Origin of the sequence: Neoroseomonas marina (assembly GCF_012927745.1) — a bacterium.
GTDB lineage: Bacteria > Pseudomonadota > Alphaproteobacteria > Acetobacterales > Acetobacteraceae > Neoroseomonas > Neoroseomonas marina.
This window is the reverse complement of record NZ_JABBKX010000010.1, coordinates 113,719-158,855: the sequence shown is the minus strand read 5'-3', so window position 1 is coordinate 158,855 and position 45,137 is coordinate 113,719. Positions and strand designations below refer to the sequence as shown.

The following is a 45,137-nucleotide window of genomic DNA, read 5'->3' as shown; positions in this document are numbered from 1 at the left end:
CCAGCGAAACCCCGCTTCCTCAGCGGGCCAACGAACCTAAGGCCTCAACCCCCGTCCGTCAACCCCGCCCCACCAGCGGCGTGGCGGGCTTCTATGCCCCCTGGCGGAACCGGTCAACCCCCCTTCCGCCAGGAAAGATACCATTCCGCAAAACGCGGGATCCCGACCTCGATCGACGTGCGCGGTTCGAAGCCGCACAGCGCTTCGATCGCCGCGATATCCGCGAAGGTTTCCTCGACATCCGTCGCCGGCCGCGGCGTATCGACCACGGCCGCCGTCCGCCCGAGCGCTGTTTCCAGCACCTCGACGAAGCGCCGCACCTCGACGCTGCGATGGTTCCCGATGTTCAGTAACCGCGGCGCGTTACCGGGCGCCGGCTGATCCAGGCAGCCCAGCACACCGGCCGCGATGTCCTCGACGAAGGTGAAGTCGCGCTTCAGCCGGCCCGCGTCGTAGAGCGTGATCGGCCGGCCGGAGAGAATCGCATCCGCGAACAGCCACGGTGCCATGTCCGGCCGCCCCCATGGTCCGTAGACCGTGAAGAACCGAAGTCCTGTCTGCGGCAGGCCGAACAGGTGCGCGTAGGATTCGCTGATCAGCTCGGCCGAGCGCTTGGTCGCGGCGTAGAGGGACACCGGGTGGTCGACCCGATCCGATTCGGCAAAGGGCAGCTTGCGATTGCCGCCATAGACCGAGGAAGACGACGCGTAGACGAAATGGTCCATCCGCTTCAGGCGCCGCGCGGCTTCGAGCATCACGAGATGCCCCATGACGTTCGCCTGGACGTAGGCGTAGGGATCGACCAATGAATGCCGGACCCCCGGCTGCGCCGCCAAATGCACGATTCGCGTCGCGTCAGGCTCCCGTTCCGCCAGCGACAGCATCGCCTCGCGATCCGACACATCGGCCTGGACGAAGGTGAACCCTGCATGGCCTTCGAGGCGAGCCAGGCGCGCCCGCTTCAACCGCACGTCATAGTAGGTCGAGAGATTGTCGACGCCGATCACCCGCTCCCCGCGTGCGAGGAGCGACTCGGCGACATGCATGCCAATAAAGCCCGCCGCGCCGGTCACCAGGACGGTCATGCGCGGATCAGCCGGTCCTCGAGCAACTCCATCACGGCGTGCCCGAGCGCGATGTGTGCCTCCTGCACCCGTGCCGTCACCGGGCTCGGCACCAGCAGCACGTGGTCGCATAGCGCCCTTGCCGGTCCGCCATCGCCGCCCAGCATGCCGACGGTAACGATGCCCATCTCCCGCGCCGTCTCGAAAGCCCGCAGCACGTTGGGCGACTTGCCACTCGTCGTGATGCCGAACAGCACGTCGCCCTTGCGCCCGAGCCCCGACAGCGGCCGCGCGAAGACCTGTTCGAAGCCGTAGTCGTTGCCTCCTGCCGTCAGCGCCGTGGGATCGAGCGTCAATGCGATGGCGGGCCAGGATGCCCGCTCCACGCTGGACCGAAGGCGGATCAACAACTCGGTCGCGAGATGCTGCGCATCCGCCGCACTGCCGCCATTCCCGCAGAAGAACAGCCGCCCGCCGCCGCGGATCGCCTGCTCACAGGCCGCGACGACGCCAAGCACGGCCTCAGCGGCCTCGCTTGCGAGGCGGCGCCGCAGCACGGCGCCCTCCTCCATCATCGCCGCGAAGCGTGCGGCCTCTTCCATCTCAGCTGTCCGCGGTGATGCCGTTGGTGCGGATCACCCGGCCCCACTTGTCGATCTCGGCCGCGAGGAACCGCCCGCACACCTCGGACGAGGACGCCCGAACGTCGCAGCCCTGTTCCTCGATCTTGGCCTTCACGTCGGGATCCAGCACGGCGCGGGTCAGCGCTTCGTGCATCCTGCGCATGATGGGCTCCGGCGTGCCGGCGCGGCCGAGGAAGGCCCACCAGGTCGGCGCCTCGAAATCCGCGAGTCCCTGCTGGGCGAAGGATCGCACGCCCGGCACGTGGCGCGTCTCCTCCTTCGTCGTCACGCCGAGCGGCCGCAGGATGCCGCTGCGGATGTGCTGGCTGATGATGACGACGTTCGACATGAAGAGCGGCACGTTGCCCGCCACCGCGTCCTGCACGGCAGGCCCGCCGCCGCGATAGGGCACATGGGTCAGCCGGATGCCGGCCTCACTCGTCAGCAGCGTCGTCGAGACATGCGCCAGACCACCGACACCCGATGTCGCATACCCGATCGTGTCCGGCGCGCGCTTGGCCGCGTCGACCACGTCTTGGAAATTCCGGTACGGCGTATCCTTGTGTGCCACCAGGGCAAGCGGCCCCGTGGCCACCAGGCTCACGGGCGCGAAGGCCTCCATCGCCCGGTAGGGCAGGCGCATGACGGTCTGGTTGGTCGCCTCGTTGTCGTAGGCGAGCATCCAGGTGTAGCCGTCGGGCTGGGCCCGGGCCATCTCGATGCCGCCGATGGACCCCGACGCACCGCCGCGGTTGTCGATGATGACCGGCTTGCCGAGACCCTCGGATAGCTTTGCCTGGAACAGGCGTGCGATCGTGTCGGTCGACCCGCCCGGCGGGAACGGAATGATCACCCGCACCGGGCGCTCGGGCCAGTTGCCTTGGGCCAGCACCAACCGTGGAGCGGCCAGCCCTGCGGTCGCGATGGCCAGCACTGCGCGACGATTCATCCCTGGAGACTCCCGATAGCGAAGTTGGCCGGCAGATGGCACGGCGGCGCGGCGCGCTCAAGACTGGGTGACCGCGGCCTCCGCGAATCCGGCCCGTATCGCCTCGGCCAGGGTTTCCACGACCGGACTGCTGCCGGCCCCGGTGAAGAGAAGAATGGCGAAGTCCGGCAGCGCCGGCATGCCGTCCTCGGCCCCGAGGAACCGAAGCCCTGCCGGCAGCGGCCCCGGCAACCCGATCGTCACGGCGAGCCCCGCGAGCGCCGGCGCCAGCGTCCCGGCCTGGGACGTGCTGGTATAGGCGACGCGCCACGGCAGCCCGGCCTCGTCCAGCGCCTTGACCGCCGCCCGATGCCAGACGCAGCGCGGCTGCGCCGTGGCGAGCGGAATGGGGGACCGGCGATGCGTCGCGTGCTGGGTGGACCCGATCCAACGCAACCCGGCACGCCACAGGGGCTGGCCGAGCATGCCGGGCCGTTCATTGCCCCCGGACAGGAGCGTCAGGTCGATCTCATCTTCCTCCAGCCGCTCCACCAGTTCGTTGGAGGGCGCACAGGTGACCTCGACCTCGACGGCCGGATGAACTTCAGCAAAGCGGGCGAGGATGCCCGGCAGCCAGCGCAACGCATAATCGTCCGGCGTGCCGAGCCGCACGGTCCCCGATACCGCCGGGGCGCGGAAGGTCGTGACGATCTCGTCATGCATCGCGAGAAGCCGCCGCGCCCGGTCGAGCAGCCAGGCGCCATGCGGCGTGGTCTCGACCCCACGCGGCCCGCGCAGCAGCAAAGGCTGGCCCAGCGTCTCCTCGAGCCGGCGGATCTGCATCGACACGGCGGACTGCGTGCGCCCGACGGCACTCGCCGCGCGGGTGAAGGACCCGCCTTCTGCGATCAAGACGAAGGACCGCAGCAGATCCGGATCGATGCCAGGGGGGATGGCCAGCATGGGTTTGCTCTCCAGACCGCCGATATCAATGACGCTGATCTTTAACGTCAAGGGATTTCGTTTTCCTGATGCTGCACCTGCTGCCAGGATCCCGGCCCAGGCGCTTTCAGGAGGACCGCCACATGACGACCCGCAGCCTTGCCACCACCCACACCGTCCGGACGCTTGCCGTGCAGGGCACGGCCTGGATCGCCTGGCTGCGACGCGTCCTGCAGGCCGCCGCGAGCCGCCGGCTCCTCGCCGAAATGGATCGCCGGATGCTCGCCGACATCGGCATCACGCGGTCCGAGGCGCTCGAGGAAGCGGCCCGCGCGCCCTGGGACCTGACGCCTCCGCGGCGCTGAGGCCCCGCCATGCGGCGGCGCAAGACGCCGCCGCATCCGCTGCGGCAGCATGCGTTCGGATCTTCCGGAGCGTCGCATGCCCGCCCCCATCCGCCCCGATTTCTGGGCCGTCCCGGCCGAGACCGTCTTCGCCGACCTCGGCGCGTCGCCCACCGGGCTGACGCAGGAGGAGGCCGCGCAGCGCCTTGTTCAACATGGCCGCAACGACGCCGGCGCTCCCGCGGCGCGGCGCATCCCCGCCCGCATCCTGGCCCGGCTGACCGAACCGCTCGTTGCGATCCTGATCGTCGCCGCCCTGATCTCCGGCGCGACCGGGGATTGGGCGAGCTTCACCATCATCCTCTGCATCCTCGCCGCCTCCGTGGCGCTCGACGTGGTGCAGGAACACCGCGCCGAGGCCGCGGCGGAGGCGCTGCGCCGTTCCGTCGCCATCCATGCCCGCGTGCTGCGCGACGGCACTCCCACGGAAATCCCGGCCGAGGAGGTCGTGCCCGGGGACATCGTGGACCTCACCGCCGGTGACCTGGTGCCGGCCGACGGCATCGTGCTCTCCGCCCACGCCGCCCAGGCGAACGAGGCCCTGCTGACCGGCGAGCCCTACCCGGTCGAGAAACGTCCCGGTCCCGTCGCCGCCGAGACGCCGGCCGAAGCGACCTCGGCCCTGTTCGGCGGCACTTCGATCGTCGCCGGCGAGGCCCGGATGCTGGTCGTCGCGACCGGCGCCGCCGCGCGCTTCGGCGGCATCGCCGCGGCGCTCCGGGCCGAGGCCCCGCCCTCCGCCTTCCAGCGTGGCCTGCACGATTTCGGCGTACTGATCCTGCGGCTGACCGGCTTCCTCGTGCTCTTCGTGCTGCTGACGCACCTCGTCTCGGGGCGGCCCGCGCTCGAATCCTTCCTGTTTGCCGTCGCCCTCGCGGTCGGGCTGACGCCCGAGCTGCTGCCGATGGTGATGACCGTGACGCTGTCGCGCGGCGCGCTGCGCATGGCGGCGCGGCGCGTGGTCGTGAAGCGGCTCGCCGCCGTGCACGACCTCGGTTCGATGGACGTGCTCTGCACCGACAAGACCGGTACCCTGACCGAGGCGCGCATCGCCCTGGTCGGGCATCCCGGTGCGGACGGCGCGGAGGATCCGCGGGTGCGGGACCTCGCGGCGATCGCGGCCGGGCTGGGCACGGGGCTGCGCAGCCCGCTGGACGCAGCGATCCTTGCCGCCGCTTCGCCGGCCGAGGGCTGGCGTCACATCGCCGATGTCCCCTTTGCTTTCGACCGCCGGCGCAACTCGGTGCTCGCCGGGCAGGACGGGCGACGGCTGCTGGTCGTGAAGGGTGCGGCCGAGGAGGTCCTGCCGCATTGCATCGCGACCGGCCTGCCGGACGGGACGGCCGTGCCGCTCGACGCCGCGGGACGCGCGCGGATCGCCGCGCTCGAGGAAGCGAAGGCCGCGGCCGGGCTGCGCTGCCTCGCCGTCGCATGGCGCACCATGCCGGTCGACGCCCACGACGCTGCCATGGAGGATGAGACCGGCCTCGTCTTCGCCGGCTTCTGCGTCTTCGTCGATCCGCCCAAGGCCGGTGCGGCGGAGGCGATCGCGCGGCTCGGACGGCTCGGCGTGCGGGTGAAGATCGTGTCGGGCGATTCGCCGGCCGTGGTGCGACATCTGGTGGAAACGCTGGGCATCAAGGCGCATGGGCTGCTGACGGGGGCGGAGATCGCGCACCTGTCGGACGGGGCGCTCGCGGCGCAGGCGTTGCGGACGGACCTCTTCGCGCGCGTCTCCCCGGACCAGAAGACACGCATCATCCGGGCGCTGAAGGCGCGCGGGCATCGCGTCGGTTTCCTGGGTGACGGAATCAACGACGCGCCGGCGATCCATGCCGCGGATGCCGGCATCTCGGTGGACGGCGCGACCGATGTCGCGCGCGCAGCGGCCGACATGATCCTGCTCGACCACGACCTTGGCGTCCTGGCGGATGGCGTGGAGGAAGGCCGCCGCACCCACGCGAACATCATGAAGTATGTCCGGATGGGCACCTCCTCGAACTTCGGCAACATGCTGTCGATGGCGGTCGCCTCGCTCGCCATTCCGTTCCTGCCGCTGACGCCGATCCAGGTGCTGCTCAACAACCTGATCTACGACCTCAGCGAGACCGGCATCCCCTTCGATTCCGTCGACCCGGCCGAGGCCGCGCGGCCGCACGGATGGAACATGGCGGAGGTGCTGCGCTTCACCCTGGTGCTCGGGCCGCTCTCCTCGGTCTTCGACCTCGCGACCTTCGGCATCCTGATCTGGGGCTTCGGCGCGGCGCCCGAGGAATTCCGCACCGCTTGGTTCGTCGAATCCATGGCGACGCAGATCCTGGTGATCTTCCTGATCCGTACCTCGGCCCCGGCCTGGCGGTCGCGGCCGAACGCGATCCTGGTCGCGACGTCGCTTGGTGCACTTTCTGCCGCGTTGCTGCTGGCGCTGACGCCGATCGGCACGGCTTTCGGCTTCGCGCCGCTACCGGGATCGCTGCTGCTCGCGATGGGCGGGCTGGTGGTACTCTATCTCGCCGCGGCGGAGATGCTGAAGCGCGTGGCGATGGCGCCGCCGCGGCGCCACGGGCATCGGCACCTCAGCGCATCGTGACGGGCTGGCGCTCCAGTTCCGCGACGCGCGTGCGCAGCGCGGCGAGTTCCGCCCGCATCGCCGCGATCTGCTCGCCCACGGGATCGTCCTCGGGGTGGGTGATGCCATAGCCGACGGTCGGGTCGGCGCAGAGCGAGCCCGCCGGTGGCCGCGCCGGAATGCCGACGACGGTGCAGCCCGCCGGCACGTCCTTCGTCACCACGGCATTGGCGCCGATGCGCGCGCCATCGCCGACCAGGATCGGGCCAAGCACCTGTGCCCCCGCGCCGATCGCGACGCCGTTGCCGATGGTCGGGTGCCGCTTGCCGGGCTGGCCCGACAGACCGCCGAGCGTGACGCCATGATAGATCAGCACGTCGTCGCCGATTTCCGCCGTCTCGCCGATCACCACGCCCATGCCGTGGTCGATGAACAACCGTCGTCCGATCCGCGCGCCGGGATGGATCTCGATCCCCGTGAGGAAGCGGCCGATATGCGAGACGAAGCGCGCGAGCCCCTTCAGTCCGGCCCGCCACAGCGCATGCGCCAGGCGATGCCACAGCACGGCATGCAGCCCGGCGTAGCAGAGGATAGCCTCCGGCCAGGAGGGCCGCGCCGGGTCGCGGTTGCGGATCGTGCGCGCGAGTTCGACGGCTTCCATGGGATCACGCCAGCCAGGGCGGCACGGGCAGGCCCTTGCCGCGCAGGAATTCCGGATTGAACAGCTTGGACTGGTAACGGGCGCCGCCGTCGCAGAGCAGCGTCACGATGCGGTGCCCAGGACCGAGCGCCTTCGCCACCTTGATCGCCGCCGCAACGTTGATGCCGGCCGAACCGCCGATCGAGATCCCCTCATGGATCTGCAGATCGAAGACCTGCTCGAGCGCTTCGTCGTCCGTCACCTGCACGGCGTCGTCGATCAGCGCGCGGTCGGGCTCGAGGTTGCCGGGCACGCGGGCGGCCTGGCCAATACCCTCGGTGATCGAGTTGCCCTCGGCCTTCAGCGTGCCGGTCTTCACCCAGGCATAGAGCGCGCTGCCCATCGGGTCGGCGAGGACGATGCGCAGGCCGGGCTTCCGGGCCTTCAGGGCCCGCGCCACGCCGGCGAGCGAACCGCCGGTGCCGCAGGAACAGGTAAAGGCGTCCACACGCCCATCCGTCTGGTTCCAGATCTCCGGACCCGTCGTCGCCTCATGCGCGGCGCGGTTCGCCGTGTTGTCGAACTGGTTGGCATGGACGGCGCCCAGCTCCTCGGCGAGTCGCCGGCTGAAATGCACGTAGTTGCCGGGGTCAGAATAGGGCTTGGCCGGCACCAGGCGCAGGTCGGCGCCGATCATGCGCAGGAAGTCGATCTTCTCCCGGCTCTGCGTTTCGGGGATGACGATGACGCTGCGATAGCCGCGCGCATTGGCCACCAGGGTGATGCCGATGCCGGTATTGCCCGCGGTGCCTTCCACGATGGTGCCGGGCTTGCCGGGGGTGAGCAGGCCGCGCTTCTCGGCATCGAGGATGATGCCGAGTCCCGCCCGATCCTTCACCGATCCGCCGGGGTTCATGAACTCCGCCTTGCCGAGGATTTCGCAGCCCGTGGCCGCGCTGGCCCTGCGCAGGCGGATCAGCGGCGTATTGCCGACCGCGCCTTCGAAACCGTCCACGATGCCGGGAGCGGGGGGCGGGACTGCATCCATCGGGGGCGTTCCTTACTCTCTTATAAAGGTGATGGTCGGGTGGCGCGGCGGGCGGGGCAAGGGGCCGGAAATCCTTTCTCCTGAAGACCTTGCAGGCAGAAATCCTTGGCATTTCCGCCCCCGGGAAAGCCAAACCATCCACGGTCCTTGACCTTCGGGCAGGCGATACGAGAACATAAAGCGAACATCAACGGCCCCCATCCTTGGCCATGTCCGCCCCCCAGACCCAAGCCCCGCTCGACCGTCCCGCCCTGATCTCCGCGCTGCGCGCCCGCATCGCGCGGCTGGAGCGCGCCGGCGCGGCCGAGGCCCTGTCGGCCCGCGGGGAGGAAGCGATCCCGCTCTCCCCCGTCATCGACGCCGCCCTGCCCTGGGGGGGCCTGCCGCGCGCGGCCCTGCACGAGGTGCTGGCCGCTGAACCCGGTGCCGCCGCCGGCTTCGCTGCGCTGGTGCTGGCCCGCGCCGGCGGCACCGTTCTTTGGATCGCGCCGGAGCCGGACGCCTGGCCGCCGGGCCTCGCGCGCTTTGGCCTTTCCCCCGCGCAGCTCGTGCTGGTGCGGGCGCCGCACACGCAGGACGCGCTCTGGGCCATGGAGGAAACCCTGCGTTGCCCGGCCGTCGGCGCCGCGTTGCTGGTCACGGGCGAACTCGACCTCACCGCCGCCCGCCGGCTGCAACTGGCCGCCGAGGCCGGCGGCGTGCTCGGTCTGCTGCTGCGGCCGGACGAGGACAACGCCGCCCCGACCGCGGCCTTGACCCGCTGGCGCATCGGCGCCGCGCCGTCCGCCACCAACAGTCCGCACGAACTGGGCGATCCTGCCTGGACGCTCGACCTGCTGCGTTGCCGGAGCGGCCGGCCGAAAAGCTGGCAAGCCGCCTGGCACGGCGACCAGTTGGTCACCGACGAGAGATCGACACGCGATGCCCCGGCACGGAGACGGGCATGAGGCGGAGATGCTGCAGACCACCGCGCATGGAACTCCCCGCGACGACGGAGGCGCGGACGCCATCCCTTCCCCTCCTCGCGCGCGGAGCCGTGGAAGGACCGGAAACCGCATCCTGTCCGACCCAGAGCCGCGGAATGGAGATTCGCGGGCAGGCGCGGCGTCGCATCCTCGCCATTCTCTTCCCCCGCTTTTCCGTGGAGCGACTTCTCCGCTCAGGCCCGGCTGCCGTCTGGGCACAGCAGGGAGCAAAGCGGGTTGTGGTTTCGGTCAATGCGGATGCCGAGGCGGCCGGGCTGGAGGTGGGTCAGGCCCTCGCGGATGCGCAGGCCATCCTGCCCGACGTGGCGCTGGCACCGGAGGATCCGGCCGGCGACGCGCTGGCCCTGGAACGTCTCGCCCTCTGGGCCCTGCGCTTCACCCCGCTGGTCGGCGTCATTGGGCGCAATGGCCTGATGCTGGACATCACCGGCGTCGAGCATCTCTTCAAGGGCGAAGCCGCCCTGCGCGAGGAGGTGCTGGCCAGGCTGGCGCGGATGGGCCTGACCGCCATCACGGCCGTCGCAGGCATGGCCGGCACGGCGCTCGCGCTGGTGCATGCCGGATGGGAAGGGGAGGTGCCGTCGGGACAGGAGCGAAGCACGGTTGCACCGTTGTCGCTCGCAGCGTTGAACCTGGAACCGGCGATGATCAGCGCATTGCAGGGTCTTGGCCTGCGGTCCGTCGGCATTGTGGACGCCCAGCCACGGCCGGCACTGGCACGCCGCTTCGGCACCGGTCTGGTGCACGCGCTCGATGAGGCCCTCGGGTTGACCGCGCGCCCGATCATTCCGATCCGCCTGCCGCCCGAAATGGCCGTGATGCGGGATTTTGTCGACCCGGTGGTGACACGGGAAGGCATCGAGGCCGCGCTGGCCGATCTGCTGGCCGCGTTGTGCCGCGCCCTGCGTGAAGCCGGGCGTGGAGCCCGGCGGATCCTGCTGCGCGCATATCGCGTCGATGGGAATGTGCAGGAACTCACGATCGGCACCGGGCTCGCGACACGCGATCCGCAGCATCTCGCGCGGTTGTTCAAGGGAAAGCTGGAAGGCCTCGAACCGGATTGCGGCTTCGATCGCCTGACGCTGGAAGCGTCGATGACCAATCCCTTGACCGGCATGCAGGAGAATCTCGGGACGGCAGGCCGCGCCGAACGGCGGGAGGAACTGGCACAACTGCTCGACCGCCTGTCGCAACGGCTGCCGGTATGGCGCCTGGCGGTGCGGGCCAGCCATTGGCCGGAACGGGCCATGGCGCGCATGAATGCGTTCGAAACCGCGGAACTGTCGCATTGCTGGGTACCGCGACCGCGGCCGGTGCGCCTGCTGCGGCGTCCTCCCTTCCTGCAGGTGATGGCGCAGGTCCCGGACGGCCCGCCTTTCCGCATTCGGCTCGGTCGCATCTGGCATCGTGTCCGGCGCGCCGAAGACGCCGAGCGGATCGAACCGGAATGGTGGCGGGACGGGCCCAATCGCCTGGCGCGCGATTATTACCCCGTGGAACTGGATTCAGGCGCGCGGCTGTGGGTCTGCCGAAGCGGCCCGATGGGACCTGAAGCCCGCTGGGTGCTGCACGGGCATCTGCCGTGAGCGACTTCGCCGAACTCGGCGCCCTGACGAACTTCTCCTTCCTGGAAGGAGCGTCGCATCCCTCTGAACTGGTGGCGACTGCCAAGTCACTCGGTCATCTCGCCATCGGCGTGGCGGACCGCAATTCCTTTGCCGGCGTGGTGCGGGCGCATGTCGCCGCCAAGGAAGAGGCATTGCGTTTCGTCCCCGGTGTGCGGCTCTGCCTCACCGACGGGGGCGAGTATCTGGCCTGGCCGACAGACCGCACCGCCTGGGGAAGACTGACAAGACTGATTTCGGAAGGGCGCATGGCCGCCCCGAAAGGCGAATGCCACATCAGCCGCGACGCGTTGATTGCGCACGCGCAAGGCAGCGTCATGGCAACGATGGCGCCGGAAGACATAGGAACGGATTTCTCGGCAAGGCTCCGGGCTGACGCCGCAGCGCTGCAACCTCATCTTGCCCTGCCCCTGTTCTGCGCGGTGCCGCATCGCTATCGCGGCGATGACCGCACGCGGCGGGATAGCCTTGCGTCGCTCGGTATCCCGCTGCTCGCCGCTGGCGGCACACGTTTCCATGCACGGGAACGGCGGCGCCTTGCCGATGTGCTGACGGCCATCAGGCTTCGCACGACGGTCGATGCATTGGGTTTCGCCGCGGAGGCGAATGCCGAGGCCCATCTGAAGCCGCCGGCGGACATGCTCCGGCTGTTCCACGGCCATGAGGAAGCCGTGCGGAATACGCGACGGGTGGTCGAGGCCTGCCGCTTCAGCCTCGACATGCTCAGCTATGAGTATCCGAAGGAGATTCTCGACACTGGTCGCAGCGCGCAAGAGACCCTCGAGGCGCGCGTCGAGGAAGCGCTCGTCAGACGCTGGCCGTCAGGACCGTCGGAGAAACTCCGAGGCCTGCTCGATGAGGAGCTCGCACTGATAGCGCAGCTCGATTACGCACCCTATTTCCTGACGGTTCACGAAATCATCCGCTTTGCGCAAAGCAAGGAGATTCTGTTCCAGGGCCGCGGTTCGGCAGCCAATTCGGCAGTCTGCTACGTGCTCGGCATCACCGCCGCCGATGTCGAAACGCACGACCTTCTTTTCGCGCGCTTCCTTTCCACCGCCCGGAATGAGCCGCCTGACATCGATGTGGATTTCGAGCACGAGCGGCGCGAGGAGGTGATCCAGCATATCTACGCGCGCTACGGCCGCGACAGAGCCGCACTCTGCGCCACGCTCGCCCGCTATCGCCCGCGCAGCGCCATTCGTGAAGTAGGCAAGGCGTTCGGTCTCACGGAGGATGTCACCGCCGGCCTGGCAAAAGCCGTCTGGGGGCCGCGCGGGGACCGCGACATGACCGATGTCGCAGCCGAGCTGGGACTGGACGCGAAAGGCGACCCCCGCCTCGCCATGGCCTTGGAACTCGCGGAAGAGATCCAGGATTTTCCCCGCCATCTCTCCACCCATGTCGGCGGTTTCGTCATCACCGAGGGGCCGCTCGTCGAACTCGCCGTTGTCTCGAACGCGGCAATGGAAGATCGCACCACCCTCGAATGGGACAAGGACGACATCGAGGCACTGCGCATGTTGAAGGTCGATATACTGGGCCTCGGCATGCTGACCTGCCTGCGCCGCGGCTTCGATCTGATCGAACGGCACCATCGCAGGCGGATCGCGTTGAGCGACATGACCCGCGACGATCCGCGCGTCTACGACATGCTCTGCCGGGCAGATGCGGTCGGCGTCTTCCAGGTGGAAAGCCGCGCACAGATGAACATGCTGCCCCGGTTGAAGCCCAGGAGATTCTACGACCTGGTAGTGGAGGTCGCGATCGTCCGCCCGGGGCCGATCCAGGGCGACATGGTGCATCCCTACCTGAGGCGACGCGACAAGTTGGAACCGCCGGACATCCCCTCCCCCATCGGCGGCGACCCGGATGAGCTTAAGGCTGTACTGCAGGAAACCTACGGCGTGCCGCTCTTCCAGGAGCAGGCGATGCGCATCGCCATCGTTGCCGCCGGCTTCACGCCGACCGAGGCGGACGCTCTGCGCCGCGCCATGGCGACCTTTCGGAATGAAGGCAAGGTCACCGCCTTCCGACAGAAATTCATCACCGGCATGCTCCGTCGCGGTTATCCGTCCGACTTCGCCGAGCGCTGCTTCCACCAGATCGAAGGCTTCGGCAGCTACGGCTTTCCGGAAAGCCACGCCATGTCCTTCGCCCTGTTGGTCTATGCGAGCGCCTGGGTGAAATGCCACCACCCGGCAATCTTCGCCTGCGCCCTGCTGAACAGCCAACCGATGGGTTTCTACGCCCCGGCGCAGATCGTGCGTGATGCAAAGGATCATGGCGTCGCGGTCCGGCCCATCGACGTGACCGCCAGTCATTGGGACTGCACCTTGGAACCCGATCCTGGCAGTGCCGAGGGCCTGGCCCTGCGGCTGGGCCTGCGCCTCGTCAACGGACTTGGCCAGGAAGAGGCAGAGCGGCTCGGGGTCGCGCGGGCCGAGGCCCCCTTCCGGTCGATCGCCGATCTTGCCACGCGCGCGCACCTCGATCGGACCGCCTTGGAAGCCCTCGCCAGGGCCGATGGCTTCCATGGCCTCGGACGCGATCGCCGGGCAGCGCTCTGGGATGCGGCCGCCCTGTCAGGGCCGGCACCTCCGCTGGCCGCCGCCGAGGGGCGGGAGACCACCCCTCACCTTCCTCGCGCGACGGCCGGGGAGCAAACCGTCCTCGACTATGCCGGGACCGGCCTGACCTTGCGGGCGCATCCCTTGCGCCTGCTTCGCCCGAAACTCCGGGAAATGGGGCTGGCGGATACCCGCTTCCTCGCAACCGCGCGACGGGGACAAAGGCTCCGCCTGCCAGGCCTGGTGCTGGTACGCCAACGGCCGGGCAGCGCCAAAGGTGTGGTCTTTTTCACCATCGAGGATGAGCACGGCACCGCCAACCTGGTCATGTATGCGGATGTCGCGGAACGTTTCCGCGCGGCGGTCGTCGCCGCCAAGCTCGTGATTGCCGAAGGCACCGTGGAGCGGGTCGAAGGCGGTGAAGTCCCGATCATACACCTGCTGGTCCGACGCCTCAGTGACCGGACCGGCCTGCTGGCGACTTTGCATCACCTCGATGATGCCCGCTGGGAGAACGCCATGGCCCGCGCCGATGAGGTGCGGCATCCGGATTACCGCCGCGATACGCCGCCCCGGATGCGCATGCCCGCCAGCCGGGATTTCCGCTGAGCGGCACGCAGGCATGAAGCCGCCATGATTGCGAATCATTCTCATTTGCTGTATCTGGGGCTTGCGCAGCGAAAGGAGCCCCGATGAGCACTGGCGGCCTTCCCACCTGGCCCTGGGCCGGCGCCGTGGCGGATGACCTGCCTCCGCCGGAACGCCTGCTGCTGGACGCGATACGCGCCTGGCACGCCGCGGCACGGATGAGCACACCGCCGCTACCGGCCTCCCAATTCGTGCTGGTGACCGAAGAGGCCGGATCCGCAGCGATGCCGCTCGACGCGCTGCTGCGCTGGGCCCCGATCTCGGCTGGTTGCCCCCTTTGTCCGCGCGTCCTGCCACAGGAGGCCGCCCTGCTGCTCGCCTCCGCCCTCGCCCAGCGGGGCGTGCGCAGCGAGGCGCTCGCCGCGTTCCTCCGCCTGCTGCCCCTGCAATCCGCCTACGGCGCGATGCCCGCGGCGATCCACCTGGGCTGCGCGCTGCGCCGTGCCGGGCTTCTGCTGCGCCACCCGATCAGGGAGGCGATCCGTCCCCGTCCGGCGGCGCGAGGGTGACGATCTCCGTCCCTTCCTCCACGCTGTCGCCTGCCGCGCAGCCGACATGGGCGACGATGCCGTCGGCCGGCGCGGCGATGCGTAACTCCGTCTTCATCGCCTCGAGGATCGCGACCACCTGGCCCCGCGCAACGCGGTCGCCGGCTGCGACCAGCACCTGCACGACGCGCCCCGGGATCGGCGCCGAGAGCCGGCCCTCCGCTGCCGCCTCGCCCCCCGCCGGTGCGTAGGAATCGATGAGACCGAAGACGAAGCGGTCATCGCGCCACCCGATCTCGATCACCTCGTTGTCCTGGGCGTAGCAGATGCGGCGCTCCACACCACCGAGGCTCACGCTCGCCCCGCCCTCGCGCCAGCGCGCGGCGACATCGATCGCCGCACCGCCATCGACGGCGATGGACATCGCCCCACGTCGCAAGGAGACGTTCACCTCGCGGATCGCCGCGCCGTCCTTCAGGCGGAGATGCACGGCCGCTACCCCCTGTAGCCGCCATCCATCCTTCCGGTCCCAGGGGGAAGCCGTCCCGCCACGCAGCGCCGCGCCCGCATCCTCCCCCCAACGCCACAGCAGATGCATCGCCGCCGCCGCGGCGACCGCTTCGGCTGGTGCGGCCTCCGGGGACGGAATCAACGCCTCGCGATGCCGCGCGAGAAAGCCGGTGTCCAGTTCCGCCGCACGCATCGCCGGGTGGGCCGCCAGGCGCGCGAGGAAGCCAAGATTGGTAGCGAGGCCGCCGACCTCGGTTCCCAGAAGGGCCGCGTGCAGCCGGGCCAGCGCCGCCGGGCGGTCCGGCCCCCAGGCGACGATCTTGGCGATCATCGGATCGTAGTGCGGCGTGATGGCATCGCCCGAACGCACGCCGGTCTCGATGCGAAGATCGTCCGACGCCGCCGGCGTGCCGAAGTGGCGCAGCCGGCCGGTGGAGGGGCGGAAATCATGCGCCGGATCCTCGGCGTAGAGGCGCACCTCCACGCTGTGGCCACGCGGTTCCGGCGCGGCGGTCAGCGGCAGCGCCTCGCCAGCCGCGACACGGAGTTGCCACTCGACCAGGTCGAGGCCCGTGACCATCTCCGTCACCGGATGCTCGACCTGCAGCCTCGTGTTCATCTCCATGAAGAAGGCGTCCTCGCCTTCGACGATGAATTCGACCGTGCCGGCATTGACGTAGCCGACCGCGCGCGCCGCGGCGACGGCGGAATCGTGCAGGCGGGCACGCAGCGCGGGCGAGAGGTCCGGCGCCGGCGCTTCCTCGAGCACCTTCTGGTGCCGCCGCTGCACCGAGCAGTCGCGCGTATGCAGGTGCAGCGTGTTGCCATGCCGGTCGGCGAAGACCTGCACCTCCACGTGCCGGGGCTTCTGGAGGTAGCGTTCCAGCAGCACGCGATCGTCTCCGAAGGCCGCGCGCGCCTCGCGCCGCGCGCCCGCCAGCTCGTCGAGGAAATCCGCGGCTGAATGGACCGGGCGCATGCCCTTGCCGCCGCCGCCCGCGCTCGCCTTGATCAGCACGGGAAAGCCGATGCGTGCGGCCTCGGCTGCCAAGCGTTCCTCCGACTGGTCCTCCCCATGGTAGCCCGGCACGACGGGCACCCCCGCGGCGACCATCAGCGCCTTGGATTCCGCCTTGCTGCCCATGGCGCGGATGGCGGAAGGCGGCGGGCCGACGAAAGCGATGCCGACCGCCGCGCAGGCCTCGGCGAAGTCGGCATTCTCCGAGAGGAACCCGTAGCCTGGATGAATGGCCTCCGCGCCCGCGGTGCGCGCGACCTCGATGATGCGGTGGGCGCGCAGGTAGGAGTCGCGCGTCGGGGCGGCGCCGATCGGGTACGCCTCGTCGGCCAGCGCGACATGCAGGGCGTTCGCGTCGGCCTCGCTGAACACCGCGATGCAACGGATGCCCATGCGCTGCGCCGTGCGCATGATGCGGCAGGCGATCTCGCCCCGGTTGGCGATGAGAAGACTACGGAACATCACATGCGGAACACGCCGAAGCGCGTCTCCTCGATCGGGGCGTTCAGCGAGGCGGCCATGGCAAGGCCAAGCACATCGCGCGTGTCGGCCGGGTCGATGATGCCGTCGTCCCAAAGCCGCGCGGTGGCGTAATAGGGATCGCCCTCGCGCTCGTACTTCTCGCGGATCGGCGCCTTGAAGGCGTCCTCCGCCTCCTCGCTCCAGATCTCGCCGCGCGCCTCGATGTTGTCGCGCCGCAGCGTGGCGAGCACGCTCGCCGCCTGCTCCCCGCCCATCACCGAGATGCGCGAGTTCGGCCAGGTGAACAGGAAGCGCGGCGAATAGGCGCGCCCGCACATGCCGTAGTTGCCTGCGCCGAAGGACCCGCCGGTGATGACCGTGAACTTCGGCACGTTCGCGCTGGCGACGGCCGTGACCAGTTTCGCACCATCCTTGGCGATGCCGCCGGCCTCATACTTCCGGCCCACCATGAAGCCCGCGATGTTCTGCAGGAACAGCAGCGGAATACCGCGCTGGCAGCAGAGCTCGACGAAATGCGCGCCCTTCTGCGCCGATTCCGAGAACAGGATGCCGTTGTTCGCGAGGATCCCGACCGGCATCCCCCAGATGCGCGCGAAGCCGCAGATCAGCGTCGTACCATAGCGGTGCTTGAACTCATCGAGTTCCGATCCGTCGACGATCCGCGCGATGATCTCCCGCGCCTCAACCGGAGTACGCAGGTCAGGCGGGACGATCCCGTGCAGTTCCGTCGGGTCGTAGCGCGGCGGCGCCGGATCGCGCGTCGCGAGTGTCGCGCGCGGCCCTGCCCCGAGATTGGCGACGATCCGCCGCACGATGCCGAGCGCATGCATGTCGTCCGCCGCGAAATGGTCGGCCACGCCGGACAGCCGCGTATGGACATCCGCGCCGCCGAGATCCTCGGCGCTCACCACCTCCCCAGTCGCCGCCTTCACCAGCGGCGGGCCGGCGAGGAAAATCGTGCCCTGTTCCCTCACGATCACCGCCTCGTCGCACATGGCGGGCACATAGGCGCCGCCGGCGGTGCAGGACCCCATCACCGAGGCGATCTGCGGAATCCCCGCCCCCGACATGCGCGCCTGATTGTAGAAGATGCGTCCGAAATGCTCGCGGTCGGGGAAGATCTCGTCCTGGTTGGGCAGGTTCGCCCCGCCCGAATCAACCAGATAGATGCACGGCAGCCGGTTCTGCGCGGCGATTTCCTGCGCCCGCAGGTGCTTCTTCACCGTGATCGGGTAGTAGGTCCCGCCCTTCACCGTCGCATCATTGGCAACGATGACGCATTCGCGGCCCGAGACGCGGCCGATGCCAGTGATCATCCCGGCGCCCGGCACCTCACCGCCATACATGCCATGCGCCGCCAGCGGTGAGAGCTCCAGGAACGGCGCGCCGCGGTCGAGCAGACGCTCCACGCGCTCCCGCGGCAGCAGCTTGCCGCGCGCGACGTGCTTCTGCCGCGCCGCCTCGGGCCCGCCGGCCGCAGCCTCGGCCGTGCGGGCGCCGAGCGTGTCGAGCAGCCCGCGCATCGTCGCCGCATTCGCGCGGAACGCTTCCGAGCGCGTGTCGACGGAGGAGGAAAGGACGTGGCTCACGCGGTTTCCCTGAACAATTCGCGGCCGATCAGCATGCGGCGGATCTCGCTGGTGCCGGCGCCGATCTCGTAGAGCTTGGCGTCGCGCAACAGCCGCCCCGGCGCATTCTCGTTGATGTAGCCATTGCCGCCGAGGATCTGGATCGCATCCAGCGCCGCCTTGGTCGCGGCCTCGGCGGCGAACAGGATCGCCCCGGCCGCGTCCTTGCGCGTCGTCTTGCCCTGGTCGCAGGCGCGCGCCACAGCATAAACATAGGCCCGGCAAGCGTTCAGCACCGTGTACATGTCCGCGAGCTTGGCCTGGATGAGCTGGAACTCGCCGATCGCCTGGCCGAACTGCTTGCGCTCATGGACATAGGGCACAACAAGATCCAGGCAGGCCTGCAGGATGCCGAGCGGGCCCGCCGCCAGCACCGCGCGCTCATAGTCGAGTCCCGACATCAGCACGCGCACGCCGCCGCCGACCTGCCCGAGCACGTTCTCCTCGGGCACCTCGCAATCCTCGAAGACGAGTTCGCTGGTGGGCGATCCGCGCATGCCGAGCTTGTCGAGCTTCTGCGCCGGCCTGAACCCCTTGAAGTCGCGCTCGACGATGAAGGCGGTGATGCCCTTGGGGCCGGCCGCGAGGTCCGTCTTGGCATAGACCACCATGGTCTCGGCGTAATGCGCGTTGGTGATCCACATCTTGGTGCCGTTCAGCACGTAGCGGTCGCCGCGCTTGTCCGCGCGCAGGCGCATGGACACGACATCGCTGCCCGCCCCGGGCTCGCTCATTGCGAGCGCACCGAGATGCTCACCTGAGATCAGCTTCGGCAGGTAGCGCCGCTTCTGTTCCTCGCTGCCGTTGCGGCGGATCTGGTTCACGCAGAGGTTGGAATGTGCCCCGTAGGAGAGGCCGACGGAGGCCGAGGCGCGGCTGACCTCCTCCATCGCGACGCAATGGGCGACGTAGCCCATGTTCGCGCCGCCATACTCTTCCTCGACCGTGATGCCGTGCAGGCCCAGCGCGCCCATCTCGGGCCACAGGTGGCGGGGGAACTCGTCGGTGCGGTCGATCTCGGCGGCAATGGGCGCGATCCGCTCGGAGGCGAAGGAGCGGACCGTGTCGCGCAGCATGTCGACCTCGTCGCCAAGGCCGAAGTCGAGGGTCGGGATCTGATTCTTGGACATGGCGCCTCCTCCCGCGCAGGATCGCCGCCGGGACGCGTCATGCCAAGCGTCTTCGCAGGCTACCCCCGCAGGGCGATCGCGAGTGGCGGGTCGTCCGTGGTCAGGCACTCGATGCCGAGGCCGAGCATCCGGCGGATCGACGCCTCATGGTTCGCCCCCCAGACCGAGACACGGATGCCCGCGCCCTGGAAAGCCGCGCAGCCCTCGGCATCCAGCACCGATTCCGGCAAGCCGATCTCCGGGAATCCGTAGGCCTTGGTGACCGCGACCGCCCCCCGGATGCCGAGCGAGGCGTAGGTCCTGCCTTCCATCAGCCAGGCAACGCCGGCCAGCCCACCCGCCGCCTGGGCTTCCGCCGCAACCCTCGCGTCGAAGGCGATGACCCAGGCAGTGCGCCGCTGACCGGCTTGATCGAGCGCCGCCATGACCCGCTGAACCAAGCCACGATAGGGCCGGCCCTCGGCATCGCCCTTGATCTCGATCCGCGGGGCGATGGCCGTGCCGCGGTAGACCCCCAGCATCTCGGCCAGCAGAGGCACCCTACCACCTGCGCAGCCCTTCACCCGCAGACGGGCCACCGCCGAGGTCGGAAGCGCTGCCACTGGCCCGCTGCCATCCGTCGTCCGATCGAGGGTTGCGTCATGCATCACCACGGCATCGCCATCCGCGGAAGCATGGACGTCGCATTCCACCTGCTCGAGCGCCAGACCGGCGGTCGCGCGGAAGGCGGTCATGCTGTTCTCGGGCCACAGAAAGGCGCCGCCGCGGTGGCTCGCGATGGCGGTGCGGGGCGTGGTCATGGCGCGGTGTCTCGATTGTGTAGTGCCAGCCCGGGACGTCGAAGGCAGCCCTTCTCCGCGAGATGAGCGCAGGGACGCGCCGCCGGACCCGCTTTCGTTAAGGAAAGCTGTGACACGCTTCACCCAGTGGTGGCAATAACAGCACTCGGCTCGCGTGGCAGGAGGTATGAATGGTCCGGTCCGTGATCCGCGGGATCGCATCCGCGGTGCTAGGCGCCGGGCTTCTGGCTGTTCCGGCGGCGCCCCCACGTGCCCAGCCCGCGGCGACGGGCGATGCCGCTCCGATCCGCCTCAAGATCGTGGGCGGCCTGGCGGATGTCAGCCAGTACGTGCGGTACGAGGAACCATTCTGGCGACAGCACCTGCAGGAAGTCTCGGGCGGGCGGCTGCGCGCGGAGATCGCCCCCTTCGACCGAAGCGGCATTCGGGCCCAGGAAATGCTCGCCCTGATGCGCCTGGGCGTCGTTCCTTTCGGGACCGTGCTGCTTGCCGTCGTCAGCACGGAGGAGCCGGAGTTCAACGCCGTGGACCTGCCGGTCGTGAACCCCGACATGGCGGCACTGCGCCGGACCATCGCCCTGTATCGCCCGCATCTCGAGGCCCTGCTGGCCGAGCGGTACGATGTCGAGCTCCTCGGCATCTACACCTACCCGGCTCAGGTCGTGTTCTGCAAAAGCGCCTTCAGCGGGCTGGCGGACCTTGCGGGACGACGGATCCGGACCTCGTCGGTCGGACAATCCGAAATGTTCGCGGCCCTGGGGGCGATGCCCGTGGTGATCCCCTTCGGAGAAACGCTTGCCGCCCTGCGCTCTGGTGTCGTGGAATGCGCGGTGACCGGCACGCTGTCGGCAAACTCCATCGGCCTGCATGAAGTGACCACCCACGTCCACGCCATGGCCATCACCTGGGGCCTTTCGGTCTTCGGGGCCAACCGGGGTGCCTGGCAGGCATTGCCGGAATGGGCCCGCACGCTGATCCGGGAGGAGGTCGGGAAGCTCGAGCAGGAGATCTGGCAGGCGGCCGAGGTCGAGACCGGTGAAGGATTGGCCTGCAACACCGGACAGGGTCAGTGCTCGACCGGCCGTCGCGGGAGCATGACGCTTGTTCCTGTCTCGGCAGCGGACGAAGCACGGCGCCTCCGCCTCCTGACGGAAAGCGTTCTGCCCGGATGGGTGCGGCGTTGCGGGGAAGCCTGTGTCGACGCCTGGAACACCCGCCTGGCGCCAGCGCTCGGCGTGACCGCCCGCAACGACTGATGCAGAACACGCGCTTCCTCCGTCGCGCCATTCTTCTCGGCGCCGTCGTGCTGCTGGTGGCGCAGACGGTCGTGACCCTCACGATCATCGGGCGGGCCCGGGACGCGCAGGTCCGGGCGGCGGAGGAAACGGTCGAGCGCGTCAGCATCGCGACCGAGGCGTCGATCAACCGTGCCTTCGTCCAGATCGACGCCATGCTCGCCGGCCTGCCGGCGATGGTGGCGCCCTTTGCGATGAATGACCGGATGGACGTGAATTCCCTCAACCGCGTCCTGCGTCAGCTGATCAACCAGAACTTCACCTACCGGGACATCCTCCTGCTCGGCCCGAGTGGCCTGCCCATCGCGACGGCCCTGCCGGTGTCGCGCCGGCGTCGCCTGCCGCTGCCGGTCGACACGGGCTTCTCCGACCTCGCGGCGACAAGCGGCGGGTTGTCCATCGGTGGGCCTGTCCAAAATCCGAGCACGGGCGAATGGACGCTCTTCTTCGCCCGGAACATCGTGGTCGCCGGCGTCGGTCCGGTGCTCGCCGTGGCCGAAGTCCCGGTGCCATCGGTGCGGACCCTGCTCTCCGCGGCTGGCGAACGGCCGGGCATCCGTACCACGCTCGAACGCGACGACGGCACGCTCCTGGCATCGGTCCCGCACGACGAACTGCGCATCGGGCAGAATATCGGTCGGCCGTCGATCCCGGTTGGCCCGGCGGCGCCGGTGCGGGTTGCCAACAGCCGCTTCGATGCCGCGCTGGTCTTCGCAGTCGCGCGGCCCGCGCTCTACGCGACGCTGGTCATCACGACGAGCTTCGATGTCGACGCCGCCATGTCGGGCTGGGACCAGGATCGCATTCGCGCGCTGTCCATCTCGAGCATGCTCGGCGCCGTCGTCATCCTCATCGCGATCGCGCTGATGCTGATCCTACGTCAGCGCGATAAGGCGGAGGCGGAACGCGCCCGTGCGCGGCAGACGCTGGAAAACGCGCTGGAAGCCATGTCCGATGGCTTCGTCATGTTCGACGGCGATGACCGTCTCGTCGCCTGCAACAGCCGTTACCTCGACTTCTACCGACTCAGTGCGGCATTCATCAAACCCGGGGCCCGTTTCGAGGACATCATGCGGGAGGGCTTCCGCGTCGGTCAGTATCCCCAGGCGGGCGACGACATCGAAGCCTTCGTCGCCGCCAGCAAGATCTTCCACCTGGGCAACCAGCCGCCGATGGAACGGCTCCTCCCGGATAGCCGCTGGGTCCTGATCACGGAACGCCGGACACCGGATGGCGGCACGGTCGGCATTCGGACCGACATCACGGCGCTGAAGCGCGCCATGCAGGACCTTGCCGCGGCACGCGACGCCGCGGCCGCCGCCGGCGAGGCGAAGACGCGCTTCCTCGCCCGCGTGTCCCATGAGCTGCGGACGCCGCTCAACGGCGTGCTCGGCTTCGCCCAGGTCCTACTGCATGATCCCCGCCTGACGCCGGAGCAGCGCGAACAGGTCAACACGCTGCGCGAGGCCGGCCGCCATCTCCTGGACCTGGTGAATGGCCTGCTGGATCTCTCGAAGATCGAGGCTGGACGCCTCGACCTCGCGCCCGAAGCGGTCGACCTGCGGCGCCTGCTCAATGGCTGTGCGACGCTGCTCGAACCCGAGATCGTGCGGAAGGCTCTCGCCTTCACGCTCCATGTCGATCCGACGCTGCCGATGGCGGCCCGCCTCGATCCGCTCCGCATGCGTCAGTTGCTGCTGAACCTGCTGTCCAATGCCGTGAAGTTCACGCCGGTAGGCGGCCGCGTCGATCTACGAGTGATGGCCACACCCGATTCCCGCATGCGCATCGAGGTTGCCGACACCGGGCCAGGCATTCCCAAGGACAAGCAGCACCTTCTTTTCGAGGATTTCGTTCAGTTGACGCCCAACGCCGGGCCCGAGGCGCAGGGCACGGGCCTCGGCCTCGCGATCTCGGCCCGGCTCGCGGCACTGATGGGCGGGAGCGTCGGCTGCGAATCGCCGGCGGCGGGCGGCGCTCTCTTCTGGCTGGAAGTTCCACTCGAAGCGGCGCGCCCCGAAGACATCCGCAGCGAGACGCGCTTGCCGGACCTGGACCCGAAGGACGTGGTGTCCCGCCGTGTCCTCGTTGTCGACGATGTGGCCGCAAATCGGCAGATCGCGAAGGCCATGCTGGAATCGGCCGGCCACCGCGTGACGGTCGTCGAGGACGGCGCCGCCGCGCTGCTCGCCTTGAGTCAGGAAACCTTCGATGTCGTCCTGATGGACTTGCAGATGCCGCAGGTCGATGGCTTCGAGACGACGCGGCGGATCCGTGCGATGGAGAAGCCCGCCTCCGAAGTGCCGATCGTCGCGCTGACGGCGTCCGCACTGCCCGAACAGATCGAGGCGACGCGCCGCGCGGGCATGGACGCGCACCTGTCGAAGCCGCTCGACCGCACCGCCCTTCTGCAGCTGATGCACGACATGCCGTCCCGAACGACCCAGGCCGACGCGCAGCCGGAGCGTCCGGACGCTCCTATCCTCGACCCGTCGGCCCTGGACGTCCTGGAACGCGAGCTGGGGCACGCCGCGCATGGCATCCTCGCCGAGTTCGTCGGCGAGCTGCGCAGGGCGCTGGCGCTGCTGGCGAATGCGTCACCCGGCGAACGCAGCGACGCGGCCCATGTCGAACATGCGGCCCATCGCCTTGTCGGTGCGGCACGCACCCTCGGTGCCGCCCGCCTCGCGCTCGAGGCGGAGATTCTGCAGAAGGCGGCGCGTGGCGGCGACGCGGCCGCCGAGCTCCAGGCGAACGTCATTGCCATTGCCCGCTCAACCCTGCCCGAGCTCGAACGTCGGCTGGGCGTCGCTGACATGTCGATTGGTCCCGCCCTGCAACGGATCGAGGCCGCTTAGCCCCTGCCGTCTGGACCCCGCGCTGCGCTCGCCTAGGATGGCGGCACGCACGGCGGAATGGATGAGGAACGCATGGGCTTCGGGACCTGGAGCGCGAATTCGGGGCGCGAGGAGCCGCATCCCGTCCTCCGGGCGGTCGCCGAGCAGGCCCGGCGGGCCGAAACGCCCTGCGGTACCGGTTCCATGGTCTGGCGGGCATGGGGCGAGGGCCAGCCGATCGTCCTGTTGCATGGCGGGTCGGGATCCTGGCGGCACTGGCTGCGCAATATCCCGGTCCTGGCCACGGGCCACATGGTGTTGTGCCCCGACCTCCCTGGCCTCGGCGACAGCGACATGCCGCCAGGCCAGGCTTCACCGGACGGCATCGGCGCCTTGCTGCGGGACGGGCTTCGCCTCCTGCTCGGCGGCCGGAGCTATGACCTGGTCGGCTTCTCGTTCGGTGCACTCTGTTCGGGCCACCTCGCCGCGCAAGACCACGAGGGCTGCCGGTCGCTCACGATCGTCGGCGCCGGCGCCCTCGGCTTCACGCGCAGCCCGACGGAGCTCGTGAAGGTGCGCCACCTCGAAGGCGCCGCCCGCGACGATGCGAACCGGCACAACCTGGCCGAGCTGATGTTCGCCGACGCGACCCGTATCGATGAGGTCGCACTGGCCATGCAGGACCTCCACACCCGCCGGGCCCGCTTCAAGAGCCGTGGCTGGGCGAACACCGACTCCCTCAAGCAGGCCATCCTGCGCAGCCGCGCGCCGCTTGGCGCGATCTACGGCGAACAGGACGCGATCGCCCGCCCCCATGTGCAGTTGCGCCTCGACCTGGTGCACGAGATGCGCCCCGGATCGCGCACCGAGAAGATCCCCGGCGCCGGCCATTGGGTGGCCTATGAGGCAGCCGACGCGTTCAACAGCGCCCTCGCCCGCGTCCTGGCTCGTGACGCGGCCGCGGCGTGACACTGCCGCCGGGGCGCCCGACGCGCGCCGCCACGCTGCGCGGCATGGCTTGGATGGCCGCCGCCGGTTTCCAGTTTTGCCTCCTGAACACCATCGCGCGCGGACTCGCGATGGAGCTCGACCCGTTCCAGACACAGTTCCTGCGCTACTTCGCGGGGCTGCTGGTGCTGGTCCCGTTCATGCTGCGCACCGGCCTCACGGCCTGGCTGCCGCATGACCTGAAGGGCCAAGGCTGGCGCGGCGCCATCCACACCGCGGGTCTGCTGCTCTGGTTCTGGGCGCTGCCGCATGTGCCGCTGGCCGACATGACGGCGATCGGCTTCACCGGCCCCATCTTCATCATGGCCGGCGCGGTCATCTTCCTCGGCGAGCCCATGGTCCGCGCGCGCTGGGTCGCGGCCGGTATCGGCTTTCTCGGGGTGCTCGTGATCGTGGCGCCGAAGTTCACCGGCACGGGCAGCGGCTTCTGGTCGCTGGTGATGCTGTCCTCGGCACCGCTCTTCGCGGCCTCCTTCCTCATCACCAAGGCCCTGACACGGCGCGACCGGCCGGAAGTGATCGTCGCCTGGCAGGCGCTCACCGTCGCCGCCTTCACCCTGCCGTTCGCCATCCCCGGCTGGACGTGGCCGAGCGCGACGCAACTCGGCTGGTTCCTGATGACCGGCCTTCTCGGGAGCGCAGGACATTGGTGCCTGACCGAGGCCTTCCGGATCGCCGACATTTCGGCCACGCAGCCGATCAAGTTCGTCGACATGATCTGGGCCTCGACCCTCGGCTGGATCGTCTTCTCCGAGATTCCCTCGGCGTGGACCTTCGCCGGCGCGGCCGTCATCTTCACCGCCACCACCTGGATCGCCCGGCGCGAAGCAAGGGCGCGCTGACCCCGGCTTGCGCCCGCGGCCGGTCCGTCGGATCGTTGCCGCGAAGGTGCCCGGGAATGGTGCCGTGGAGGAATGCATGACGATGACGGCGCCGCTGCGCCGGCGCGGCCTTGCGGCCCTGGCGGCCGCACTCGCCGCGCCGTCCCTCGCCATGTCCCAGGAAGCCTGGCCAGGCCGGCCCGTCCGTATCGTCATCCCCTTCGCGCCCGGCGGCCCGATCGATACCGTCGGCCGGTTGGTCAGCGAAAGACTGCGCGAACGGCTCGGCCAGCCCTTCATCATCGACAATCGCGCCGGCGCCGGCGGATCGATCGGCCTGCGCTCGGTCGTGCAGTCCGCGCCGGACGGCTATGCGCTCGTCCTCACCTCCTCCTCCCTCGCCATCCTGCCGGCCATCTACGCGACTCTCAACTTCGACCCGCGGACGGACCTGACGCCCGTATCCCTGGTCGCCGAGATCGCGACGACGATCGCCGTGCGCGCCAATCATCGCTTCGCGACGCTGCAGGACATGCTCGCCGAAGCCCGCGCCAAGCCCGGCAGCGTGACCTATGGAACCTCCGGCATCGGTTCTTCGAACCATCTCTCGGGCGCTCTGCTCGCCGCCACGGCGCGGCTCGACCTGGTGCATGTGCCCTATCGTGGGGCGGCGCAGGCGATGAACGCGCTCTATGCCGGCGATGTCGACCTCGTCTTCGCGAGCACGGTCGAAACTCTCGGCCATGCGAGGGAAGGCCGGGCGCGCATCCTCGCGGTCACCACGACGCAGCGCATTCCCGCACTGCCCCAGGTTCCGGCGGCGATCGAGATCGTGCCGGGTTATGTCGCGCCGAACTGGTTCGCCATCGCCGCGCCACGCGGCCTGCCCGCACCGGTCCTGGCGCGGCTTTCGGCGGAACTCGCCCAGCTCGCCACCGACCCCGATTTCCGGGCGCGCTTCGCCACCCTCGGCGCAGAGCCGCTGATGAGCGCGCCCGACATCCTCGCAGCCCGCCTCGCGGAAGACGTGCCGACCTGGCAGCGCGTCGCCGCCGAGGCCGGCATCCGCGCCGAATGACCGATAGACCGACGACAGGACGGACCATGCGCAAGCTGACGATTGGCGACGTCACCATCACCAGCATCATCGAGCGTGACGGCCCCTGGCGCGCGCCCGAGGCCATGTTCCCCAAGGCTGCCGCGGCGCCCGACCTGCTCGCCGAACGCCTGAAGGAGGTCGAGCCGGAGACCTACGATCCGGCTTCCGGCAAGATGGTCATCACCTACCAGACCTATGTCGTGCGCACCCCGCACCACACCATCCTCGTCGATACCTGCACCGGGGAGGACAAGGGCTGGCCAGCGCCGATGGACTTCCCGAAGCAGCCCTGGCTCGACGGGCTAAAGGCCGAGGGCCTGTCCTTCGAGGACATCGACTACGTTTTCTGCACCCACCTGCACATCGACCATTCGGGATGGAACACGGTGCTGCGCGACGGCCGTTGGGTGCCGACCTTCCCGAACGCGAAATACGTCTTCCACAAGCGCGAATATGCGGCGTGGGCGGAAACGACCAAGGCCGGCATCGAGCGCCCCGGCGGCGGCGGCAACGTCCACCGCTTCAACTGCGAACCGATCGTCGAGGCCGGCCAGGCGCTGCTGGTCGACGACGACTTCCAGCTCGACGACCGCATCACCATCCAGCCGACGCCAGGCCATTCGCCCTGCCATTGCTGCGTGCACATCCGCAGCGGCGGGCAGCATGCCGTCGTGACGGGGGACCTGATGCACCACGCCCTGCAGGTCCATCAGCCGGACTGGTCCACGGTCTTCTGCTGGGATGCCGCCGAGGCGGAAGCCAGCCGCCGCACCTTCTTCGGCCAGGTGGCCGGCACCGATGCGCAGATCCTTCCGATCCACTTCCCGAACCCCACGGTTGGTCGCATCGAGGCGAACGGAGACCGCTTCCGCTGGCGCTACATCCGCTGACCCTGACCCCTGCTTGACGCCGCCGCCCCTGGGTGGTCGGTTCCGGCGAATTCGGAGGATCGCACCATGGACCACAACCAGCCCCACGCCGCCAGCGAGGAGACCCGGATGCTCCGGGACCTGGTCGCGAAGTTCGTGGAACGCGACCTCATGCCGCTGGAACCGGCCGTTCTGAAGCGCGAGGCGACCGGCGGCGGCTTCAAGCTGTCCGAGGAGGAGGAGAAGACCCTCCTCGCCCGTTGCCAGGAACTCGGCCTGTGGGGCCTCGACGTGCCGGAGGAATTCGGCGGCGCCAACCTGCCGCTGCTCTCCCTCGCGGCCGCGGAGGAGGAGATGGCCCGCGCCTGCGTGCCCTTCACCATCCCGCCCGACAGCCCGAACCTGCACATGATGCTCTCGGTCGCGAGCCCACTGCAGCGCGCCAAGTACCTCGACCCCTATGCGCGCGGCGAGCAGCGCTCGGCCATGGCGATCTCCGAGCCCGGCGCCGGCGGCGATCCCGCGGGGATGACGACGCGCGCGGTGAAGGACGGCGACCACTGGGTCATCAATGGCCGGAAGATCTGGGTCTCGAACGTTCCGCGCGCCGACTTCATCATCCTCATGGCCCGCACCGGCGATGGGAAGCGCCAGGACGGCATCACGGCCTTCATCGTCGAGAAGGGCACGCCCGGTTTCGTCATCGAGCGCGAGATCCCGATGGTGGGCGGGCGACGCACCTATGAGCTCGTCTTCGAGGATTGCCGCGTGCCGGCCGAGAATGTCCTCGGCGAGCTCGGCCGCGGCTACGCCCCGATGCAGCTGCGCCTCAACGTGCGGCGCATGCAGATGGGGGCACGCTGCATCGGCATGGCGCGCCGCGCGCTCGAGATGATGACCGAGCAGGCGCAGAACCGCGTCACCTGGGGCGTGCGCCTCGCCGACCGCCAGGCGATCCAGTGGTTCGCGGCCGAGGCCGTGATGGAGATCCATGCCTGCCGGCTGATGGTGCAGGACCTCGCGGCGAAGCTCGATGCCGGTGCGGATGTCCGCATGGAGGCCTCGATCCTCAAGGTGCGCGCGACGGAGATGGCGCAGTCGGTGCTCGACAACGCCATGCAGACCTGGGGCGCGATGGGCGTCACCAAGGAACTGCCGCTGCAGCTGATGCACCAGCAGGTGCGGCTGATGCGGGTCTACGAGGGCCCGTCCGAGGTCCATCGCAGCGCGATCGGCCGCCGCACGCTCGGCGGGAAGGTCTGAGGCCGTGGCGCTGCCGCTCGACGGTCTCCTCGTCCTCGACCTCGGGCACATCTACCAGGCGCCCTATGCCGGCTTCCTGATGGCGCAGGCCGGCGCGACCGTCATCAAGATCGAGCCGCCGACCGGCGAGCCGCTGCGCCGCCGCGCCATGGTTGCCGGCGGCTCGGTGCCGATGGCGATGCTGAATTCGAACAAGAAGGGCCTCTCGCTCGACCTCAAGAACCCGAAGGGGCAGGAGGTCTTCCTGCGCCTTGTCGACCGCGCCGACGTCGTCATCGAGAACTTCTCGCCCGGCGTGATGGACCGGCTCGGCCTGGGGCACGAGGCGCTGCTGAAGCGCAACCCGCGCCTGGTCTACGCGGCGGGCTCGGGCTACGGGCAGACGGGGCCGGACAAGGACCGGCTGGCCATGGACCTCACCGTCCAGGCCGCGGTCGGTATCATGCACACCACCGGCTATCCGGACGGGCCGCCGACCAAGGCCGGGCCGACGGTCTGCGACTTCCTCGGCGGCACGCACCTCTACGGTGCGATCATGACCGCACTCTTCGCGCGCGAGCGCTCCGGCAAGGGCACCTATGTCGAGGTCGCGATGCAGGACGCGGCCTATTCGACGCTCGCCTCGGCCATCGGCATGCATTTCGGCGGGCAGCTGAAGAACGTGCCGCCGCGCACGGGCAACAGCCATGCCGGCCTCGCCATGGCGCCCTACAATGTCTACCCGGCGAAGGATGGCTGGATCGCCATCATCGTCGTGACGGAAGCCCATTGGGACCGCCTGCTCCGCGCCATGGGAGAATCGGACCTGATCGGCGACGAGCGCTTCCGCAGCAACCCCGACCGCGTGAAGCACATGGCCGAGGTCGACCGGCTCGTCACCGCCTGGACCTCCGCCCACAGCCGCGCCGAGCTCGAAGCCCTGACGCGCGAGCACGGCGTGCCCGCCGCGCCGGTTCGCACGCTCGAGGAAGTGCTCAACGACCCCGGCATGCACGACCGGGGCATGCTGCGCTGGGTGGACCACCCCGAGGTCGGCCATGTCGTCCTGCCCTCGACGCCGCTGCGGATCGAAGGTGCGCCACCTCCGGCCTTCGCCCCGAGCCCCTTCCTGAACCAGCACGAGGCCGATGTCCTGGGCGGTCTGCTCGGCATGAGCGAAGGCGAGCGGGATTCGGTCCGCGGAGCCGGGGGCCTCGGGCCGCGCTTCAGCGGCCGGTGAAGCTCGGCCTGCGCTTTTCCAGGAAGGCCGCAGCACCTTCCCGCCGGTCTTCGGTGCCGATGGTCGCGGCCTGTTCCGTCTCGGCGAGTTCGATCGCCTCGGACAGCGACTGCAGCGGGGCCAGCGCCAGTTGGCGCCGGATGATGCGCAGCGATCGCGGCGAACAGTTCCCGACGATATCGGCGACATAGGCGCGCACCGTCGCGGCGAAGCCGTCGGCCGGCAGCGCGCGCACCAGACCCATCGCGGCCGCTTCCTCCGCCGTGATGGTGCGGCCCGACAGCAGCAGGTCGGCGGCGTTCATCGGTCCGATCGCACGCGGCAGGGTCCAGGCGATGCCGTGCTCGGCGATCAGCCCGCGGCGCGGAAAGGCGCAAGCGAGCTTCGCACCCGCGGCCATGAAGCGCACATCGCAATACATCGTCACGGCCAGCCCGACGCCCGCCACCGCCCCGTTGATCGCCGCGATCACCGGCTTGCCGATGTTCAGGATGTAGGAGTAGCGGCGCGACAGATCCTCGACCGGCGGCGGATCGCCCGGCGGGGGCGTGACGCCGGTGAAGGGCGGCCGGTCGGGCTTGCGGCCGGCGATGCCGGTGACGTCGGCACCGACGCAGAAGGTGCTGCCCGCGCCGGTCAGGATCACCGCGCGCACGTCGTCATCCGCGGCGATCAGACCGAAGGCCTCGCGCACCTCGGCTTCGGTCACCGGCGACCAGGCGTTGCGCTTCTCCGGCCGGTTCAGCGTGATCGTCGCGATGCGGTCGGCGACCTCGTAGGTGATTTCCGTGAAGGCCATGGCGGGCGGTTCCTCAGCGCGACGGCGTGCGGGCGCGCTGGGCCGCCCATTGCTCGTCGGTCCAGTCCAGCATCTCCTGCGCCCCGGCCCGCGCACCGCCCAGCAGCCGCCGGCCGCCATCCGCGACAACGCATTCGCCGGTGACGTAGCCGGCATGATCGGAGACGAGGAAGGCGGCGAGGTCGGTCAGTTCCTCGTGCTTCCCGGCGCGGCGGAGCGGCACGCCGTCATGCTCGACGCCACCGGGGCGCAGGCGCGCGACCGCGGCCTCCGTGGGAAAGGTGCCGGGCGCGATCGCCACCAGCCGGATGCCGCGCGGTCCCCACTCGACGGCGAGGCTCTGCGTCATGGCCAGCAACCCCGCCTTCGCCATGGCGGATGGCGCGGTGAAGGCGCCGCCCTGCAGCGCCGAGAGCGTCAGGATGGACAGCACCACGCCCGGCTGCCCTGCATCGATCCAGCGCCGTCCGCAACCGATGGTGCAGTAGGCAGCCCCGTGCAACGTCGTGCCGAGCACCGCATCGACCGCGCGCGCTGACAGGCGATGCGTCTGCGCCAGGAAGTTCGCCGCCGCATTGTTCACCAGGATGTCGGCCGGCCCGTGCCGCCAGACATCGTCCAGCATCGCCTCCACCGCAGTCGCGTTGCGAACGTCGCAGGGATGCGTCGTGACCTGCGCGCCCGGAACCTCCGCGCGCAAGGCCTCGGCAGTCGTTTCCAGCACCGCCACGCGCCGCCCGCAGATCGCGAGCGACGCGCCGAGCTCCAGGAACCGCTTGCCGATGCTGCACCCGAGCCCGGTGCCGCCGCCCGTCACCAGGGCGCGGCGGCCGGCGAGCAGCCCCGGCGCGAAGGCCATCTCAGGCGCCCTTGTAGGTCGGCTTGCGCTTCTCGCGCATCGCCGCCAGCGCCTCCTTGTGGTCATCCGTGGTGTGCGCGACCGCCTGCATCGCGGACGACATCTCGAGCACGGTGTCGAGCCGGTTGTTCCAGGCCTCGCGCAGCAGCCGCCGCGCCATGCGCACAGCCTGGGGCGGGTTGGCGGCGACGCGCGCGGCGAGCGCCTTCGCCGCCGGGATCAGCTCCGCATCCGGCACCACGCGCGACACCAGCCCCGCCGCCAGCGCGTCCTGCGCCGTCAGCGAATCGCCGGTCAGCGCCATCTCGGACGCCTTGGCGAAGCCGACGATGCGCGGCAGCAGCCAGGCACCGCCGTCGCCGGGAATGATGCCGAGCTTCACGAAGGATTCGGCGAAGCGCGCGCTCTCGCCCGCGATCCGCAGGTCGCACATGCAGGCAAGGTCGCACCCCGCGCCCATCGCCGGCCCGTTCACCGCCGCGATCACCGGCATTTCGAGCTGCTCGAGCAGGCGCGGGATGCGCTGGATGCCCCAGCGGTAATAGCCGCGCGCCTGAGCCGGGGTGCGCTCCTTCGGGCCACTCGCCGCCTCGCCCATGCGGCGCACATTGCCGCCGGCGCAGAAGGCCGTACCGGCGCCCGTCAGGATGGCGACCCGCACCTCCTGCCCCGCATCGAGCGAGGACAGCGTGTCGAGCAGCGCGTCCTGCATCTCGGGGTCGAGCGGGTTGCGCGACTCCGCACGATTCATGGTGAGGAGGGCGATGCCCTCCTCGATCTCGACCTTCAGCGGCGCGTCCATCGGCATTTCCCCCGTATGAGGCGGCGGAGGATGGAGCGCGCCCGCGGACCCGGCAAGCCGGGCTCAGCTGGCCTCGATGCCCAGGCGCCGGATCAGCGCCCCCCACTTCTCCGCGTCGGTACGCACGCGCTGCCCGAAGGCGGCGGTGGATTCGGGCGCCATCTCCACCCCCATGCCCTCGAGACGTTCCTTCACCGCGGGCGTCATGAGGATGCGGTTCAGCTCCGCGTTCAGGCGCTGCTGCAGGGCCGGATCCATGCCCTTCGGACCGAAGGCGCCGTACCACACCGCCATCTCGTAGCCGGGTACGCTTTCGCCCACCGTCGGCACGTTCGGCTGGCGGCTCCAGCGCGCAGCTTCGGTCACCGCCAGCAGGCGCAGCCGTCCGCCCTCGACATGCGGCATGGTCTGCGTCGCGGCGCTGAAGAACAGCTGTGTCTGCCCGCCAACCGTGTCCGTCACCGCCGGCTGCCCGCCGCGATAGGGCACATGCACCATGCGGACGCCGGTCATGCTCTCGAACAGCGCGGCGCAGAGGTGGTTGGTCGATCCGGGCCCGGCGGAGGCATAGGCCAGATTGTCCGGGTTGGCGCGGACATAGGCGATGAACTCCGGCACCGTCTGCGCGGGCACCGACGGATGCACGACCATCGTGTTGATCGCGAAGCCCAGCATGGCGAGCGGCGTGAAGTCCGCCACCCCGTCGAAGGGCATGGACCGCATCAGTGCGTGGTTCATCGCGTGGGTCGACATCGACCCGAAGAGCAGGGTGTGCCCGTCCGGCGCCGCCTTGGCGACGGTATCGGACCCGATGTTGCCCGATGCCCCGGTGCGGTTCTCGACCAGCACGGGCTGCCCCAGCGCCTGGCCCAGCGGTTCCGCCACGATCCGCCCGAGGATGTCGGTGGTGCCGCCGGGCGCCCAGGGGATGATCAGGCGGATCGGTCGGCTGAAGGCAGTCTGCGCGGCGAGCGGCAAGGGCGCAAGGAGTGCCGTCGCGGCGAGCAGCGGCCGGCGGCGGATCAGGCGGTGCATGGAGGTCTCCCGGGTCATCGATCGTCATCCGGCGCGAGAAGGGCCGGCGCCGCCAGCGCTGCAAACACCGCGCCGAGCGCCGCGTCCTCCTCGGTGAAATGGCCCGCGGCGTGCAACAGGTTCACCGACCCGAGCGGCCGCCCGTTCCAGCGCACCGGCAGGTTCATCGCGCTCCCGAGGCCCAAGGCTGCGATCTTCTCATGGTCGGGGTAGGCCCAGGCGATGTCGGCGGCGTCGCGCCCGATCCAGGCGCGTCCCTCGACCAGCACCCGCTGCGTCCAGGGGTGCTCCCAGTTGACCGGTTTGAAGCCGGCGACGGGATAGGCCTCCGCATCGCTGCTGTAGACGCGGCGATTGCGGCCGGCCGCGGCGTCGTGGCGCATGACGGTGAACAGCCGATGGCCGATGCAGGCGGCGGTCGCCGCCTGAAGGGCCGCGAACAGCGCGGCCGGCTGGCCGGGCAGGATCATGGCCGCGGCCACCGCGCGCAAATGGGGTAAGGGATCCGGTCGGGTCATCGACAAGCCATAGCGCAAAGCCGCGCCCGCCTCACGGGGGGGCAGGATCAGCGTGGAGCCGGCGCCTGGCCCGGCACGGTGATGCTCATCGAATCGGATCCCGCCGCTTCCCGCGCCCGGCGCACCCGCGCCTCGAGTTCCGTAAGCTCGGCGCGCCGTTCCGCGAGCCGCGCCTCGGTCGCCGCGATCTGGCCGGCGATCTCGGCGCGGCGGCGCTCGACGGCCGCCACTTCGGTCCGCATGGCGTCGACCTGCTGGGCGACCTCCGCGCGCCGCTGCTCGGCCGTGGCCAGGGCCGAGCGAACCGCATCGGCCTGCGCCGCGGCCTCGCCGCGCCGCAGATCAGCGGCTTGGACCTCGGCCTGCAGCCGGTCGACATGGGCGGCGAGCTCGCCCCGCCGACGGTCGGCGGCCGCGACCTCGGCGCGCAGCGCCTCGTTCTGAGTGGCCAGCTCGGCCCGCCGCCGATCCGCCCCCGTCACCTCGCCGCGCAGCGCCTCGTTCTGCCGGGCGAGGTCCTGGCGCTGCCGCTCGGACGCGGCCACCTCCTGGCGCAGTGCCTCGGCCTGGCGCTGCAGCGCCTCCGCTTCGCCGCGCGCGGCCTGCACCGTCCCGGCGGTGCGGCGGGCCTCCTCGGCCTGGGCCCGGGCGCGCTCGGCTTCCTGGTCGGCCGCCCGGGTGGCAGCCACGGCGCGGCGATCGGCCTCCGCCGCGGCCTCGCGCCGTTCCGCCGCTGTTCGCTCGGCCGTTGCGGCCTCTCCGCGCAGGGCAGCCAGGCGGCGTTCCTCGCCCCCGGTCATGTCGCGCAGTTCCGTCGCCCGGCGTTCGGCGGCGGCGACCTCGGCACGCAACTCCCCCACGCGGCCCTGCAGGCCCCTCAGATCAGTCGCGGCCTGGTCACGCGAGGACGTCAGCCTGCCGATCTCGGCTTCGAGCTGCGCCACGCCCTGCCGCCGGGCATTGGCCTCGCCCTGCGCGACATTCGCTGCCTCGCGCGTCTGGACGAGGCGCTGCTCCGCCGCGGCGACCTCGGCGCGCAGGCCTTCGCGCCGGCGCTCCTCCTCGCCGGCGCGGGCCATCAGCGTGCCGAGCCGGGCTTCGGCGGCGGCGACCTCGCCGCGTGCCGCGGTAGCGCGTTGCTGTTCGGCCTGGGTATCGCCACGCAGGATGCCGAGTCGACGTTCCGCTGCGGCGGCCTCGGCCATCCGGTTCTCCAGCTGCAACCGGGTCTGCTGCGATTCGGCCCGCAGCGCTTCGAGCCGCCGGGTCTGCGCCTCGAGCCGCTGCCGCATGGCCTCGGCTTCCTGGTCCGCCGCGCCCCGATTCTGGTGGGCGGCCGCCAGGTCTCGCCGTGCCGCAGCCAGTTGGCGCTGAACCGCTGCGAGGTCGCCCCGCGCCTGCCGCTCCGCCGCCAGGGCCTGCTCCAACTCGCCGACCCGCGTCGCGAGGTCCTGGCTGCGGGCCTGTGACGCCGCGAGGTCCCGTTCGAGGCCCTCGACCCGCGCGCTGCGTTCCACCGTCAGTCCGCAGGCCGGCAGAAGGCTGACCGAGGCGAGCAGCGCCGCCTTCACGAGTGCGCGGGATCGCGGCATTGCGGGGGCCTCTCCTTCGGTCCGGCGACGCGCGGGATCTCCGTCCCGCGACGGCATCGCACATAGCAAGGGGCTAGCTGCCCGCGGGAGTCCAGTCACGCCAGGTTGCAGGCGCGCACGTAGCGCGTGTGGCCGTGCTCAGTCGGGCCCCTGGTCCAGCCCCGCACGTAGCCGGCCATCCGGGTCCGCGATCAGCCCTTCGCGCAGGAACAGGTCGATCAGCACCAGATTGACGTTGAACTTCACCTCGTCGGTCCGGCGCACGGCGTCGAGCAGCCGGGCGGCGGGCCAGAGCTCGAAACGCTCGACCTCGTCGTCGTTCGGCCGCGGCGCGACGCCGTCGGGGATCTCGAGGTCGTAGACATGCAGAACGTCCCGCCGCAGCCCCTCCCCGTTCCGCATGACGTAGGAAATGCGGCCGGCACGCCGCGCCGTGACGGCGAGGCCAGGTGGCAGCGACGCCTCCTCCCCCGCCTCCTTCACCAGGCATTCGTCGGGCGACAGGCCGGCAGGGATCCCGCCGGCGACGATGTTGTCGAGCTGCCCCGGCGCCACGGCCTTGTCGCGCGACCGCACGCCCATCCAAAGATGCAGCCCGTCCGCCCGTCGGACGATGCCGTTGACGTGCACGCCCTGGGACATCACGCCGAAGGCCGGCAGCGCGCCCCGATCGAGCGTCGCGAGCACCGGGCCGTTGCTCGTCTCCCGCACGTCGAACAATTCGCGGCGGATCCGCAGGAAGGCGCCGGCCGCGAGGGATGGCAGCGCCTGGGCCAGTGCCTCGCTGCGCGCCCCCGGGCTGCGCAGCCGGCCGGCCATCGCGACGCCATCCGCGCCGAAATGGAAGTCGCGCGGGCGGAAGGTCAGCGCCTGGGCCAGGTCGGGGTCGACCCAGCCGACCTGCGCCGTGCCGATCCGGAAGGGGATCAGCCCCGCCGGCGAGGTGATGTTGTTGCAGGCGTCGATGTGGCGCTGGAGGCTGGGGTCGGGCATGGGCGGATCTTGTGCCCCGCCACGCGGGCCACGCCAATTGCGCGCGACGCTTCCGGCGCAGCCTCGGCAGCCGGCCCGGACTTCCGGGCGGGCGGCGTTTCGAGGCATCCTGCGTCCGCCCCAGCGCGCCAGGATGGCGTCCATGCGCGGGGCGCGCTTCCCCTCGCCGCGCTTCGGCCCCATCTGCGCGAGCCAGACCGGAGTCCAGATCGCTTGCCCCCTTCGACAGACAAGGCCGATGGCAGCCATGTCCGCGCCCTGATCCGCATCGCCCCCTATCTCTGGCCGAAGGGGGCGGTCGAACTGCGCCTGCGCGTCATCGCCGCGCTGGTGCTGGTGGCCGCAGCCAAGGCGGCGAACGTGCTGGTGCCGATCGCCTATGCGCGCGCGGTGGACGCGCTGGCACCGAAGGATGGCGTCGGCGCCATCCTCGCCATCCCGGTCGCACTGATCGTCGGCTACGGGCTGCTGCGCGTCATGTCCTCGGCCTTCGGCGAGTTGCGCAACGCCATATTCGCGAAGGTGCAGGCGCGCGCCGCGCGGCGCGTGGCACTCGAGGTCTTCGAGCATCTGCACGCGCTGTCCATGCGCTTCCACATGGACCGGGCGACGGGTGGCCTGTCGCGAGTCATCGAGCGCGGGGTGCGCGGCATCGCGACCTCGCTGAACTTCCTGCTCTTCAACATCATCCCGACGATCGTCGAGATCCTGTTCGTCGCCGTCATCCTGTGGTGGCTGTTCGCGGTGTCCTTCACCGTGACGATGCTCGGGACCATCGCGGCCTACGTCGCCTTCACCCTGCTCTTCACCAACTGGCGCCTGCGCTTCCGGCGGCAGATGAACCAGCTGGACGAGGAGGCGAACACCAAGGCGGTGGACAGCCTGCTGAACTACGAGACGGTCAAGTACTTCAACAACGAGGCGCACGAGGCCCGCCGCTACGAGGAAAGCCTGACGCGCTACGAGCGCGCCTATGTGCGGTCCGAGACCACGCTCAACATGCTGAACGCCGGCCAGGCCTTCATCATGGCGGTCGGGCTGACGATCACCATGCTGCTCGCGGGATCCGGCATCGCCCAGGGGCACATGACGGTCGGCGACTTCGTGATGGTCAACACCTACCTGATCCAGATCTACCAGCCGCTGAACATCCTCGGTTTCGCCTATCGCGAGATCAAGCAAGGGCTGACCGACATGGAGCAGATGTTCACGCTGCTCGAGGTGCCGGCCGAGGTGAAGGACGCGCCGGGCGCGCCCGCCCTCGCCAAGGGCCCCGGCGAGATCCGCTTCGAGGACGTCCGCTTCGGCTATCGCCCGGACCGGGAGATCCTCAAGGGCGTGTCGTTCACCGTGCCGCCCGGCCGCATGCTGGCGATCGTCGGGCCGACCGGCGCGGGCAAATCCACCATCTCCCGCCTGCTCTTCCGCTTCTACGATGCGACCGGCGGCCGCGTGACGGTCGACGGCGAAGACGTCCGGGGCGTGACGCAGGCGAGCCTGCGCCAGGCGATCGGCGTCGTGCCGCAGGACACCGTGCTGTTCAACGACACCATCCGCTACAACATCGCCTATGGCCGGCCGGGAGCGACCGAGGCCGAGATCGAGGACGCCGCCCGCCACGCCCAGGTCCATGACTTCGTCATGCGGCTGCCCGAAGGCTATGCGACCCGGGTGGGCGAGCGCGGGTTGAAGCTCTCGGGCGGGGAGAAGCAACGCGTCGCCATCGCGCGCACCATCCTCAAGGACCCGCGCATCCTGATCCTGGACGAAGCGACGAGCGCCCTCGACACCCGCACCGAGCAGGAGATCCAGGCCGCGCTGCGCGACGTCTCGCGCAACCGCACGACCCTTGTCATCGCACACCGACTCTCCACGGTGGTCGAGGCGGACGAGATCATCGTCCTGCAGGACGGCCGCATCGCCGAGCGCGGCACCCATGCGACCCTGATCGCCGCGGACGGCCTCTACGCCGAGATGTGGCGGCGCCAGGCCCAGGCCGTCGCGGCGGCCGAGGCGGCTGCCCGCGCCCAGGCCGAAGCGGACCTTGACCGTCCCCGCGGCACACGCATCGGGGAAGCCGCCGTGTGAAGCCCGCAGGGCTTCCCCGCGGCCCTCGCCAGTCCTATCTGCCCCAAGGAAACAAGGAGAACACGGCATGCAACAGGACCCCTCGGGCATGGCCCCGGAGGATCTGAGCCACGCCGGCTCGGTCGTGGACAAGGCGATCGAGTACATGATGGAGCAGCGCATCGCGCCGATCTCCATCGCGTCCGCCCTGCTCGGGGGGGCGCTCGGCCTGCTCGCCCGGACCATGGACGACCGGTCCGTGGCGGCCGTGCTGCGCAATGCGCTCGCCTCGGTCGAGAACGGCGAACTGGCCGAGGCGCGGCAGGGCCAGCCACCGCAGGCTTGACGCGGCCGCCCGGCTGGGCCAAAAGCCGCGCCTTCCTCGGTTCCACCCGCGTGCGGGAGTCCTTCCGCGCGCCCTGATCGTTTCGGGAATACCATCATGGCCCGCCGCTGCGGCATCACCGGCAAGGGCGTTCTGACGGGCAACAACGTCAGCCACGCCAACAACAAGACCCGCCGGCGCTTCCTGCCGAACCTGCAGGAGACCTCCTTCTGGTCCGACGTGCTCGGCACCCAGGTGAAGATCCGCCTGTCCACCACGGGCATCCGCACCGTGGAGCACAATGGCGGCCTCGACGCCTTCCTGCTCGGCACCCCGGACCGCAAGCTGGCGGCCGAGGCGGTGACCCTGAAGCGCCGCATCGAGCGCGCCCAGGCCAAGAAGGCGGCCTGAACCGCGCCGCCTCCGGGCGGATGGAAGGGCGGCGCCCGTGGGGCGGCCGCCCTTTTTCATGCCCGAACGGCAGGCCGCGGACCCGCCTGTTGCGCCCGGCCGGATTCCGGACCACATAAGTCGGGAATCAACGCCAACCGCGGAACGCCGCCATGTTCATCGAGACCGAAGCCACCCCGAACCCCGCCACGCTGAAGTTCCTGCCCGGGCGGGATGTGCTCGGCGACCGCGGGACGGCGGATTTCACCGGCCCCGGGGATGCGGCGGGCCGCTCCCCGCTCGCCGAGCGGGTCTTTCAGGTGGGCGAAGTCGCCCGCGTCTTCCTCGGCGCCGATTTCGTGACGGTCACCAAGACCGAGGATGCCGACTGGACCCTGCTGCGCCCCCGCGTGCTGGGCGCCATCATGGAGCATTACCTGTCGGGCTTGCCGATCATGGAGGCCGGCGAGGCCGATGGCGAGCACGGCGAGGATTTCGACACCGCCGATCAGGAAGTCGTCGCCCAGATCAAGGAACTGCTCGACACCCGCGTGCGCCCGGCCGTGGCCGGCGACGGCGGCGACATCGTCTTCCGGGGCTTCCGCGACGGCATCGTCCGGCTGCGCATGCAGGGCGCCTGCTCGGGTTGCCCGTCCTCCCGGGCCACCCTGAAGCATGGCGTCGAGAACATGCTGCGCCACTACGTCCCCGAGGTGGTGGCCGTGGAACAGGTCGAGGCCTGATCCAGGTCCGGGGCGCGCCGCCCCCCCCCCCGCGGACCGGCGCGTCATTTTTTTTGCTGATCGCCGCCATTCGTTGCCTGCCCTGGCCCTACCGGGCCTAGCCGCCATATCGAGGGCACAGCGATACTGCTTGCGCAGGAACCCCGACATGGACGTGAACATGGCCACCGAGACCCTCGACGACCGCGCGCTCGATCAGCTCTTCCGCGAGGCCCGCACCCACAACAAGTGGCAGGACCGCCCCGTCCCGGATGCCAAGCTGCGCGAGCTCTACGACCTGATGAAGTTCGCGCCGACCTCGGCCAACGCTTCGCCCGGCCGCTTCGTCTTCGTGCGCACGCCGGAAGGCAAGGCGAAGCTGAAGCCGGCGCTGTCGGCCGGCAATCTCGAGAAGACGATGAACGCGCCGGTCACCGTCATCGTGGCCCATGACCTGCACTTCTACGACAATCTGCCGAAGCTCTTCCCGCATGCGCCGGATGCGCGGAACTGGTTCACCGGCAGCCTGTCCTTCGCCGAACAGACGGCATTCCGGAACGGCTCGCTGCAGGGCGCCTACCTGATCCTCGCCGCCCGGGCGCTCGGCCTCGATGCCGGCCCGATGAGCGGCTTCGACGCCGCGAAGGTCGACGAGGCCTTCTTCCAGGGCACCAATTGGAAGACCAACTTCCTGGTCAACCTCGGCTATGGCGATCCCGAGGGCCTCTTCCCGCGCAACCCGCGGCTCGACTTCGAAGAAGCCGCCCGCTTCGAGTGATCCGCAACGGGGCGCCAGGGGCGGCGCCCCGAAGCGTTTCAGGGCGCCGCCCGCGCATTGCTTGAACCGCGGCCTCCGCCATCCGATTGTAGGGCCTCGCGTTCGGCAGCACGGGTGACACGGGAATGTCTCGGCGCTTCCTTCGACAGGCAGTAATGCTGGCTCTGGTCGCTCATGCGGCCCCGGTCCTGGCGCAAAAGACCGGGGCCGAGAGCCCCGCGGTCGGCGGCCTTGGGTTGGGATCGCTCGGCGCGGACGGGAGCGCGGCGATCAGCGCCGGCCTCCGGTTGTTCCCCGGCTCCACGGCGGTTCCGCAGCCGGCGCCGCCGCCGGCCGTGGCGCCCGCCGCCGTGGCCGGTCCCGCGACCAAGCCGGCGCCAACGGCGCCGCAACCGATCGCGACGGCTGGCAAACCGCTTCCCCTCCCCCGCGCCGGTGCGGCGGCCATGCCTTCGGCCAGCCCGACCGCCTTCCGGCCCGATCCGGCCATTTCGCAGCGCGTGCGCGCGCAGGTCCTCGCCGCCGCGATGCCCTCCAGCCCGAACCCCGCGGGCCTGCGTCAGGCCGTGGACTCAGGCGCGCCCTGGCAGGAATTCGACCGGCTGCTGATCCAGCATGGGTATGACCCGCGCGACCTCGCCGATGTCGTGGCGGCCTTCTACCTCATCGCCTGGGAGGTCGCGACGGGCGGTGACGCCACCACCCAGCGCGCCGGCATCGCCGCCGTGCGCGGGCAGGCACGTCAGATGCTGGCCGGGAACTCGCCTCTCGCCCGGCAGTCCGAGGCCGAGCGCCAGGCGACCGCCGAAACGCTCGCCTTCTACGCCATGGCCGCCGCGGCCCGTGCGAACGACCTGCGCGTCGCGGGCAATGGCACCGCCCTCACCGCCTTCCGGGCCGAGGTCGCCGCCACGGTCGCCCAGCAGCAGGGCATCGACCTGCGCCACTATGCGCTGACGCCGGCCGGCTTCCAGGCCCGCTGACCCCTGCGGGAGATCAGACGGCCCCCGTGCGCCGATAGGCGAGGATCGCCGCGGCAAGATCCTCGCCCGCCCAGCCGACCGATTTGAACAGCGTAATGTCCTGGGCCGAGCGGCGTCCCGGATGCACGCCCCGGCACAATTCGGCCAGGTCTGCCACCACCGATGCCTCGGTGATGGCGCCCTCCGCGATCGCCTGCACGATGTCGCCCGCCTCGGCGAAGGCTCCTGTCCGCGTGTCGACGACCACGGTGGCACGCGCCAGCAGGGCGCCGTCGGCCTCGCGCATGTCACGCCGATAGGCGCCGATCAGGTCGACATGCGTTCCCGGCGCCACCTCCGCGCCCCGCACGAGGGCAGACGTCGCCAAGGTGGCGGCGGAGACGATATCCGCCCCCGCCGGATCCGGCCGATCAACCGCACGCGCCGGCAGGCCTTCCTCGGCCAGGGTCGCAGCCAGGCGCGCGGCATTCGCCGCCGTCGGCGACCAGATGCGGATGTCCCGGATCGGGAACCGCGCGGCATAGCCTTCGGCCAGGGCGCGCGCGACCTTGCCGCTGCCCAGCAGCAGGAGCCGCGAGGAGTCCGGACGGGCGAGGAAGCGCGCCGCCAGCAGGCTCGCCGCGGCGGTCCGGCGGTCGGTCAGCTCCCCGCCATCCAGCAGGGCCAGCGGCGCGCCCGTTACGGCGTCGGAAAGTAGATAGGCGGCGTGCACCGCGGGCAGTCCCCGTGCCGCGTTTCCGGGCGCCACGTGCACGATCTTGACGCCGGTATGCCCGCCGGCCCGCCAGGCGGGCATCAACAGCAGCGTATTCTCGGTCCCCTCGCCGTCCGGCATGGCATGGCGGTGCCGCAGCGGCGCCTCGCAGCCATCGCGGAACATGGCCTCCAGCGCCTCGATCAGGGCATCCCACGGCAGGGCGGCGCGTACGGCCTCGCGGTCCAGTTGCAGCATCCTCGATCGGTCTCCGGCTGGGAAGAACGGTTTGCCTTTCCGGCCCGTCCTTTGCTAGGCCCGCCCACCCGAGGGGGCGTCGAAGAAGAGGGCAAGGGCGTGCGATGCGCGTTGATCCGTGCCCGGCCGTGGCGCAGCATGGCCCCTCGGGAGATGGAACGGGCCCGCCGGGACGGTTGGACGGGCTGAAAGATCAAGGGAGACTGACAGTGCAGCAGATTTCACGGCCCGGCTTTCTGCGGGCGATCGGCGCGGCGGTTATCGCCGCTGCCGTCGCGATGCCCGCCGCCGCGCAGCAACCCGCGGCCGGCGGTTCCTCGCCCACCATGGACGCGATCCGTGCCCGCGGCACCCTGATCTGCGGCGTGAACACCGGCCTCGCCGGCTTCGCCCAACCGGACAGCCAGGGCGTCTGGCGCGGCTTCGACGTCGATTATTGCCGTGCCGTCGCGATCGCCCTGTTCAATGATCCGGACAAGGTGCGCTACGTCCCGACCACCGCCCAGAACCGCTTCACCGCGCTGCAGTCCGGCGAAGTCGACATGCTGGCGCGCAATACGACCTGGACCCTGTCGCGCGACACCTCCCTCGGCTTCGACTTCCCCGCCATCACCTTCTTCGACGGCCAGGGCTTCATGGTGAAGGCGAGCCTCGGCGTGCGCAGCGCGAGCGAGCTCAACGGCGCCACGATCTGCGTGCAGCCCGGCACAACCACCGAGCAGAACCTGACGGACTGGGCCCGTGCCAACCGCATCCAGTTCCAGCCGGTGGTGATCGAGCGGCTCGAGGAAGTGGTGAATGCCTACCTCGCCGGCCGTTGCGACGCCTACACGACCGACGTGTCGGGCCTCGCCGCCACCCGTTCGGTCCAGCCGCGCCCCGCCGACCACGTCATCCTGCCCGACGTGATCAGCAAGGAGCCGCTCGGCCCGGCCGTGCGCCACGGCGACCAGCGCTTCGCGGATCTCGTGCGCTGGATCCACTTCGGCCTCGTGACGGCCGAGGAGCTCGGGCTGACCAGCCAGAATATCGGCCAGGCCGCGGCCGACGCGCGTCCGGACGTGCAGCGCCTGATCGGCCGCACGGGCGATCTCGGCCGGATGCTCGGCGTGGACAACGCCTTCATGGTGAACATCGTCACGCGGCTGGGGAATTACGGCCAGATGTTCGAGCGCAGCCTGACGCCGATCGGCATCCAGCGCGGCCCGAATGCCGTGTGGCCGGCCGCGGGTGGCCTGCAGTACGCGCCGCCCTTCCGCTGACAACGTGAACCGCGGGGCGGGGGCGATCCCCCGCCCCGCTGCATTTCCCCGCCGCTCCGGCGGGCAACAAGATCCTGGTGAGGCTCAACCTGATGTCCGATGCGACCGTCGACCCACGCTTCCGTCGCAAACCGCCCAAACGGCCAATCCGCCTGTCCTGGGCCGATGAACGGATCCGCGGCATCGTCTGGCAGGTCCTGGTCGTCGGCATCATCGGCTCGATCATCTGGTGGCTGTGGTCGAATACCGTCCACAACCTCGAGGTCCGCCGCATCGCGACCGGCTTCGGCTTCCTGAACCGCGAAGCGGGGCTGCCGATCGCCGAGAGCCTGATTTCCTACGAGCCGACCGACACCTACTTCCGCGCCCTCCTCGTCGGCGTGCTGAACACGTTGAAGGTGGCCGTGGTCGGCATCGTGCTCGCGACCTTCCTCGGCACGGCCATCGGAATCGCGCGTCTGTCGAAGAACTTCCTGGTCGCGAAGATCGCCGGCTTCTACGTCGAGGTGATCCGCGACCTGCCGCTGCTGCTCCAGCTGTTGTTC

General features: G+C 70.1%; 40 protein-coding genes (1 of these 40 running past the window's edge). 22 read left to right on the top strand and 18 right to left on the bottom strand.

Translation table 11 applies throughout. From position 1 onward, the window contains the following. Window positions 1-113: 113 nt before the first annotated feature. From GWK16_RS22045 to GWK16_RS22030, 4 genes are read right to left on the bottom strand one after another with little or no spacing between them, the layout of a single operon-like run. On the bottom strand, window positions 114-1,085 hold the full coding sequence (locus GWK16_RS22045) for an NAD-dependent epimerase/dehydratase family protein (RefSeq protein ID WP_170056132.1): 972 nt from the start codon (window positions 1,083-1,085) through the stop codon (window positions 114-116). Further along, a complete protein-coding gene (locus GWK16_RS22040) occupies window positions 1,082-1,666 on the bottom strand; it encodes a D-sedoheptulose-7-phosphate isomerase (RefSeq protein ID WP_170056131.1) in 585 nt (194 codons plus the stop codon). The genes GWK16_RS22045 and GWK16_RS22040 overlap by 4 nt, the downstream gene beginning before the upstream one ends. Window position 1,667: 1 nt before the next feature. Continuing rightward, complete coding sequence (locus GWK16_RS22035; protein WP_170056130.1) at window positions 1,668-2,636, bottom strand: Bug family tripartite tricarboxylate transporter substrate binding protein; 969 nt, start codon at window positions 2,634-2,636, stop codon at window positions 1,668-1,670. 57 nt (window positions 2,637-2,693) lie between these two features. Then, complete coding sequence (locus tag GWK16_RS22030) at window positions 2,694-3,578, bottom strand: LysR substrate-binding domain-containing protein (RefSeq protein ID WP_170056129.1); 885 nt, start codon at window positions 3,576-3,578, stop codon at window positions 2,694-2,696. A gap of 122 nt (window positions 3,579-3,700) precedes the next feature. On the opposite strand from GWK16_RS22030, the gene GWK16_RS22025 reads away from it, so the two are divergent. Then, complete coding sequence (locus tag GWK16_RS22025) at window positions 3,701-3,922, top strand: DUF1127 domain-containing protein (protein WP_170056128.1); 222 nt, start codon at window positions 3,701-3,703, stop codon at window positions 3,920-3,922. Window positions 3,923-3,998: 76 nt separating this feature from the next. Continuing rightward, window positions 3,999-6,551: a magnesium-translocating P-type ATPase gene (gene mgtA, locus GWK16_RS22020; RefSeq protein ID WP_211187645.1), complete on the top strand. Its 2,553-nt coding sequence runs from the start codon at window positions 3,999-4,001 to the stop codon at window positions 6,549-6,551. On the opposite strand, the gene cysE is transcribed toward mgtA, so the two are convergent. Together cysE and GWK16_RS22010 are read right to left on the bottom strand one after the other, a co-directional pair. Next, window positions 6,538-7,191 carry a serine O-acetyltransferase gene (gene cysE, locus GWK16_RS22015; RefSeq protein ID WP_170056126.1) on the bottom strand — a complete coding sequence of 218 codons (654 nt, stop codon included), beginning with the start codon at window positions 7,189-7,191 and terminating at the stop codon, window positions 6,538-6,540. The two genes, mgtA and cysE, sit on opposite strands and share 14 nt — an antisense overlap. 4 nt (window positions 7,192-7,195) lie before the next feature. Next, window positions 7,196-8,218, bottom strand: coding sequence for a cysteine synthase A (locus GWK16_RS22010; RefSeq protein ID WP_170056125.1), 1,023 nt, complete (start codon window positions 8,216-8,218; stop codon window positions 7,196-7,198). Window positions 8,219-8,427: 209 nt separating this feature from the next. Between GWK16_RS22010 and GWK16_RS22005 the strand changes: the two genes are divergently transcribed. The 4 genes from GWK16_RS22005 to GWK16_RS21990 all read left to right on the top strand — a co-directional run bounded on the left by GWK16_RS22005 (window position 8,428) and on the right by GWK16_RS21990 (window position 14,556). Further along, window positions 8,428-9,165, top strand: a complete 738-nt coding sequence (locus GWK16_RS22005) for an ImuA family protein (RefSeq protein ID WP_170056124.1) — start codon at window positions 8,428-8,430, stop codon at window positions 9,163-9,165. Between the two features lie 26 nt (window positions 9,166-9,191). Further along, window positions 9,192-10,790: a Y-family DNA polymerase gene (locus GWK16_RS22000; RefSeq protein ID WP_170056123.1), complete on the top strand. Its 1,599-nt coding sequence runs from the start codon at window positions 9,192-9,194 to the stop codon at window positions 10,788-10,790. Continuing rightward, window positions 10,787-14,008 carry an error-prone DNA polymerase gene (locus GWK16_RS21995; RefSeq protein ID WP_170056122.1) on the top strand — a complete coding sequence of 1,074 codons (3,222 nt, stop codon included), beginning with the start codon at window positions 10,787-10,789 and terminating at the stop codon, window positions 14,006-14,008. The genes GWK16_RS22000 and GWK16_RS21995 overlap by 4 nt, the downstream gene beginning before the upstream one ends. A gap of 83 nt (window positions 14,009-14,091) precedes the next feature. Continuing rightward, a complete protein-coding gene (locus tag GWK16_RS21990; RefSeq protein ID WP_170056121.1) occupies window positions 14,092-14,556 on the top strand; it encodes a hypothetical protein in 465 nt (154 codons plus the stop codon). On the opposite strand, the gene GWK16_RS21985 is transcribed toward GWK16_RS21990, so the two are convergent. The 4 genes from GWK16_RS21985 to GWK16_RS21970 form a co-directional block, all read right to left on the bottom strand. Next, the gene (locus GWK16_RS21985; protein WP_170056120.1) at window positions 14,516-16,525 is read right to left on the bottom strand and encodes an acetyl/propionyl/methylcrotonyl-CoA carboxylase subunit alpha; all 2,010 of its coding nucleotides are present in this window, start codon (window positions 16,523-16,525) and stop codon (window positions 14,516-14,518) included. The two genes, GWK16_RS21990 and GWK16_RS21985, sit on opposite strands and share 41 nt — an antisense overlap. Then, window positions 16,525-18,069, bottom strand: a complete 1,545-nt coding sequence (locus GWK16_RS21980; protein WP_170056141.1) for a carboxyl transferase domain-containing protein — start codon at window positions 18,067-18,069, stop codon at window positions 16,525-16,527. The genes GWK16_RS21985 and GWK16_RS21980 overlap by 1 nt, the downstream gene beginning before the upstream one ends. Window positions 18,070-18,131: 62 nt before the next feature. Then, window positions 18,132-19,304, bottom strand: coding sequence for an isovaleryl-CoA dehydrogenase (locus GWK16_RS21975; RefSeq protein WP_170056119.1), 1,173 nt, complete (start codon window positions 19,302-19,304; stop codon window positions 18,132-18,134). Window positions 19,305-19,363: 59 nt separating this feature from the next. After that, window positions 19,364-20,104, bottom strand: a complete 741-nt coding sequence (locus GWK16_RS21970) for a glycerophosphodiester phosphodiesterase (protein ID WP_170056118.1) — start codon at window positions 20,102-20,104, stop codon at window positions 19,364-19,366. 299 nt (window positions 20,105-20,403) lie between these two features. On the opposite strand from GWK16_RS21970, the gene GWK16_RS21965 reads away from it, so the two are divergent. From GWK16_RS21965 to GWK16_RS21930, 8 genes are all read left to right on the top strand, one after another. Further along, on the top strand, window positions 20,404-21,360 hold the full coding sequence (locus tag GWK16_RS21965; RefSeq protein WP_338144539.1) for a TRAP transporter substrate-binding protein: 957 nt from the start codon (window positions 20,404-20,406) through the stop codon (window positions 21,358-21,360). Continuing rightward, on the top strand, window positions 21,360-24,257 hold the full coding sequence (locus GWK16_RS21960) for an ATP-binding protein (protein ID WP_170056116.1): 2,898 nt from the start codon (window positions 21,360-21,362) through the stop codon (window positions 24,255-24,257). Before GWK16_RS21965 ends, GWK16_RS21960 begins: the two co-directional genes overlap by 1 nt. A gap of 57 nt (window positions 24,258-24,314) precedes the next feature. Next, window positions 24,315-25,205 (top strand): alpha/beta fold hydrolase, encoded by an 891-nt coding sequence (locus GWK16_RS21955; RefSeq protein WP_170056115.1) that lies wholly within the window; start codon window positions 24,315-24,317, stop codon window positions 25,203-25,205. Beyond that, window positions 25,202-26,086, top strand: coding sequence for a DMT family transporter (locus tag GWK16_RS21950; protein WP_338144538.1), 885 nt, complete (start codon window positions 25,202-25,204; stop codon window positions 26,084-26,086). The genes GWK16_RS21955 and GWK16_RS21950 overlap by 4 nt, the downstream gene beginning before the upstream one ends. A gap of 76 nt (window positions 26,087-26,162) precedes the next feature. Beyond that, entirely contained in the window at window positions 26,163-27,143 is a 981-nt protein-coding gene (locus tag GWK16_RS21945) for a Bug family tripartite tricarboxylate transporter substrate binding protein (protein WP_170056114.1), read from the top strand. Window positions 27,144-27,169: 26 nt separating this feature from the next. Further along, the gene (locus GWK16_RS21940) at window positions 27,170-28,054 is read left to right on the top strand and encodes an MBL fold metallo-hydrolase (protein WP_170056113.1); all 885 of its coding nucleotides are present in this window, start codon (window positions 27,170-27,172) and stop codon (window positions 28,052-28,054) included. A 66-nt stretch (window positions 28,055-28,120) separates the two neighbouring features. Then, window positions 28,121-29,296, top strand: a complete 1,176-nt coding sequence (locus tag GWK16_RS21935; RefSeq protein ID WP_170056112.1) for an acyl-CoA dehydrogenase family protein — start codon at window positions 28,121-28,123, stop codon at window positions 29,294-29,296. Window positions 29,297-29,300: 4 nt separating this feature from the next. Next, window positions 29,301-30,515: a CoA transferase gene (locus GWK16_RS21930; RefSeq protein WP_170056111.1), complete on the top strand. Its 1,215-nt coding sequence runs from the start codon at window positions 29,301-29,303 to the stop codon at window positions 30,513-30,515. Here the strand turns inward: GWK16_RS21930 and GWK16_RS21925 are convergent. From GWK16_RS21925 to GWK16_RS21895, 7 genes are all read right to left on the bottom strand, one after another. After that, complete coding sequence (locus tag GWK16_RS21925; RefSeq protein ID WP_170056110.1) at window positions 30,502-31,314, bottom strand: enoyl-CoA hydratase-related protein; 813 nt, start codon at window positions 31,312-31,314, stop codon at window positions 30,502-30,504. The two genes, GWK16_RS21930 and GWK16_RS21925, sit on opposite strands and share 14 nt — an antisense overlap. 13 nt (window positions 31,315-31,327) lie before the next feature. Then, the gene (locus GWK16_RS21920) at window positions 31,328-32,173 is read right to left on the bottom strand and encodes an SDR family oxidoreductase (RefSeq protein WP_170056109.1); all 846 of its coding nucleotides are present in this window, start codon (window positions 32,171-32,173) and stop codon (window positions 31,328-31,330) included. A 1-nt stretch (window position 32,174) separates the two neighbouring features. Then, a complete protein-coding gene (locus tag GWK16_RS21915; protein ID WP_170056108.1) occupies window positions 32,175-32,975 on the bottom strand; it encodes a crotonase/enoyl-CoA hydratase family protein in 801 nt (266 codons plus the stop codon). A 63-nt stretch (window positions 32,976-33,038) separates the two neighbouring features. Further along, window positions 33,039-34,028 carry a Bug family tripartite tricarboxylate transporter substrate binding protein gene (locus tag GWK16_RS21910; protein WP_170056107.1) on the bottom strand — a complete coding sequence of 330 codons (990 nt, stop codon included), beginning with the start codon at window positions 34,026-34,028 and terminating at the stop codon, window positions 33,039-33,041. Next, entirely contained in the window at window positions 34,025-34,480 is a 456-nt protein-coding gene (locus tag GWK16_RS21905; protein ID WP_248291549.1) for a GAF domain-containing protein, read from the bottom strand. The genes GWK16_RS21910 and GWK16_RS21905 overlap by 4 nt, the downstream gene beginning before the upstream one ends. 95 nt (window positions 34,481-34,575) lie before the next feature. After that, window positions 34,576-36,120: a coiled-coil domain-containing protein gene (locus tag GWK16_RS21900; protein WP_170056105.1), complete on the bottom strand. Its 1,545-nt coding sequence runs from the start codon at window positions 36,118-36,120 to the stop codon at window positions 34,576-34,578. A gap of 138 nt (window positions 36,121-36,258) precedes the next feature. Further along, window positions 36,259-37,113 (bottom strand): NUDIX hydrolase, encoded by an 855-nt coding sequence (locus GWK16_RS21895; RefSeq protein WP_170056104.1) that lies wholly within the window; start codon window positions 37,111-37,113, stop codon window positions 36,259-36,261. Window positions 37,114-37,326: 213 nt separating this feature from the next. Between GWK16_RS21895 and GWK16_RS21890 the strand changes: the two genes are divergently transcribed. The 6 genes from GWK16_RS21890 (at window position 37,327) to GWK16_RS21865 (ending at window position 42,378) form a co-directional block, all read left to right on the top strand. Further along, on the top strand, window positions 37,327-39,201 hold the full coding sequence (locus GWK16_RS21890; protein WP_170056103.1) for an ABCB family ABC transporter ATP-binding protein/permease: 1,875 nt from the start codon (window positions 37,327-37,329) through the stop codon (window positions 39,199-39,201). Window positions 39,202-39,268: 67 nt separating this feature from the next. Then, entirely contained in the window at window positions 39,269-39,526 is a 258-nt protein-coding gene (locus GWK16_RS21885; protein WP_170056102.1) for a hypothetical protein, read from the top strand. A gap of 96 nt (window positions 39,527-39,622) precedes the next feature. Then, window positions 39,623-39,916, top strand: coding sequence for a 50S ribosomal protein L28 (gene rpmB / locus GWK16_RS21880; RefSeq protein ID WP_168043091.1), 294 nt, complete (start codon window positions 39,623-39,625; stop codon window positions 39,914-39,916). A 152-nt stretch (window positions 39,917-40,068) separates the two neighbouring features. Beyond that, entirely contained in the window at window positions 40,069-40,638 is a 570-nt protein-coding gene (locus GWK16_RS21875) for a NifU family protein (RefSeq protein ID WP_170056101.1), read from the top strand. Window positions 40,639-40,786: 148 nt separating this feature from the next. Next, window positions 40,787-41,395 (top strand): malonic semialdehyde reductase, encoded by a 609-nt coding sequence (locus tag GWK16_RS21870; RefSeq protein WP_248291548.1) that lies wholly within the window; start codon window positions 40,787-40,789, stop codon window positions 41,393-41,395. 446 nt (window positions 41,396-41,841) lie between these two features. After that, window positions 41,842-42,378 (top strand): DUF6683 family protein, encoded by a 537-nt coding sequence (locus GWK16_RS21865; protein ID WP_170056100.1) that lies wholly within the window; start codon window positions 41,842-41,844, stop codon window positions 42,376-42,378. A 13-nt stretch (window positions 42,379-42,391) separates the two neighbouring features. On the opposite strand, the gene lhpI is transcribed toward GWK16_RS21865, so the two are convergent. Then, window positions 42,392-43,330: a bifunctional Delta(1)-pyrroline-2-carboxylate/Delta(1)-piperideine-2-carboxylate reductase gene (lhpI, locus tag GWK16_RS21860; RefSeq protein WP_170056099.1), complete on the bottom strand. Its 939-nt coding sequence runs from the start codon at window positions 43,328-43,330 to the stop codon at window positions 42,392-42,394. Between the two features lie 278 nt (window positions 43,331-43,608). Here lhpI and GWK16_RS21855 point away from each other — a divergent pair, with 278 nt between their 5' ends. Together GWK16_RS21855 and GWK16_RS21850 are read left to right on the top strand one after the other, a co-directional pair. Further along, window positions 43,609-44,592, top strand: coding sequence for an amino acid ABC transporter substrate-binding protein (locus GWK16_RS21855; RefSeq protein WP_248291558.1), 984 nt, complete (start codon window positions 43,609-43,611; stop codon window positions 44,590-44,592). A gap of 92 nt (window positions 44,593-44,684) precedes the next feature. After that, a protein-coding gene (locus GWK16_RS21850; protein ID WP_170056097.1) for an amino acid ABC transporter permease crosses the window boundary here: on the top strand, window positions 44,685-45,137 show its 5' end (the start). 750 nt of this gene lie beyond the right edge of the window; the window shows 453 of its 1,203 coding nt (coding positions 1-453); the start codon lies at window positions 44,685-44,687; its stop codon lies off the right edge, out of view.

Bases quoted from the DNA above. Each gene is read 5' to 3' on its own strand.
- GWK16_RS21870 (WP_248291548.1), top strand. From the start codon at position 40,787: ATGGACGTGAACATGGCCACCGAGACCCTCGACGACCGCGCGCTCGAT.
- GWK16_RS21925 (WP_170056110.1), bottom strand. From the start codon at position 31,314: ATGGCCTTCACGGAAATCACCTACGAGGTCGCCGACCGCATCGCGACG.
- GWK16_RS21980 (WP_170056141.1), bottom strand. From the start codon at position 18,069: ATGCGCGGGCTGCTCGACACGCTCGGCGCCCGCACGGCCGAGGCTGCG.
- GWK16_RS21970 (WP_170056118.1), bottom strand. From the start codon at position 20,104: ATGACCACGCCCCGCACCGCCATCGCGAGCCACCGCGGCGGCGCCTTT.
- GWK16_RS21935 (WP_170056112.1), top strand. From the start codon at position 28,121: ATGGACCACAACCAGCCCCACGCCGCCAGCGAGGAGACCCGGATGCTC.
- GWK16_RS22045 (WP_170056132.1), bottom strand. From the start codon at position 1,085: ATGACCGTCCTGGTGACCGGCGCGGCGGGCTTTATTGGCATGCATGTC.
- GWK16_RS21915 (WP_170056108.1), bottom strand. From the start codon at position 32,975: ATGGACGCGCCGCTGAAGGTCGAGATCGAGGAGGGCATCGCCCTCCTC.
- lhpI (WP_170056099.1), bottom strand. From the start codon at position 43,330: ATGCTGCAACTGGACCGCGAGGCCGTACGCGCCGCCCTGCCGTGGGAT.
- GWK16_RS22005 (WP_170056124.1), top strand. From the start codon at position 8,428: ATGTCCGCCCCCCAGACCCAAGCCCCGCTCGACCGTCCCGCCCTGATC.
- GWK16_RS21895 (WP_170056104.1), bottom strand. From the start codon at position 37,113: ATGCCCGACCCCAGCCTCCAGCGCCACATCGACGCCTGCAACAACATC.
- GWK16_RS21905 (WP_248291549.1), bottom strand. From the start codon at position 34,480: ATGATCCTGCCCGGCCAGCCGGCCGCGCTGTTCGCGGCCCTTCAGGCG.
- GWK16_RS21900 (WP_170056105.1), bottom strand. From the start codon at position 36,120: ATGCCGCGATCCCGCGCACTCGTGAAGGCGGCGCTGCTCGCCTCGGTC.
- GWK16_RS22035 (WP_170056130.1), bottom strand. From the start codon at position 2,636: ATGAATCGTCGCGCAGTGCTGGCCATCGCGACCGCAGGGCTGGCCGCT.
- GWK16_RS21975 (WP_170056119.1), bottom strand. From the start codon at position 19,304: ATGTCCAAGAATCAGATCCCGACCCTCGACTTCGGCCTTGGCGACGAG.
- GWK16_RS22000 (WP_170056123.1), top strand. From the start codon at position 9,192: ATGGAACTCCCCGCGACGACGGAGGCGCGGACGCCATCCCTTCCCCTC.
- GWK16_RS21990 (WP_170056121.1), top strand. From the start codon at position 14,092: ATGAGCACTGGCGGCCTTCCCACCTGGCCCTGGGCCGGCGCCGTGGCG.
- GWK16_RS21865 (WP_170056100.1), top strand. From the start codon at position 41,842: ATGCCTTCGGCCAGCCCGACCGCCTTCCGGCCCGATCCGGCCATTTCG.
- GWK16_RS21955 (WP_170056115.1), top strand. From the start codon at position 24,315: ATGGATGAGGAACGCATGGGCTTCGGGACCTGGAGCGCGAATTCGGGG.
- GWK16_RS21945 (WP_170056114.1), top strand. From the start codon at position 26,163: ATGACGATGACGGCGCCGCTGCGCCGGCGCGGCCTTGCGGCCCTGGCG.
- GWK16_RS22025 (WP_170056128.1), top strand. From the start codon at position 3,701: ATGACGACCCGCAGCCTTGCCACCACCCACACCGTCCGGACGCTTGCC.
- GWK16_RS21855 (WP_248291558.1), top strand. From the start codon at position 43,609: ATGCCCGCCGCCGCGCAGCAACCCGCGGCCGGCGGTTCCTCGCCCACC.
- GWK16_RS21875 (WP_170056101.1), top strand. From the start codon at position 40,069: ATGTTCATCGAGACCGAAGCCACCCCGAACCCCGCCACGCTGAAGTTC.
- cysE (WP_170056126.1), bottom strand. From the start codon at position 7,191: ATGGAAGCCGTCGAACTCGCGCGCACGATCCGCAACCGCGACCCGGCG.
- GWK16_RS22040 (WP_170056131.1), bottom strand. From the start codon at position 1,666: ATGGAAGAGGCCGCACGCTTCGCGGCGATGATGGAGGAGGGCGCCGTG.
- rpmB (WP_168043091.1), top strand. From the start codon at position 39,623: ATGGCCCGCCGCTGCGGCATCACCGGCAAGGGCGTTCTGACGGGCAAC.
- GWK16_RS21885 (WP_170056102.1), top strand. From the start codon at position 39,269: ATGCAACAGGACCCCTCGGGCATGGCCCCGGAGGATCTGAGCCACGCC.
- mgtA (WP_211187645.1), top strand. From the start codon at position 3,999: ATGCCCGCCCCCATCCGCCCCGATTTCTGGGCCGTCCCGGCCGAGACC.
- GWK16_RS21940 (WP_170056113.1), top strand. From the start codon at position 27,170: ATGCGCAAGCTGACGATTGGCGACGTCACCATCACCAGCATCATCGAG.
- GWK16_RS21960 (WP_170056116.1), top strand. From the start codon at position 21,360: ATGCAGAACACGCGCTTCCTCCGTCGCGCCATTCTTCTCGGCGCCGTC.
- GWK16_RS21920 (WP_170056109.1), bottom strand. From the start codon at position 32,173: ATGGCCTTCGCGCCGGGGCTGCTCGCCGGCCGCCGCGCCCTGGTGACG.
- GWK16_RS22010 (WP_170056125.1), bottom strand. From the start codon at position 8,218: ATGGATGCAGTCCCGCCCCCCGCTCCCGGCATCGTGGACGGTTTCGAA.
- GWK16_RS21985 (WP_170056120.1), bottom strand. From the start codon at position 16,525: ATGTTCCGTAGTCTTCTCATCGCCAACCGGGGCGAGATCGCCTGCCGC.
- GWK16_RS21910 (WP_170056107.1), bottom strand. From the start codon at position 34,028: ATGACCCGGGAGACCTCCATGCACCGCCTGATCCGCCGCCGGCCGCTG.
- GWK16_RS22030 (WP_170056129.1), bottom strand. From the start codon at position 3,578: ATGCTGGCCATCCCCCCTGGCATCGATCCGGATCTGCTGCGGTCCTTC.